The organism is Xenorhabdus littoralis, from assembly GCF_033949345.1.
Lineage (GTDB): Bacteria > Pseudomonadota > Gammaproteobacteria > Enterobacterales > Enterobacteriaceae > Xenorhabdus > Xenorhabdus littoralis.
The window spans coordinates 1-57,671 of the sequence record NZ_VCDP01000004.1 but is presented as its reverse complement, the minus strand read 5'-3'; the positions used below and the strand labels follow the sequence as shown (position 1 = coordinate 57,671).

47 protein-coding genes and 5 pseudogenes (1 of these 52 running past the window's edge) are annotated in these 57,671 nt (G+C 42.0%); 18 read left to right on the top strand and 34 right to left on the bottom strand.

From position 1 onward, the window contains the following. Both FE394_RS01205 and FE394_RS01200 read right to left on the bottom strand, forming a co-directional pair. Positions 1–1,315: the 5' portion of a DUF5906 domain-containing protein gene (locus FE394_RS01205; RefSeq protein ID WP_319924578.1), read on the bottom strand. 1,097 nt of this gene lie to the left of the window's left edge; the window shows 1,315 of its 2,412 coding nt (coding positions 1–1,315); the start codon lies at positions 1,313–1,315; its stop codon lies off the left edge, out of view. Positions 1,316–1,318: 3 nt separating this feature from the next. Then, positions 1,319–1,507 (bottom strand): hypothetical protein, encoded by a 189-nt coding sequence (locus tag FE394_RS01200; RefSeq protein WP_092512961.1) that lies wholly within the window; start codon positions 1,505–1,507, stop codon positions 1,319–1,321. Between the two features lie 239 nt (positions 1,508–1,746). Here FE394_RS01200 and FE394_RS01195 point away from each other — a divergent pair, with 239 nt between their 5' ends. Next, a complete protein-coding gene (locus tag FE394_RS01195; protein WP_038220725.1) occupies positions 1,747–1,929 on the top strand; it encodes a YlcI/YnfO family protein in 183 nt (60 codons plus the stop codon). Between the two features lie 132 nt (positions 1,930–2,061). Here FE394_RS01195 and FE394_RS01190 read toward each other — a convergent pair whose 3' ends face one another. From FE394_RS01190 to FE394_RS01175, 4 genes are all read right to left on the bottom strand, one after another. Continuing rightward, positions 2,062–2,886, bottom strand: coding sequence for an antA/AntB antirepressor family protein (locus FE394_RS01190; protein WP_319924577.1), 825 nt, complete (start codon positions 2,884–2,886; stop codon positions 2,062–2,064). Positions 2,887–3,040: 154 nt separating this feature from the next. After that, positions 3,041–3,322, bottom strand: coding sequence for a helix-turn-helix transcriptional regulator (locus FE394_RS01185; protein ID WP_319924576.1), 282 nt, complete (start codon positions 3,320–3,322; stop codon positions 3,041–3,043). A gap of 144 nt (positions 3,323–3,466) precedes the next feature. Beyond that, the gene (locus FE394_RS01180; RefSeq protein WP_319924575.1) at positions 3,467–4,450 is read right to left on the bottom strand and encodes a hypothetical protein; all 984 of its coding nucleotides are present in this window, start codon (positions 4,448–4,450) and stop codon (positions 3,467–3,469) included. A 12-nt stretch (positions 4,451–4,462) separates the two neighbouring features. After that, positions 4,463–5,680: a tyrosine-type recombinase/integrase gene (locus FE394_RS01175; RefSeq protein ID WP_319924574.1), complete on the bottom strand. Its 1,218-nt coding sequence runs from the start codon at positions 5,678–5,680 to the stop codon at positions 4,463–4,465. Positions 5,681–6,154: 474 nt separating this feature from the next. Here FE394_RS01175 and FE394_RS01170 point away from each other — a divergent pair, with 474 nt between their 5' ends. From FE394_RS01170 to speD, 3 genes and pseudogenes are all read left to right on the top strand, one after another. Next, positions 6,155–6,502, top strand: coding sequence for a YacC family pilotin-like protein (locus tag FE394_RS01170; protein ID WP_319924573.1), 348 nt, complete (start codon positions 6,155–6,157; stop codon positions 6,500–6,502). A gap of 109 nt (positions 6,503–6,611) precedes the next feature. Continuing rightward, positions 6,612–7,313: pseudogene (gene speE / locus FE394_RS01165) on the top strand (spermidine synthase). A 28-nt stretch (positions 7,314–7,341) separates the two neighbouring features. Further along, a pseudogene (speD, locus tag FE394_RS01160) lies at positions 7,342–7,976 on the top strand (adenosylmethionine decarboxylase); the annotation flags it as partial. A gap of 121 nt (positions 7,977–8,097) precedes the next feature. Here the strand turns inward: speD and FE394_RS01155 are convergent. Beyond that, positions 8,098–8,646, bottom strand: coding sequence for a cysteine hydrolase family protein (locus tag FE394_RS01155; protein ID WP_319924572.1), 549 nt, complete (start codon positions 8,644–8,646; stop codon positions 8,098–8,100). A 1,014-nt stretch (positions 8,647–9,660) separates the two neighbouring features. Here FE394_RS01155 and FE394_RS01150 point away from each other — a divergent pair. The 7 genes from FE394_RS01150 to FE394_RS01120 all read left to right on the top strand — a co-directional run bounded on the left by FE394_RS01150 (position 9,661) and on the right by FE394_RS01120 (position 20,459). After that, positions 9,661–10,290: a response regulator transcription factor gene (locus FE394_RS01150; RefSeq protein ID WP_319924571.1), complete on the top strand. Its 630-nt coding sequence runs from the start codon at positions 9,661–9,663 to the stop codon at positions 10,288–10,290. Positions 10,291–10,293: 3 nt separating this feature from the next. After that, positions 10,294–11,883: an MASE1 domain-containing sensor histidine kinase gene (locus FE394_RS01145; protein ID WP_319924570.1), complete on the top strand. Its 1,590-nt coding sequence runs from the start codon at positions 10,294–10,296 to the stop codon at positions 11,881–11,883. A gap of 61 nt (positions 11,884–11,944) precedes the next feature. Then, positions 11,945–13,267, top strand: a complete 1,323-nt coding sequence (uhpC, locus tag FE394_RS01140; protein ID WP_319924569.1) for an MFS transporter family glucose-6-phosphate receptor UhpC — start codon at positions 11,945–11,947, stop codon at positions 13,265–13,267. Positions 13,268–14,008: 741 nt separating this feature from the next. Further along, complete coding sequence (locus tag FE394_RS01135; protein ID WP_319924568.1) at positions 14,009–15,043, top strand: ABC transporter substrate-binding protein; 1,035 nt, start codon at positions 14,009–14,011, stop codon at positions 15,041–15,043. A gap of 109 nt (positions 15,044–15,152) precedes the next feature. After that, positions 15,153–17,231 (top strand): ABC transporter permease, encoded by a 2,079-nt coding sequence (locus FE394_RS01130; protein WP_319924567.1) that lies wholly within the window; start codon positions 15,153–15,155, stop codon positions 17,229–17,231. Positions 17,232–17,246: 15 nt separating this feature from the next. Then, positions 17,247–18,302: a ferric ABC transporter ATP-binding protein gene (gene fbpC / locus FE394_RS01125; RefSeq protein WP_319924566.1), complete on the top strand. Its 1,056-nt coding sequence runs from the start codon at positions 17,247–17,249 to the stop codon at positions 18,300–18,302. An 816-nt stretch (positions 18,303–19,118) separates the two neighbouring features. Then, positions 19,119–20,459 carry an MATE family efflux transporter gene (locus FE394_RS01120; RefSeq protein ID WP_319924565.1) on the top strand — a complete coding sequence of 447 codons (1,341 nt, stop codon included), beginning with the start codon at positions 19,119–19,121 and terminating at the stop codon, positions 20,457–20,459. Between the two features lie 89 nt (positions 20,460–20,548). Here FE394_RS01120 and FE394_RS01115 read toward each other — a convergent pair whose 3' ends face one another. From FE394_RS01115 to FE394_RS01105, 3 genes are read right to left on the bottom strand one after another with little or no spacing between them, the layout of a single operon-like run. Continuing rightward, positions 20,549–21,208: a DUF799 domain-containing protein gene (locus tag FE394_RS01115; protein ID WP_319924564.1), complete on the bottom strand. Its 660-nt coding sequence runs from the start codon at positions 21,206–21,208 to the stop codon at positions 20,549–20,551. After that, the gene (locus FE394_RS01110; RefSeq protein ID WP_319924563.1) at positions 21,208–21,564 is read right to left on the bottom strand and encodes a DUF4810 domain-containing protein; all 357 of its coding nucleotides are present in this window, start codon (positions 21,562–21,564) and stop codon (positions 21,208–21,210) included. The genes FE394_RS01115 and FE394_RS01110 overlap by 1 nt, the downstream gene beginning before the upstream one ends. Positions 21,565–21,585: 21 nt before the next feature. Next, on the bottom strand, positions 21,586–22,257 hold the full coding sequence (locus FE394_RS01105; protein WP_319924562.1) for a CsgG/HfaB family protein: 672 nt from the start codon (positions 22,255–22,257) through the stop codon (positions 21,586–21,588). Positions 22,258–23,353: 1,096 nt separating this feature from the next. Between FE394_RS01105 and FE394_RS01100 the strand changes: the two genes are divergently transcribed. Both FE394_RS01100 and FE394_RS01095 read left to right on the top strand, forming a co-directional pair. After that, entirely contained in the window at positions 23,354–24,649 is a 1,296-nt protein-coding gene (locus FE394_RS01100) for an SLC5/6 family protein (protein WP_319924663.1), read from the top strand. 1,000 nt (positions 24,650–25,649) lie between these two features. Beyond that, positions 25,650–26,216, top strand: a pseudogene (locus FE394_RS01095) (tyrosine-type DNA invertase); the annotation flags it as partial. A gap of 325 nt (positions 26,217–26,541) precedes the next feature. Here FE394_RS01095 and yjiA read toward each other — a convergent pair. From yjiA to FE394_RS01065, 6 genes are all read right to left on the bottom strand, one after another. Next, entirely contained in the window at positions 26,542–27,531 is a 990-nt protein-coding gene (gene yjiA, locus FE394_RS01090) for a GTPase (protein ID WP_319924561.1), read from the bottom strand. Between the two features lie 20 nt (positions 27,532–27,551). Then, positions 27,552–27,755, bottom strand: coding sequence for a YbdD/YjiX family protein (locus tag FE394_RS01085; protein ID WP_047962587.1), 204 nt, complete (start codon positions 27,753–27,755; stop codon positions 27,552–27,554). Between the two features lie 145 nt (positions 27,756–27,900). Further along, positions 27,901–30,054 (bottom strand): carbon starvation CstA family protein, encoded by a 2,154-nt coding sequence (locus tag FE394_RS01080; protein WP_319924560.1) that lies wholly within the window; start codon positions 30,052–30,054, stop codon positions 27,901–27,903. A gap of 204 nt (positions 30,055–30,258) precedes the next feature. Continuing rightward, entirely contained in the window at positions 30,259–31,566 is a 1,308-nt protein-coding gene (locus FE394_RS01075; protein WP_319924559.1) for a phosphoethanolamine transferase, read from the bottom strand. A gap of 428 nt (positions 31,567–31,994) precedes the next feature. Beyond that, on the bottom strand, positions 31,995–32,804 hold the full coding sequence (gene map, locus FE394_RS01070; RefSeq protein ID WP_319924558.1) for a type I methionyl aminopeptidase: 810 nt from the start codon (positions 32,802–32,804) through the stop codon (positions 31,995–31,997). Between the two features lie 141 nt (positions 32,805–32,945). Further along, positions 32,946–33,215 (bottom strand): HTH domain-containing protein, encoded by a 270-nt coding sequence (locus FE394_RS01065; RefSeq protein ID WP_319924557.1) that lies wholly within the window; start codon positions 33,213–33,215, stop codon positions 32,946–32,948. A 634-nt stretch (positions 33,216–33,849) separates the two neighbouring features. Between FE394_RS01065 and mutS the strand changes: the two genes are divergently transcribed. Both mutS and miaE read left to right on the top strand, forming a co-directional pair. Next, positions 33,850–36,387, top strand: a complete 2,538-nt coding sequence (gene mutS / locus FE394_RS01055) for a DNA mismatch repair protein MutS (protein WP_319924662.1) — start codon at positions 33,850–33,852, stop codon at positions 36,385–36,387. Between the two features lie 158 nt (positions 36,388–36,545). Continuing rightward, positions 36,546–36,752 (top strand): annotated as a pseudogene (gene miaE, locus FE394_RS01050) (tRNA isopentenyl-2-thiomethyl-A-37 hydroxylase MiaE); the annotation flags it as partial. Between the two features lie 243 nt (positions 36,753–36,995). Here miaE and rpoS read toward each other — a convergent pair. The 16 genes from rpoS to cysJ form a co-directional block, all read right to left on the bottom strand. After that, the gene (gene rpoS / locus FE394_RS01045) at positions 36,996–37,991 is read right to left on the bottom strand and encodes an RNA polymerase sigma factor RpoS (RefSeq protein WP_319924556.1); all 996 of its coding nucleotides are present in this window, start codon (positions 37,989–37,991) and stop codon (positions 36,996–36,998) included. Between the two features lie 53 nt (positions 37,992–38,044). Continuing rightward, entirely contained in the window at positions 38,045–39,127 is a 1,083-nt protein-coding gene (nlpD, locus tag FE394_RS01040; protein WP_319924555.1) for a murein hydrolase activator NlpD, read from the bottom strand. A gap of 151 nt (positions 39,128–39,278) precedes the next feature. Beyond that, positions 39,279–39,905, bottom strand: a complete 627-nt coding sequence (locus FE394_RS01035; RefSeq protein ID WP_319924554.1) for a protein-L-isoaspartate(D-aspartate) O-methyltransferase — start codon at positions 39,903–39,905, stop codon at positions 39,279–39,281. Beyond that, on the bottom strand, positions 39,899–40,663 hold the full coding sequence (surE, locus tag FE394_RS01030) for a 5'/3'-nucleotidase SurE (protein ID WP_319924553.1): 765 nt from the start codon (positions 40,661–40,663) through the stop codon (positions 39,899–39,901). The genes FE394_RS01035 and surE overlap by 7 nt, the downstream gene beginning before the upstream one ends. Before the next feature lie 193 nt (positions 40,664–40,856). Further along, complete coding sequence (locus FE394_RS01025) at positions 40,857–40,991, bottom strand: hypothetical protein (RefSeq protein WP_319924552.1); 135 nt, start codon at positions 40,989–40,991, stop codon at positions 40,857–40,859. Between the two features lie 166 nt (positions 40,992–41,157). Beyond that, a complete protein-coding gene (truD, locus tag FE394_RS01020; RefSeq protein WP_319924551.1) occupies positions 41,158–42,207 on the bottom strand; it encodes a tRNA pseudouridine(13) synthase TruD in 1,050 nt (349 codons plus the stop codon). Between the two features lie 2 nt (positions 42,208–42,209). Continuing rightward, the gene (ispF, locus tag FE394_RS01015; protein WP_319924550.1) at positions 42,210–42,683 is read right to left on the bottom strand and encodes a 2-C-methyl-D-erythritol 2,4-cyclodiphosphate synthase; all 474 of its coding nucleotides are present in this window, start codon (positions 42,681–42,683) and stop codon (positions 42,210–42,212) included. Then, positions 42,680–43,489: a 2-C-methyl-D-erythritol 4-phosphate cytidylyltransferase gene (gene ispD / locus FE394_RS01010; RefSeq protein WP_319924549.1), complete on the bottom strand. Its 810-nt coding sequence runs from the start codon at positions 43,487–43,489 to the stop codon at positions 42,680–42,682. Before ispD ends, ispF begins: the two co-directional genes overlap by 4 nt. A 127-nt stretch (positions 43,490–43,616) precedes the next feature. Then, positions 43,617–43,934, bottom strand: a complete 318-nt coding sequence (gene ftsB / locus FE394_RS01005; protein WP_319924548.1) for a cell division protein FtsB — start codon at positions 43,932–43,934, stop codon at positions 43,617–43,619. A gap of 247 nt (positions 43,935–44,181) precedes the next feature. Then, positions 44,182–44,799: an adenylyl-sulfate kinase gene (cysC, locus tag FE394_RS01000; protein WP_319924547.1), complete on the bottom strand. Its 618-nt coding sequence runs from the start codon at positions 44,797–44,799 to the stop codon at positions 44,182–44,184. After that, the gene (cysN, locus tag FE394_RS00995; RefSeq protein WP_319924546.1) at positions 44,800–46,242 is read right to left on the bottom strand and encodes a sulfate adenylyltransferase subunit CysN; all 1,443 of its coding nucleotides are present in this window, start codon (positions 46,240–46,242) and stop codon (positions 44,800–44,802) included. Between the two features lie 11 nt (positions 46,243–46,253). Further along, positions 46,254–47,162 carry a sulfate adenylyltransferase subunit CysD gene (cysD, locus tag FE394_RS00990; RefSeq protein WP_319924545.1) on the bottom strand — a complete coding sequence of 303 codons (909 nt, stop codon included), beginning with the start codon at positions 47,160–47,162 and terminating at the stop codon, positions 46,254–46,256. Between the two features lie 10 nt (positions 47,163–47,172). After that, complete coding sequence (cysG, locus tag FE394_RS00985; RefSeq protein ID WP_319924544.1) at positions 47,173–48,627, bottom strand: siroheme synthase CysG; 1,455 nt, start codon at positions 48,625–48,627, stop codon at positions 47,173–47,175. A 261-nt stretch (positions 48,628–48,888) separates the two neighbouring features. Further along, positions 48,889–49,623, bottom strand: a complete 735-nt coding sequence (locus tag FE394_RS00980) for a phosphoadenylyl-sulfate reductase (protein ID WP_319924543.1) — start codon at positions 49,621–49,623, stop codon at positions 48,889–48,891. After that, entirely contained in the window at positions 49,620–51,362 is a 1,743-nt protein-coding gene (gene cysI, locus FE394_RS00975; RefSeq protein ID WP_319924542.1) for an assimilatory sulfite reductase (NADPH) hemoprotein subunit, read from the bottom strand. Before cysI ends, FE394_RS00980 begins: the two co-directional genes overlap by 4 nt. A 1-nt stretch (position 51,363) precedes the next feature. Further along, on the bottom strand, positions 51,364–53,169 hold the full coding sequence (gene cysJ, locus FE394_RS00970; RefSeq protein WP_319924541.1) for an NADPH-dependent assimilatory sulfite reductase flavoprotein subunit: 1,806 nt from the start codon (positions 53,167–53,169) through the stop codon (positions 51,364–51,366). A 333-nt stretch (positions 53,170–53,502) separates the two neighbouring features. Between cysJ and queD the strand changes: the two genes are divergently transcribed. Then, the gene (gene queD / locus FE394_RS00965; RefSeq protein WP_319924661.1) at positions 53,503–53,868 is read left to right on the top strand and encodes a 6-carboxytetrahydropterin synthase QueD; all 366 of its coding nucleotides are present in this window, start codon (positions 53,503–53,505) and stop codon (positions 53,866–53,868) included. Positions 53,869–53,911: 43 nt separating this feature from the next. Here queD and queE read toward each other — a convergent pair whose 3' ends face one another. Continuing rightward, positions 53,912–54,583, bottom strand: coding sequence for a 7-carboxy-7-deazaguanine synthase QueE (gene queE / locus FE394_RS00960; RefSeq protein WP_319924540.1), 672 nt, complete (start codon positions 54,581–54,583; stop codon positions 53,912–53,914). A gap of 168 nt (positions 54,584–54,751) precedes the next feature. Between queE and FE394_RS00955 the strand changes: the two genes are divergently transcribed. After that, on the top strand, positions 54,752–56,137 hold the full coding sequence (locus FE394_RS00955; RefSeq protein WP_319924539.1) for an amino acid permease: 1,386 nt from the start codon (positions 54,752–54,754) through the stop codon (positions 56,135–56,137). Between the two features lie 82 nt (positions 56,138–56,219). Here FE394_RS00955 and FE394_RS00950 read toward each other — a convergent pair whose 3' ends face one another. Further along, a complete protein-coding gene (locus FE394_RS00950; protein ID WP_319924538.1) occupies positions 56,220–57,080 on the bottom strand; it encodes an endonuclease/exonuclease/phosphatase family protein in 861 nt (286 codons plus the stop codon). 198 nt (positions 57,081–57,278) lie between these two features. On the opposite strand from FE394_RS00950, the pseudogene FE394_RS00945 reads away from it, so the two are divergent. Beyond that, a pseudogene (locus tag FE394_RS00945) lies at positions 57,279–57,473 on the top strand (hypothetical protein); the annotation flags it as partial. Positions 57,474–57,671 lie beyond the last annotated feature (198 nt).

Here is a 57,671-nt window from a genome sequence, read left to right as displayed (position 1 = left end):
CGATTAAATGACGTTCTGGCGGTAGCATCATGGGAAGCTGTAATTTCAGGGCATCTACAGCCGAACGAATCCCGTTGGGAGAATAGGGCGCTTTTACCTCAATAAAAGCAGCGACCATTTCCCGCTGTAAGTCGCGATCACTGACCGGGCGCCAAACAATACCGTCATAGTGATGAACCATTTCCGAAGTACCATCCAATGCCAAATCACCATCATAGCGTTCAAGTAAGACTTCCCCGCGCTGACTGGCTCCCATCTGGCATAATGTCGGTTTAACGGATTTCTCATTTTTCGGTTTATTTACTGGTTTTTCTTTCACTGACTCCGGCTGATAAAGCCCCTGATAAAACGCCTGTTTTGCCATGTCTACACCGTTTTGTTGGCGATAATCGTCCCAGTCAGCTTTGACATTACCCGGTGGTAATGTGACCCAACCATCCACCGCAAGGGCGGCTCTTTCTGCCGAGATCTTGCCAACATTCTTTTTGGGTTTGCCGTCTTTACCCAGCTTGCCCGGTTCGTACCAGTCTTTATCTGCTGCAATGATGATTTTTGCGTCCTGCCAACGTTCCCGAACGGCTTTGGCAACAGGAAATAAATTTCCCTCATCCAGTGCGGCCAGAACCAGACCGTTATATAACTGACTGATCGTCAGCGCCGTGGCGTAGCCCTCTGTAATCAACACCGTGTCCGGTTGTTCTTCCAGTGCTGACAGAAGAATAAACGATCCCTTCTTTTGGCTGCCGAATAGCAATTTTTTCTCGCCATCCGGCCTGATAAGCTGCGCTCCGGTAACTTCGCCTTCGGTACTTTGCAAAATCAGTAGCAAAGAACCATCTTCAAGCAATCGCTGATTGGGGCATTGCAGCCCCTTTGTGGCCAGATATTGGGAATGTCCTGTGACAGATTTAGCCATCAATGCTGCCACTTTTTCAGCAATCGGCTGTGTTGTGTAAATGGTTTCTTTGGCTGGCTTGGGTTCTGGCAAAGGCAACGCCAGCACGTCAGCAATAACTTTTGCCGCCTCAGTGATGGAGATCCCTTTGGTTCTTGCGACTAAATCCAGCCCATCCCCATATTTTGGCTCGTCACATTGGCGGCAATGCCAGTTGCCATTATGGTGATCATCAATAAAGTGGAAACGGTCAGTACCTCCACAGATAGGACAAGCGCCATGTTTACCCTTTGCCGGAACGTCAACGCCACAAGCGGGCAGCAGACTTTCCCAATGGCACATCGCGGATTCTTTTACAGTCTGGATAAGATCGAGCGGTTTTTGACGGATGTTAGATCCATATAAAGATGTGTGACTCATGATTCATTCCTTATAAACCGCCGCCTGAAGCGCATGATAAATTTCCTGATTGATATCACATGCCAGCGCAATCAGATTATTTAAGTCGATTGAACACTCATCTTTGGCTTTTTCGAGAATGACGTAAAATAAAGAGGTAGCCAGACCAGATTGGTGCATAGCTTGAGCCAGTGAAACAGGCTGCTTACGCATAATGCACCCCCTGAAAGCGAGTTTCGGGGACAACAAATACATCAAGGCATGTAAATTTAAGGCGAGTTTGGGTATGCTGTATGTCAGCCATCATCGTTACCTGAATTAACGGTTGTTGGTTAGACGCCTCGACAGTGTTTGCCGCACTTCGGGGCGTTGCTTTTTGTAGATATACGTACTTAATTACTTTATATTGGTACGTACCGACACTATTCACCCTAACACACTGGTACATACCAATGCAAGACAATAAGACTAAAAAACCATTCGAGAGATCAGGCAGCACAAAAAAGAATATTCGTTTTGAAGATGAGCTACTTGTACAAATCGAATCCGTTGCAGGTAGTGGTAATTTCAGTGCCTGGGTTAAAGATGCCTGCCGGGAAAGATTGCGTAAGTTAGGTATTGAGCCTAAAGGTTGAACTATTCCATTAATTATTTGATTCATAATGTAAATAAAATGCGAGTCATCACAGAAGGTCGTCTTCTTCACACTGCCTGTTTTATATCAGGAGGCGAATTGCCCTTATCGGCAATTCGCACTATTCAGACCATTATTTGGCGTCCATACGTTTAGCCAGCCAACGTTGAGAGAACTCCGTTAATTTGGCTTTCCGTTCATGATAGCTAAGTCCTAACTCGATCAACGTAATATTTGATTGTTCCAGATATGAAAGGTGTTCAAGTTGCAACTGATTCATACTGTCACGCGGTTGACCAACAATATTATTTGCCTTAGCCCACTGTTTAGCAGTCACTCCCCCTAAAACCATACGATTCAACATATTACTTTCTGTGCTGTAATGCCGGTTATCTGTCTTTTTCCCTAACTCGGCTCTTGCCAGCTCCAATACAGCACACATTGGTTTGTGGTAATTAGCTGCTTTGATACGTGCCTGCAATTTGTGCCTTAGCTGTTGTGTTACTTTGGGAGCGATACGCTGTAAGGCTTGTTCACACTCAATAAAATAGAGTCGTGCCGATTTGCCCTGTTCATTACGCTCAACCATCGACAACTCTTTAGCCATATTCAGGCTGATAATATAATCTGAGCCGGGGCGACCACCTTTAGAGGTTTTCCCCTGTTTTGGGGAAAACTGTGTATTATTTACACTTCCTTGTTTTGGTGTGATCAAACCGTCAAGAACAATATAATCAGTACCTTCTACAAAACCATATTTCTTAATTCTGTCTTTGAGCCACGTTGTAAAATCTCGTCTGACTTTCAGATATTCATATAGTTTTTTCGCGCTAATTGCCTGTATTTCTTTACCACCAATATTATGAATCGATACGGGAAGCATTTCTGAGAATTGTTTAATTTCCTGATTTTTGGCGTAAGAGTGCCCACCACGGTTATTAACCATGTTTGATTTCATTATTCTTTTTCCTGTTTATTTAAATTTAATAGTAAGCCGTCGCGACAACGTTATTAGTCTGCAAAACATTTCACGCAAATACACGCAAAACTGAATTCACCGAGAACTTATCTACAAAACAAGATCATTTGCGTGCATTTGCAGATTAACCATGCTAATCCGATTTCCTGCTATATGGATTATTAACATTATCTACTGCTGGCAGGTTACGAACCCAATACAACAAATCACTCAGAAGCCAGGCACAGGAATTACGTCCCAAAGGTTTACGGGCGGGAAAACGCCCTTCTTTTTCCAAACACCATGCAGTCGTTCGAGAGATAGATGTAATATGTTGGCGTTCTTTTTCCCGAACAAGGCGATCGTATTGTTCCCCATATTCCATCAAGATAGTACGGCGTTCTTCTGGTGTAGGTGTGTGATATTGATTTGACATCCAGATCCTCCTTTCTTGTATTGTCAGAAGTATTCTAGAGTTTCAATCAGATACATTCATCCCGTTGTAAGGCTTATAGCGGGATGAGTTAATATAGAAAGGGGGTTGTATGGTTACACAACCCTTTGTATGAGTTACAACGGGTTACTTCCTGTCATTAGGGGATTTATGTGCATTACTCAAAATTGTTGCAATTTTATCTTCAGTCTTGATTGTCAATTCATGATTGGGAAATAAAAAAGGTCGGCTGATAATTTCTCTCGCCCATGCAGCAAAATTTATTGAACCATCTGCTTTTCGGCACTCTTGATCAAATACAGTTGGACAATCTTCTCTAAACCGCATTGCAGCCATTAGTACTTGTTCTCTATTCTTAGCATGCCTTTCTGCTGTATGATGTGGTTCTTTAATTTTATCATTGTCTTTTTTATCAATAAGAACATCATAATGTTGTACGATATCGAGGGAATTTAAATCATATTCCTTTTCAATAATACGTTTTATATCAATATCTGTAATCCATAAATCTGCATGGGTTATAGCAATTTTTTCAAAATTATCACGATCTATAATCCCATCAAAATCACCATTATCTTCTAATGCGTGAACCTTAGTAGAGAGATTTTCATCCATGACAAATTGCATATTTGGCATATCTTTTGTTGGTGAACAAGGTGTAAACTCTGTTCCATCAATATAAGCAATGCCATTATTCTCAATATCTTCTAAGGATCTGTTTATTCTCCATAAGCCATAAGCTCTCCCGATTGCACAAGAATGATTTTCTATTACACCATTATTACTCTCATCCCCATTAAAGTATGGATAAACAGCAGCCTCGCCATTATCTTGAATATAAATATTATCAAATTTATAAAAAGAGTAAGGTGTTAAGTTTTTTACAAGATTATTGGCAATTGTCCCTCCAAAAGATAACAAATCAACCCACTTATTCATTTTTTCATATGGAGATGATGCCAATAACATCCCTTGCACATTATTCAATTTTAGACATAATGATAACTTCCCATTCACACCAGCGTTAATCAGATCTGATACTTCACAGTTCAGAAAATTATCCGCCCGTTCAATCCTACAATATTTAAATGGTATTTTTATCTCAGCCATAAGATACCTTTATTATTTTGCCTTTAATATAACCACATTCTCATAATTACCCGCCAATACATCCAATCGATCGTACCATTTATTTAAGGCGTCTAACTTCTCTGATAGGTATTGGCTTTTATTGTAGATAGCCATTACTCCCGGCAAGGTGTGTCCCAATAGTAACTCAACAATATGAGGCGCAATACCAATGTCATTTAACCCTGTTGAGAATGTACGGCGCAAATCGTGCAATGTCCAAGGTTTTGCGTGATTAAGCTCCTTGTACAACCTACGCCCTTTTAATGATACTGACGCACGGGTACGATCTTCTCCTAACAATAATCCTGATTTACCCGTTTCTTTTTTTAACTCGGTCAACCAAGGGCGAATTCCCTCAGGAATTGAGCGCACTATTTTTTCACGGGTTTTGCTGTGTTCTTTAGGCACTGTCCATATCCATGACTCAAAATCCCATTCAGACCAGTGAGAAAGTCGCGCTTCAATCGTACGAGCACCAAACAAAACCAATATTTTTAATAGCCTTGAATAATAAGGCTGCTGGTCATTGCTGTAAGTACAGCGCCAAACATCCGCTAATTCAGAATCAGACAGAACGCGGTCGCGTTGTCCTGCCGGCTGCCCTACATCCTGAATAGTAAGAATAGCTAAAGCATCACTGGTGGCATAACGACGTACCTTACAAAATCTGAGAGCTTGCTTTGAAATCTGAAACATCCGTCCGGCTGTCATAGGTTGCGTTTTATTTATTTCGTCAAAACAGGCTACCCAGTGGCGGGTTTCACATCGTGCGAGAGGATAATGACCCAATCGGGGATAAATATGTTTTCTTAGCTGCGCTCTTGCGAGTTCTTCATCTGTTCTTTTTGTGCGCGCATAGTGCACTAACCAATATTCCAAAGCATCTTTAACAGTCACAGGCTTTAATGTTTCTTCTGTGCTCAATTCCAACTCCATCCTGGGATCAAAACCTTCAGCCAGCCATCTTCTGCATTGTTCACGTTTTTCTCTTGCCACCTTTAGTGACATATCAGGGTAACGGCCTAAAGTGAGGCGCTCCAAGCGACTACCACGCCCACCCAGGCGATACACAAACACCCAACTTAACTGTCCACTTTTGAAAGCCTTAATGCTCAATCCTTCACCATCAGCAATCATAGCCGGAGAATCCCTTTTAACGCCCAGCAATGCTTTTAGTTTTTTGTCACTGAGTTTGTTGGTCCCTGCCATTCGTTACCTCACCATAGTGTCTCTGTCTGAGTGATACACCGAGTGATACACCGTTCACTGTAACAATCAAAAAACAGACATTAACACTAAAACACGAAATGAGTATATCTTTTTGATATAGAAGGATAAAAAAGGAGAAAATTGAAAACGTCTGATAGGATAAAAACACGATGTTTTATGCTTCTACAATATGTTTCTTTATCAATATAACCAGTTGATTTTACTTTAAATAATCACAAATACAATCAAGCATGAATGTGATTATTTACACACCGCTCAATACCATAAGCTCACCGAGCGCATAAAATAACACTCTATGCCATCAGAACAAACCCTATTCGTTAATGCACAGTTAAATTTTTTATTAGAAGAAAAAACGCCAAATTTCACAACATTAAGAAAATAAAATTTAGCTAACAAAGATATTAATATGTTAGTTTAGGCAAAACGGTAGGAAATCAGTATAATAGAATTATGCGAAAAATTGCCTTATTCACTTACATCTTGGTTTTGTTTGGTTTCGCACAACCCGCAAAAGCCCTGTCTGAGAACGAAGCTGAAGATCTTGCTGATCTAACAGCCGTTTATATCTTCTTAAAATATGATTGCGGTTATACCCAAATCCCTGACCGTGAGATCCGGCGCACAATTATCTATTTTGCCCAACGCAACAAGTGGGATCTCAGCAATTACGACAGTCAGTTAATGGAGAAACTGAATCAATTAGGCTACAACGACCTGAAGGGAATCAATTTACCTCATGAGGTTAAATGCCGCTCACTTGCGCGAAGCTCCCTCAGTCTACTCGCCTACGTAAAATAAACCCTTTTAACACACCTCCACAGACCAATTTCGCGGTGCAACTAATCCAATAGTTGGCTATTATGTGCGCCCAATGCTTGTGAACACTATAGTGGAGGAATACCGGAACATGTCACATAAAGAAATTTGGTATGAAACATTGCATTCCAGTTTCGGTCAATATTTCACCGTTTAAAACGTCCTTTATCACGATAAAACCGAGCACCAAGACCTGATCATTTTCGAAAATGCAGAACCAGGCCGCATCATGGCTCTTGACGGTGTCGTTCAAACGACAGAACGCGATGAGTTTATCTATCATAGAAATGATGACTCATGTTCCACTATTTGCCCACGGTCAGGCCAGGAAGGTTTTGATCATTAGTGGCGGGGATGGTGGAATGCTGCGAGAAGTCTGTCGTCATCTCTATCCATTTCTGACTGCACCGATCCTGCTGGCCCGGGTGAAAGCCTATTTACTTCTGAATTTTATGAAGGTTGCGCCCGTTGCTTGAATGAAGGTGGCGTGTTTGTAGCCCAAAATGGCGTTTGTTTCCTGCAACAGGACGAAGCCGTCAATAGCCATAAAAAACTGAGTCACTATTTTGCTGACAGCAGTTTCTATCAGTCCGCTATTCCGACCTATTACGGCGGGATCATGACATTTGCATGGGCAACCCAAAATTCTATCTTGCGTCAAATGCCTCTGGAAACATTGCAACAACGTTTCAAAGATTCGGCCATAACCTGCCGTTACTACACTCCAGCCGTACATGCAGGAAGTTTTGCATTACCGCAGTACTTATTGAGTGCATTGTCTGGAAACCAATAATCACCTATCAGCCTGAAGGTGAATTAAATTGCGCAAGCTGAAATTGCACGGCTTTAACAATCTAACAAAAAGCTCGAGTTTTTGTATTTATGATATCTGTTATGCAAAAACGAACGCCGACCGCGACAATTATATCGCGTACATCGATGAACAGTATAATGCGACCCGCCTCACTGAAATTCTCAGTGAAACCTGTTCAATCATTGGTGCAAACATCCTTAATATTGCCTGCCAAGACTATGGCCCACAAGGGGCGAGCGTAACCCTTCTGATTAGTGAAGAACCCGTTGACCCCAAACTAGTGGATAATACGGAAAACCCTGGCCCACTCCCTGATTCTGTCGTCGCCCACTTGGACAAGAGCCATATCTGTTGCATACCTATCCAGAAAGTCATCCAGACGGCGGCATATGTACCTTCAGGGCAGATATTGAAGTGTCAACCTGCGGCGTTATCTCCCCACTTAAGGTACTGAATTATCTTATCCATGAATTAGAATCTGACATAGTCACTGTTTGTGGTTTTACCCGGGATATTAATGGCGTAAAACATTATATCGATCATGAAATAAATTCCATCCAGAATTATGTAACGGAAGAAATTCAATCTCAGTACCATATGATTGATGTAAATATTTTTCAGGAAAATCTATTACGGACGGAATTTACCCGACCTATAGACACTCATTCTCTATCTGACCTATTTGACTGGCAGAATATTAATCTGCCAGTCATTAAAAGATTATTCCATTTAGTCATTCCATTTTCATAAAACACAACTCTTTTTATTCTACCGGTACACTTAATTCAGTACTTGTAATAATTTCAGCACCATAAATGGTTTTCAAATAATCCAGAGATTCATTCTGATCAACTCCCGGAACACCGCAGACAGCATCAGACAATACCTTGATGTCATAACCACGAGTAAATGCACCATAGGCTGTATGCCGGACACAACAGTGAGTATGCTGCCCAGTCAGAACAACTTCTGTAACAGCATATTGATCGAAGATCTGTTCCAGACCGGTTCCATCAAAGGCACAATAAAAATGCTTGGGAGAGACAATTTCACGTTCTGAGTCAACAGGAGCCAGTGCCTCAACAACATTTGCTCCCCATGTTCCCGCTAAGGCGTGCTTTCCCCAGATCTTTATTTCTCTATCATTTGCGAGATGGGCGTCATTGGAATACACCACCAACCAATCGTGTCGTTTTCGGGCGTAGTTGATCACACGTTGGATAACCGGAATAATTTTCATCGCCCTCTCTTCATTGGCGAGAGTACCCGTTACAAAATCGTTCAACATATCAATTACGATAAGTGCTTTCATCTCAAGACCTTACTATTATTTTTACATAAGAAATCGTAAAAAGAACACATCATTCAAATACCATCAATTTTAGAAAAGATATTCTAATATACTGTTATTTATAGTGTATTTAGTATGCTAGAACCAAATGCAAACTATTTACATTTGAAATAATTTACAAACTATATATTAAAAATACACTCAATGTAACCATGTGTTTTCTTAAAAAACTCAGATTAGATAAAAACCTTAGTTATATGAAAAAGTTAAAAAAATACTTGAAATATAGTTTTATTAGATTAAAGGCATAGTTGAGATAAGATTTAGTTATTAAATGACAAAAAAATCAGATTGTTTTATCAAGCATAATAGATTAGTTTAATGAAGCAGCTGTAAACATATTCTCTCTCTGAGAAATAAAAGACTTCTATGATATTGGCAATGGAGAAGATTTTTCCTCCTTAGCGCCAATATTCACAGACATAGTAGTGCCTTGGCTTTAATGATGCTTTTATTTTTCACAACAATACAACTCAATGATAAAAAACGACAACATTTAGTCTGCTATCATTTTTAATGAAGATGTTTTTTTAATGAATAATCCCGCCACAAGCGGTGGGAACTCGCCCTAATGCATTAAATTTAGTTTCTATTTTTTTCTGAATGATAATTTATTAACAAGGAATTTCATCCTCCTAATAAGATATTTATCCGTAAATAATTCCGTGGATATATTTATATAAATATATAAATAATGTTTTTCTTTGCTATCGCATAATCTCCGGTTACATAAAACAATACACTACTATCAAAAATTGACACATTGACCATCATGGAAAACCTTCATAAATTTTCCACCCTGAAAAACAAAACCCTTAAACTTCCTTCATATAAATAACAAATAGTATAGTTAACTTATATAACAATTAAATCTGTTATACTGATTACAAATTTCAATTATTTAGTTGCACTCAGTTTTATTTATTAACATCATGATATATACATATTATTTATAATAAATACTCTACAATAAAAATGAAGATAAAAACCGCACTTATTGATGACCATGTTGTAGTTCGCTCTGGATTCGTTCAATTATTGACACTAGAAGATGATATTATGATCGTAGGTCAATACAGCAGCACCAAGGAGGCATGGCCAGACCTACTGAAAAAAAGAATTGATGTAGTGCTTATGGATATTGCCATGCCTGATGAGAGTGGACTACAACTGCTAGCACGACTACGCCCCAAATGCCCTGATTTTCACACTATCGTACTAAGTATTTATGACACTGCCTCGCTGGTGCAAAATGCTCTTGACTTAGGCGCTCGCGGCTATCTGACTAAGTGCTGTGGACCAGAAGAATTGATTCAGGCTGTGCGCACTGTCCATAAAGGAGAAATTTATCTTTGTGCTGATGCATTGAAAGCACTACGCCAAAAACCTCAAGAAATTGACGCATTACAAATACTAACTTCACGGGAAAAGGAAATCTTTAAGTTACTAATCAATGGTATTAGCGTAAAAGACATAGCCGAACAACTTGAACTAAGCCCCAAAACTGTACATGTTCATCGTGCTAATATCCTTAGTAAATTGCAGTGCGATTCGACTATTGAACTTGTTCATTATGCCTTACAACATCAAATCATTACGGGTTAGTAAATGAATTGGAAAGTACGCTTCGGTTTACAGTCTCTGTTTATATTGCATCTCTATTCAATTAATTGGATTTCACTTTGGATTATTAGTTTTTATTTACATGAGGATGGACAACAAGCCGTTCTTTTTCTGCCACAAGGACTGAGGCTGGTGCTTATGATTCTGTTATGGCGGCGTTACTTGCCATCTCTTATTATTAGTGAAATAAGCATCCTGACATGGTTAATTAACGAACAACTTATTACGAACCCCACTATACTACTTTCCCCTGTAATTAGTTTAATTACAGTTTTAATGATTCAGAAAATATGGAAACGTTATTCTCTTTATTGGCAACAAATCTCTATCCTATTAATTGGAGTAGTTATAAATAGTCTGTTACAAACTCTTTTCCTTAGTTTTTCACTATCATCTAAAGTAAACCTTTTTTTTCTCGCCTCAATCACTGGAGGTGTCCTTCTCTCCCCATTTGTTTATTTAATTCATATTTATTTATATGAATTATACGAGAAAAGTTTAAAATACAATCAAATTACAGATAATTCTCTCTATCCACAACTGCGATCATCTTTTTTAATATGGTGCTTTTTATTCAGCTTACTCGGTATCAGTGGGCATTTCTTTTTATCGCCTAAAATTGAAGGGCTTTTGTCAATTTTAGTATTTATTCCCAATGTTTTTATGGCTTATCGTTATGGCTGGCAAGGCGGTGTATTTTCTGCATTGCTAGGAAGTTTGATAGTGGCTTTTGCCCGTCAATCCAGTGGCTCCTTTAGTGAACTTCAAGAATTAGAAATATTTTTAACGACTCAAGCCTTATTAGGAATCGGACTTGGTATAGCGATCAGTCGCCAGCAACAGTTGGCAAATAATTTAAATCATTATCGTACACGATTGGAAGAAGAATTAATCTCACGCTATACCTTGATGCAAAACCTAGTACATATTGAAGAGGATATCCGCAAAAATATTGCCAGAGAATTACATGATGAAATTGGACAAAATATCACGGCAATTCAAATCCAATCTACTCTGGTAAAACGTACGGCAAACTCACCACTGATAATAAAAGCATCGGAACAAATCAAATATCTATCTCAACAAATTCATCAAGCTACCCGGCAATTACTCCGTGAACTACGTCCGCCAGCCTTAGATGAAATGTCATTCGAAGAGGCTATCCGTCATCTCGTAAATGAGTTTGCTTTCGAAGAACAAAATATTCTTTGCCAGTTTGATTATCAACTTCTGCAAGAACCAAAGAATAGTACTATCACCTTAACTCTTTATCGATTAGTTCAAGAACTACTGAATAATATCAGTAAACATGCCAACGCTAGTACCATTATGATCACATTAAAACAAAAAGAAAACTTAATTCAGCTTCAAGTCCGTGATAATGGTATTGGCATTATAGATGATAAAAAAAATACAGGACTTGGCTTAAGGGGTATTGAAGAACGAGTTCGGGCGCTTGGTGGTAATTGGAGCTTAGATACTCAACAAGGGACTCACATTGTGGTTAATTTACCAATAAATGCAGATGAGTGTATAAAATCATCAAAAATTATTTCCAACGTACTGAAATTGTAGCCTAACAGGCTGGACTATAAGACTTTATATTGCTATTTATTCACTTTTATGGAGATTTATTATGCAAACCAATAGCAATGAACAAATTTCACAAAATTATCGCTATTGGAGAAAACATCTATTGATATCAATGATTGTCGGTTATGCCGCATTTCAATTAACACGTAAAAGTTTGAATATCGCCATGCCTGAAATGCAAGTAGACTTAACACTAGGTAAGGAGGATATTGGCTGGATAGCTAGCTTATTTTATATTGCTTATGGTTGTTCAAAATTTGTGTCGGGGGTTTTCCACGATCATAGTGGTTATCGTTGGTTCATGGGCGCTGGATTAATAGTAACCGGAATACTTAATATCGTTTTTGCATTTTGCTCATCACTAACGGCATTGTTAATTGTATGGACACTAAATGGTTTCTTTCAAGGATGGGGGTGGCCTCCCTGTGCCAGGCTATTAACACACTGGTATTCTCGCAATGAGCGCGGATTTTGGTGGGGATGCTGGAATATATCTATCAATATAAGCGGAATTCTTCTAGCACTACTATCTGCTCTGTTAACAACAACCTATAGCTGGCGAGTTGCTCTACTACTTCCTGGGATTATTAGCATTATACTGGGAATCTGGTTATTCTGGCGGCTACCAGGAATTCCACAAGAACATGGTTTACCTAGCATAGGCAATTGGCGAAAAGATGTAATGGAACAGAAACAAGAACAATTATCGCCACCGATGCCAATGATGAAAATATTACAAGAAACAATTCTGTGTAATCGAACAATTTGGCTTCTTGGCTGTGCCTATATTCTAGTGTACTTCATTAGAATAACCATACATGACTGGGGTAATCTTTGGTTATCAGAAAAATATGGTATCAATGTAGTTAGTGCTAACATGATTCTCTCACTCTTTGAATTAGGCGGACTATTAGGCGCTTTTTTTTCAGGTTGGGGCTCTGATCTGTTCTTCCGTAGTCAACGAATTCCCATGATTTTACTATTTTCTATTGGACTCTTTTTTTCAGTTACCGCACTTTGGCTAGCTCCTATACAACACTATATTTTACTATCTACTTGTATTTTCAGTATCGGTTTTTTTGTTTTCGGACCACAAATGTTAATTGGTTTAGCAGCAACAGAGTACTGTCATAAGAATGCAGCTGGTACAGTTACTGGCTATCTAGGACTGTATGCTTACCTTAGTGCAGCAATGGCAGGCTGGCCATTGAGTCAAATAATTAACTATTACGATTGGTCAGGAATGTTCGCTTTGCTTACTCTAGCAGCTGCATTGATGGGATTATTACTTATGCCACTGTTGATGGCAGATATTAATCAATACAATAAAACACCTTGCCAAAATAGCCAAAATCCCCATCAATAGCTCTAGGCAATTGTTTTTATGAATAACACTTTCTTATAAACGCAAGAGGTTATATACAATATATAAATATGATGTCTACTTTTGTCCTATCGAGCGAGGTTCAGTTTACTCCTCCATCGACAATTTCTCACATCTAAATAACACATGGACACCGACTCAATTCAAGTTGGTGTCCATATACGTTATTTAGAGCCTATTTCAGTAATTTCTTAAACTCTATGTTAGTGATAAATTCGTTGTGAAGATTTTTTTGAAATACCACTTATGGGGGAAAGTATGAAACAATTTTTAACAAGACAAGATATTTTATAATATCATTAACATATAAACATTAAAATAAATGATGATTTTTAACACTACGAACCCTGTCTAAAATAGAGAGTAAAAAAGTCTCCAAATGTTAAAATAAAATCAATTACAATCAATCAAATAATCGAAAAAAAACAAAACAATATTTCGGCAATTTTCCATTAAAAAAACAAAAAAAACAAATTCAACGTGATACTTAATATTATCCAATGTCATAATAAAGAAAAAATAATTCAATAATAATAATTAATTTTGTTATCTAGTTTGCAATTTTAATCTATTAATTTGCATAAATTTATTAACCTTATCATGATGTCTATTGAATTAATAATCAGAATCCTATTATTAAATAAAATTTAAAATAATAGTTTTGTTTATCAAGACTCATATTATCTCATCCAGATAAAACTTCTGAACAAAAGGATATCACTAATGAAGCTCAATTATCTCTCTACTCTCATAGCAGTAGGATTAACAACTGTTACTATAATAAGCAGCAATGCTCAAGCCTCTGGTCGGTTGATTGTTTATTGCAGTGGCACCAATGCCCTGTGTGAAACAGAAACACGTGCCTTTGGTGAAAAATACAATGTCAAAACGACATTTATTCGCAATGGCTCAGGCAGTACATTAGCCAAAATGGAAGCTGAAAAACATAATCCACAAGCAGATGTATGGTATGGCGGCACACTCGACCCTCATTCCCAAGCAGGTGAGATGGATCTCCTGCAACCTTACCAATCACCCAATTTATCTCAAATAACACCTCAATTCCGCGATCCTGCAAAGCGTAAAGGACATTACACTTCAGCGGTCTATATGGGCATTCTTGGTTTTGGTGTAAATACAGAGCGTTTGAAAGAAAAAAACTTGCCCATACCAACATGTTGGAAAGATCTAACCAAGCCGGAGTATAAAGGTGAGATCCAATTAGCTGATCCACAAAGCTCGGGCACTTCCTACACCGCACTTGCAACATTTATTCAATTATGGGGTGAAAATCAGGCCTTTGATTATCTGAAGAAACTTAATAACAATGTTTCCCAATATACCAAATCCGGCATTGCCCCCGCCCGTAATACCGCGCGCGGAGAAACCGCCATTGGAATTGGCTTCTTGCACGATTATTCGCTGGAAGTTGAAAATGGCGCGCCCATGAAGCTAATTGCTCCCTGCGAAGGCACTGGCTATGAAATTGGTGGTGTCAGCATCATAAAAAATGCCCGTAATGTGGATAACGCGAAATTATTTGTTGATTGGGTATTGTCTAAAGAAGCCCAAGAGTTAAGTTGGAAAAAAGGACAGTCTTACCAAATTCTGACCAATATTACGGCTGAATCTTCTCCGATAACACTGAACCCCTCTGAATTGAATCTCATCAATTATGACATGGATAAATATGGAACCAATGAGGTACGTAAGGGGCTGATCAACAAATGGCTGACTGAAGTCAAAATGGGGAAATAATCTCTTCAATCATTAATAGCATCCATTCAAGCAGCGAGACATGGATATGTATTCGCTGCCTAATCATGTGATTTACACACTCTTTTTATAAAATTTTATTGGGGGAATTATGTCTCATACCCTTACCTTGCAGAAACAGCAGGGTCGGGATTCTGTTTTCTGGTGGATTATGCTGGCATGGCTGTCATTTGCCTTACTACCATCATGGAGTCTGGATTACGGCCTTTTTGATTCAACACAGGAAGAAGTTCTGGCAGCTTATGGCTGGCACAGTAGCAATATCAGCATTTTGTGGTTCCTGTTGCCATCGGTGTTATTATTGCGTCCGCGCTTTCCTGCCTCTCGTGACGCACGTCAGCGCCACTATTTTGATGCAGGATATGCCTTGCTATGCGCCTTGTTCATTATCATCAGCGCATCACTTGCCGGACGCGGATTAGGTTACGCCACCATAATCCTGTTTGTCACATTGGGAGCCATCATAACGCTGGCCTTATCTCGTCTGGAGTGGCTTGGTAGTGACAGCTTCGTTATTGGTTCGCTGGTATCGATCATTGCGTTGATCGGGGTATTTATTCTTTTTCCCAGCATCGCCATTTTTATTCCCATGTTTACGGATGAGTCCGGTCACTTTGCACCATTCGCGTTTATATCAATACTCGGACAGTCCCATATTCTGAAAATTATTGCTAATTCTGTGCTGCTTTCCATTGCAGTCGGGCTGGGTTGTACTTTCTTTGGATTGGTACTCGCTATTTACACCGCCAGAATTGCTAAACGGTCTGCCATGATTAGCCGGGTATTTTCTATTTTGCCGATTGTCACCCCCCCCTTCGTGGTTGGATTAGGTGTAACACTCATGATGGGACGCTCCGGTTATATCACGGAGTTTATGTCTACGTGGTTTGGTTTAACTAACACGAGCTGGCTGTATGGTTTTACGGGCATTTGGATCGCTCAAGTGCTGGCCTTTACACCAATGGCATTCATGATTCTGGATGGTGCCATCAAAACGATTCATCCTTCTATCGAAGAAGCTTCTTATACTTTGCGAGCCAATCGCTATCAAACTTTTTTCCATGTTTTTATACCATTACTGAAACCCGCTCTCGCCAATGCTTTTCTGATTGTGGTTGTCCAGTCTCTGGCTGATTTCAGTAATCCACTGGTTTTGGGAGGCAACTTTGACGTGTTGGCGACCCAAATTTACTTCTATATCACAGGCTCACAGCTCGATTATCAGGCTGCCGGTACATTGGGAGCATCATTACTGGTCTTCTCGCTCTTGGTTTTTTGTATCCAGTATATATGGATTGGTAAACGTTCTTATGTCACGGTTTCCGGTAAATCCTATCGCGGTGATGTACAGCCTTTGCCGGTTTCACTGGTATGGGGTGTTTGTATCCTGCTGTTTATCTGGGTGGTATTCAACGTTCTGCTCTATGGCAGCATTTTCTATGGCAGTTTCACCGTCAACTGGGGGGTCGATTACACTCTGACGCTGGATAATTTCATCAAACTATTCGGTCAGGGAATGAGCGATGGTGCATGGCCTTCACTACTGGATACACTGCTTTATGCTGGTATTGCCGCTCCGATTACCGCCATTTTCGGGCTATTAATTGCCTATATCGTGGTACGCCAGCAATTCCGCGGCAAAAAAGTCATTGAATTTACGACCATGCTCTGTTTTGCCGTTCCCGGTACTGTTGCGGGGATATCCTATCTTCTGGCATTCAATAATGCGCCTTTCTATCTGACGGGAACTGCGTTCATCATCATTATTTCCATGACGATGCGAAATGTACCTGTTGGCATTCGGGCAGGTATTGCAGGACTCGGGCAGATCGATAAATCACTGGATGAAGCTTCCCTCAGCCTGCGGGCAGGTTCGATGAGAACAATTTTGCATATTTTACTGCCACTCTTACGCCCGGCTATTTTATCCGCATTGATTTACAGCTTTGTCCGCGCCATTACAACAGTCAGCGCCATCGTATTTTTGGTAACACCGGATACGCGTGTAGCAACGGCCTATATCCTGAACCGTGTTGAAGATGGCGAATATGGTCTGGCTATCGCGTATGGCTCTGTTCTGATTGTCGTCATGCTGGCGATAATTTTCTTATTTGACTATTTAATTGGCGAAGCGCGCATTTCACGCTCGAAAGCCAAAAATACCCAGTAATCACGGAGTGACGGTATGACACAGCAACATTTTGTCGAATTAAAAAATGTGACCAAGCGGTTCGGTAACAACACCGTGATCGACTCTCTGAACTTATCGATCCCGCAAGGAAACATGGTGACATTATTGGGACCATCAGGATGCGGTAAAACAACCGTACTGAGGCTTGTCGCGGGATTGGAAAAACCGACGGAGGGCAATATTTTCATTGATGGGGAAGATGTTACCGATCGTTCCATCCAACAACGGGATATCTGCATGGTTTTCCAGTCTTATGCCCTTTTTCCGCATATGTCTTTGGGAGAAAACATTGGTTATGGCTTAAAAATGCTGGGACGACCAAAAACAGAAATCCGCGAACGTGTCAGAGAAGCGTTGGAATTGGTTGATCTGGATGGTTTTGAAGATCGCTATGTTGATCAAATTTCTGGCGGGCAACAACAGCGCGTCGCTCTGGCCCGCGCCCTTATCCTCAAACCAAAAGTACTACTCTTCGATGAACCGTTAAGTAATCTGGATGCCAATCTGCGCCGCAATATGCGTGAAAAAATTCGTGAATTGCAGCAACAGTTTAATATCACGTCGCTTTATGTAACGCATGACCAAAGTGAAGCTTTTGCGGTTTCTGATACGGTTTTGGTCATGAACAAAGGAAAAATAATGCAGATGGGTTCTCCACGGGTACTTTATAGCCAACCTGCTTCGAAATTTATGGCCAGCTTTATGGGAGATGCCAATATTTTGCCTGCCACACAAGGCGCTGATTATGTAGATATTTTCCAATATCGCCTGCCCCGTCCGGCCAGTTTTACTGCCACACAAGCCGCCATTACTGTTGGCATTCGTCCTGAAGCCATTACTTTAAGCCAGCAAGGTTACGAAAACCAACGTTGCAAGATCAGCCATGTTGCCTATATGGGCGCGCAGTATGAAGTGATTGTTGACTGGCACGGGCAAACGCTATTGTTGCAAATCAATGCGACACAACTACAACCACAGGTTGGGGAAGACTATTATCTGGTCATTCACCCGATTGGAATGTTTATGCTGGAAAAGGAAACACAAGACTAATCTGAAATGAAACCATGCCCTGAATGCTCTATCAGGGCATGATTGATAAAACAATTACGCTGGCTTATCTTTCTTAAATAGATATGATAAATAACACTTTATAGTTAATCTAACTCTACCCTGCGAGGTATATCGTAATATTAATCATATGATTTATTGTTTTATTTTTGTTCTCTCCGTAGGCTTATGAACGCTCTTTTTTTACCTGAAAAACAGCTTGATATTGAAAACTTAAACTATTTATTTCAATAAATTACGTAAAAAACTACACTATCTCATCCCCAATATATCGGTGGTGTCGTTCGATATAAGGTCCCATCAGCGAATACAAAACTTTTTAATATTATTTCATTGCGCGATAATAACTCATTTGCAACACTAAGGAATGCCTAGTATATTCAGAGATGCACGCTGACTATTACGGCTTCTTAGTATATGTTCACTGACTGCTTCCCCCATAAACAGCAGCTCAGTTCAAAATACTAAAACTCCAATAGTCAGTAATGTTAAGGAAGCTTCCGAACTTCCTGACAATAATAAAAACCTCATAATTGAAGTTAACAAATCAACTATAAAATAACCAAACTGACCACGTTTGTTATACTTCTTTTGGAGAATAGCTCCACAACACCAGGCTCCTGCGGCTATCACCGCAGGAGGTTTTTTATCCAACGGAATCTTTGTGCAAAACAACGAGATAAATCACTTGTTCTGCCTATCAACTCCCCACTAAACTCTGTAGAATCGCCTACACTTTCTGGGGATGTCACACCACAAAAAGACCATTCATTTCACTTCAATAAAATAGGTTTTACAATGCATCAGTCTGATGTTGTTGATCGCTCGCTTTTCTCATTAAGCTGGCCGATTTTCATTGATATCTTTCTGCATATGGCGACGTTATTAATTAATACGTACATGGTCAGCCATATTTCTTCTTCTTACCTCGCCGCAATGGGTGTAGGTAATCATGTTTTTGATCTCTTTATTACTATTTTCAATTTCATTAGTGTGGGTTGTAGTGTTGTCATCGCACAATATTTGGGATCAGGAAAACGCGATAAAGCCAGTCAGGCGATCCATATTTCCATTGCATTTAATTTTGTGTTGGGTTTCAGTTGTGCACTGATCACGGTTTTCTTCGGTTATAAGATCCTGCACATTATGAACCTGCCGGAAAATCTGATGGAGGATGGATTCGCTTATCTGCATATTCTTGGCATCTGTCTGATACCGGAAGCCATTTCGATTATTCTGGCGGCTTGTCTGCGGGTTTATGGCAAGTCTAAAACAGCAATGTATGTCACTCTGATTGCCAACTTGCTCACGATTGTCGGCAATATGATTGTTTTGTATGGCTTCTTCGGTTTGCCTCAATATGGACTGGAAGGCGTGGCATGGTCTACCGTGTTTGGTCGTACTGTTGCAGTTATTTTACTTTGCGGATTACTGTTCTGTGGTTTGAAAATCAAGTTCAAACCTAAATTGCTCATCCACTGGTCTAAAAATATGTTGAACAAAATCCTGCACATCGGCTTACCGGCTGCGGGTGAAAATCTGGTGTGGATACTGCAATACATGACCGCACAGGCGTTTATCGGTCTGATGGGTGAAACTTCACTGGCGGCACAAACGTTATACTTCCAGTTATCTCTGTTCATTATGTTGTTCGGTATATCCACCAGCATTGGTAATGAGATTATGGTCGGTCATCTTGTCGGAGCAAAACGCTTCGAAGATGCCTATATTCGGGGGATAAAAAGCCTGCGGATTGGTGTTATCGTCACGGTGGGCGTTGTGTTGGCGTTCTGGGTTTTCAGGGAAACTCTCCTTGAGATCATGACCGAAGATAAAAAGATTATCGAACTGCTGTTGCCACTGTTCCTGCTTTCCGTCTTTTTGGAGCCGGGACGTACCTTCAATATTGTGATGGTCAATGCGTTGCGGGCCTCCGGGGATGCTCGTTTCCCGCTTTATACTGCCTTGATTTTCATGTGGGGAATTTCCATCCCAGTCGGTTATTTTCTGGGAATTACTATGGGAATGGGGATTCTGGGGATCTGGATCGGGTTTTTCTGCGATGAATGGATCCGAGGACTTATTAACGCTTGGCGTTGGAAGTCCAAAAGGTGGCAAACTAAACGACTGGATATTTAATTCAAAAAATGCCGCAAATCTGTCTGCGGCATTTTTATTTCAACCAAATTTTAGCATTCTTTTTTATGGTTCTTCTTTATGGTTCTTCTTTATAGCTTTTCTTTGCCATACAACTCCGAACGCGGGCCATACAGCAAACGACCATCTCCCCCGGCACTTAATAGGCGATAGCTGGTAATGCCAGCAATATCATGACCTCGGTCCATAACGGTATTGGCTATCTGAGAGATAGCCGCTGATACCAGCATACCAATCAGACCACCACTGGAGTGATTGTCATTTTCTGTAGAAGAGGCCGTCGCACTACGACTCCACAGCGCTTTCCCCGTACGCAAATCGACCAGACGGGCTGTCGCACTGACCCGGGTATCACTGTTTATGATTCGGTATTGTGTGCCGTATTCTGTGATATTCAAATAGAGAGCAGAATCTGCACCAAAAATCTCATGCAGCTTCTTATAGCTGAGGTTATGGATATCCTGTGCTTCAGTCATCCCATTTTGGCGAAATGTTTCTTCAACTACTGCCACGGGGTAAACATAATAGCCGGATTCAGCCAGCGGATAAGTGATCTGAGAAAGTAAGCTGCCAGAAGCCTGTACCTCTACCGATTTATTCACAGCAGGAAGAACCAGAATGGATTTCGGCTTACTTTCCCTCAGTGCTGAATAATCATACGGCTTATGCTGAACACATCCGGCCAATACCAGCAATAATAAGGCACCGATTGCCCCCCAAAAACGGTTCATTATTTTGCTCCCTTATTCTTGCTTAACAGAAAATCCATGTAAGGTGCTGACTCTGGAAAGAGTTTTTTCTCTACTTCAAACTGCTGGAAAGCATCCTCAATATTACCACTTTTGCTATAAAGCAGCCCCATTTGAGCATGCAGTCCAGGCGGAACAGATTTATCTTTCGCTTTAGCTTGCTCGATAACTTTCTGCAATACCTGAAGTTGTTCTTGTGGCCCTGTTTTATCCTGTTGATAGTATTCATACAGCGTTGGCTGATAATCACCCCATACATACAAAGTGTTAGGTGCTTTTACACACCCTACCAACAAGAGTACTCCCAACAACATCCCCGTCTTTTTCATCGAAAACATGCAACTCTTTTCCCTATATAATTAATTGGTAGGCTGCCATGCACCATTTTCGATACCAGACACCAGATCATTGATCGCTTCACGAATTGCCAGATCCAATACTTTGCCGTTAAGAGTTGAGTCGTAGCTGGAAGTCCCGCCAAATCCGATAATCTCACGGCTGGACAGTTTATACTCCCCTGCACCTGCGGAAGAGAACACAACTTCAGAAGTTTCAACATTGACGACGTTCAACATCACTTTTGCATAAGCAACCTGTGATTTACCACGCCCTAAAATGCCCCATAACTGGTGATCACCCACTTCTTTGCGGCCAAATTCGGTTACTGAACCCGTAATAATGTAGTTAGCCCCTTTCAATTTCTGAGCTTTGCCCTGTAAACCCGCTTCTGCTTTCAATTCAGCCATATTGGTACGTTCCAATACGTTAAAACGACCTGTTTGTTGTAAATGGGTCACGAGGATCGTTTTTGACTGATTACCTAAACGGTCAACGCCGTCAGAGAAAATACCGTTTTGGTAGCTTGAACGGTTTTCAAATTTACCCACCGCGATCGGGCTGCGAATACCGGTATAGGTAGTTTTATAAGAAGTGACTTTTTGTACCGGAAGTGTTGACGAAGATTCTGTCGCACACCCGGCCAACATGAGAGAAGTCAGGCAAAGTGCGGCTAACGTGAGTTTACTTTTCATTATAATTTATCCCTGAATGAATGATAAAATAAGCCTGTCCAATTTCTGACACAGGCAGATTCCGGTAACACAAAGAGGTAGAATAATAAATACTGTGATGAAAAAAGTCTATTTAATTAAAAATGAGGATATTTTTTCATTCATTATATGAATGAGTTATTATCATTATTCTCTTTTGATTCATAAAAAAACCAATCATCCAAAATCAATGATCACTATTTATTTCAGGATAACATTATGGGTTTAAATTAATTCCAATAGAGTCCGCAATCATATTTCCTGCTTTCACCAAAATAATAAGATTTATCCGCAGACAAAGTGTCTTTGTCAAAATAAATCCCACACATTTGATATATTTGTATGGAAAAAAATTTTGTTGAGGTTATGGCTGTCAATATTATTGACGGTTCTTATATAATTTTAATATTAGCAATATTAACAAGATTATTTTATCAAAAACATTGCATTACCTGTTTTAAGGTATCAATAAATCTCTGCCAACAAGAAAGCCCATAATAATAAAGTGATTATTGAGGATATGATACATTTCCATTTCCATTTCCATTTCCATTTCCAATGAATAGACTGAGATAAGACTCTATATTACGTTATTTCATTAGCAAAAACCGCTAGATTAATATGCTGAACTACATCATAATATTAACAATAAAAAGGATTTAATACTGACAGGGTGTTTTGAACAGATACAAGCGTGATAAAGCATACAACTTTTCCCTCTGGTTGTTTCAATTGTTAATATCACAAATCCTCATAATACCTTAGCACAAAGATACAATGGTGTTATTTATCAATTGGATACAAATACATCAATGTTGTTTTTGCGCAGTTTCCCTTTGCGATTTCATCTTTATGAAGACATTGTTCTCTCAAAAGCCGTAGCAGATGGAATATTTAGGGAAATTTTTTCTCCTTGAAGTCATTTACTATCTGCACAGATTAAAGCCTTATTAAAAGAATGGTTATTCAATGATTATGTGATGTATCTCTCTCTGCCCCCTACTCAATACTTATTACAACACCAAAGATGTAAGCGAGAGCTATTATGAAAACAACAGCAACAAAAAACTATGATGTCATGCCCCACTTATCTCCGGGCGCCAATCGCGCAAACATGACGGAGGATGAATGGAGACAAGCAATAAAATTCGACAATACCGATATGGGTTGGGTCATCATGAGTATTGGCATGGCAATCGGGGCAGGAATTGTTTTCTTGCCTGTTCAGGTTGGATTGATGGGATTGTGGGTTTTTCTGCTCTCTTCCATTATTGGCTATCCTGCCATGTATCTTTTTCAGAGACTCTTCATCAATACCCTCGCAGAGTCACCAGAATGCAAAGATTATCCCAGTGTCATCAGTGGATATCTTGGTAAAAACTGGGGGATTTTATTAGGTGTGCTCTACTTTATTATGTTGGTGATCTGGATGTTTGTTTATTCCACTGCCATAACCAATGATAGTGCATCTTATCTGCAAACATTTGGTATCACCGATGAATTAATGTCGAAAAATCCGTTTTATGGATTAGTACTAATTTGTATTTTGGTGGCCATATCTTCCCGTGGTGAGCAATTACTATTCAAAGTATCCAGTCTGATGGTGATAACAAAGTTGTTTGTGGTCGCGGCCTTGGGACTTTCCATGATTGGCATGTGGCATTTGTATAATATCGGAGCATTGCCTCCCCTCGGTCTTTTGATCAAAAAAGCGATTATTACGTTACCTTTTACGCTCACTTCTATCTTATTTATTCAAACACTGAGTCCGATGGTGATTTCTTACCGCAACCGGGAGAAAAACCGTGAAGTCGCCCGCCACAAGGCATTGAGATCCATGAATATTGCCTTTGGTATCCTGTTTTGTACGGTGTTTTTCTATGCCATCTCTTTTACGCTGGCAATGGGACACGAAGAAGCCGTCAAAGCTTACGAACAAAATATTTCTGCATTAGCCATTGCTGCTCAATTCTTTCCCGGCGGCTGGGTCATTGCCGTCAGTGTTGTGCTCAATATCTTTGCTGTTATGACCGCTTTCTTTGGTGTGTATCTCGGGTTCCGTGAAGCCAGTCAGGGAATTGCCATCAATATTCTGAGTCGCCTGATGCCTGTCGAAAAAATCAATGAAAAGTGGGTTCAGAAAGGCATCATGATTTTTGCCATTTTATTGGCATGGAGCGCTATTATTCTCAATGTACCGGTACTGAGCTTCACTTCTATCTGTAGCCCAATATTTGGCATCGTGGGCTGCCTGATCCCCGCCTATCTGGTTTATAGAGTTCCCGGTCTGCATCACTATAAAGGAGCATCCCTAATCTTAATCATCTTCACAGGGATCTTGTTATGTGTTTCCCCTTTTCTGGCTTTTTCCTGAAATAGGAAAGGTTCGTCTGTAAGACGAGTCAGCTTGTGGGAAGACCAATTACGCTCGTTTGTTATCCGGCGTATAAATGCGCTGGTTTCACCTGACTTGATGAAAAATGGCATGGGGCATGGGAGTGACACAATACACTGATATACAAATCCTCGAAATTATGCAGCACAAAGCAAGTTTTGCTTAAATAAGCCAGCAAGGCCAAAAGACGCTCTTTTTGCAGGTTTTTTGGCCTCCTGCAAATCATATTCTGTAACACTTAATTCAGTAAATCGTCATTTTAATGATGAAGTTATATTTAATTAATCATGGAGGATATCTATTTAATTAAATCTCACGGATTGAATAAAAAAACTTACCTATTTAAACTTATTAAACAATAATAAACATTAGAAATAATAACGCATAATTTAAACTTAACTTAAATTATCTTACTTAAGTTAAATACATTCACTTGGCTTCACAAAACCCCAGCCCCAATAACTAAACTCATCCAAAATAAATAGAATTAAAATCCATAAAACAACAATAATCAGTGCATTAATCTAAAACAAGAACAAGAAAGATAATTTTTAATCAATTTATAGACATAATATGAACAGCTTAGATAAATCATTTACTTTTTCCACTAAATGCAGTAAAAATACAAAATCACCACACTTAAAAGGAACTTTGTAAGAATAAAAAACTAAAAATAAAACCAAACCAAATTATTGGCTGTTAAGTTCAACAGCAAAGTTTTTTTGTGTGGAATTCTATTTATGATTGTCCCATTCTGTACATCGGAACCACATAGCACGTATTTATACTATTTCAATTAGTATTTTCATTAAAAATAAGGCAAACAGAAGCAGCAAATTTTTTTATTTGCTGTATTCCAATTAGATTAATCCGGTATTTTGCCAATCATGTTCAGAAAACACTGATGGTTTGTTTATCCGATAGGCTTAAATACCTTGCTACTCACAATTAATCTATCTGATGTCATAGGAATGATAATTTCATGAAGCAACGTAAATTTTTAACCCGATACGAAATAGACGCAATTTTGGCAGAAACAAAAAAAGGACGTCACGCAGAACGGGATTACTGCATGCTATTAATGTGTTTTATTCACGGGTTTAGGGTAAGTGAGCTGTGTAATCTACGTTTATCCGATATCGATATAAACTCAGCAATTATTCATATCAGGCGGTTAAAAGGGGGACTTTCAACCACTCATCCTCTGATACCGGAGGAAATTGAAGCATTGAATAAATGGCTTGATGTTCGCCAAAAATGGCGGGAGGCCGATTCTCCTTGGGTATTTCTCTCCCAAAAATCAGGGGCTGTTTCACGGCAGCAAGTTTATGGCTTACTGAAGCGTTATGGTAAACAGGCATTAGTCAGCATTTCTCCACATCCTCACATGTTAAGACATGCCTGCGGCTACGCATTAGCAGATCTCGGTCGTGATACACGTCTGATTCAGGATTATCTTGGGCATCGTAACATTTCACATACTGTAATTTACACAGCCAGTAATGTGAAACGCTTCTCCAGAATTTGGGAGTCCCACTCTAAATAGGTGTTTTATTTATCTTTATTGTTTCCACTAACATAAACTGTTATTGCAACAATCTCCACTAATTAACCTGTGGAGATTGCCGATAGAGAAAATAGACAACTCCATCAGGACATAAAATAAGTTATTATTTTATAGATATGATAAATTTAATTTGTAAATGGGGTTTATTTTTATTGTTTTAAATTTGTTAACATTTTAATTCTAAATTTCCCAGAAACTTAAGCTCGGAAGATGGAATATATAATATAAATTTCTATTTAAACATGAGCAGCGAATTTATACGGATTATTTCACTGCTCAATAAGGAATAAAAAATGAACGGTTACTATTCTGAACTGGGATCCTCTGAACACAAATCCACATATAGTTCCGCAAACTTTTCTCGGATTTTTTGTTCCGGCAAATCCATACCGATAAAAACCAATACACTTTCACGCAATTCATCATTACGCCATTCCCTGTCCCAATCCGCGCTATATAGACGCTGTACACCTTGAAACAGCAGTCGGCGCGGTTCATCTTTAATGGCAATAATTCCTTTATAACGCAGCAGATTATCGGCAAAACTCAGTAACAGCTCTTCCATCAGGCTGGAAATTTCTGATAACTCAATCGGATGCGATAAGTTCACAACAATCGACTGAATGCTGTTTTTTTGTGTAGGAACAAATCGGAATACGGGAGTCGAAACGGTCAGTTTATCATTCAGCATAAAGCCTTCGATATCGAACAATATGTTCAAATCAGCCTCTCCCTGAATGACTTTATGAATCGAGGCTCTGGCATTGATTCTCTGCAAACGTTCAACCAAAGCATCATGAACTGGGGCAATATCAGTTTTTGTCAGGAGAATTCTATCCGCATAACCTATCTGTGACTGTGCGATAGAGAAGCGATCCAACTGTTGATCAGCATGAACAGCATCCACCAGCGTAATAATGCCATCCAACAAAAAACGCTGACACAGGGTTTCATGAGAAAAGAACGTCTGCGTAATTGGCCCGGGATCAGCCATTCCAGTACACTCAATGAGCAGGCGGTCAAAATAAATTTGCCCTTTATCCATGCTATCCAATAAATCCAGCAGAGCATCTTCCAGTTCATTCGAACGACTACAGCAAATACATCCGTTGCTCAATGTCTTAATCTGAGTGGCGCGATCGCCAATCAATTCATTATCAATAGGAACTTCACCAAATTCATTTTCGATGACAGCGATCTTATAACCATGATTGGCTTTGAGTATATGACGCAACAGCGTCGTTTTGCCTGATCCCAAAAAACCGGTCAGGATCGTAACTGATATTGGTTTCATTTTTATTTCCTTCTGACTGACTAACAGCAACGCATGCCACCTTTTCCATCGCCGCCATAGCGGGCATTCTGGCGCTCACGGAAAAATTCCTCATAGGTCATATAAGGTTTATCAGGGTGATTTTCCTTCATGTGCTGTACGTATGTGTCGTAGTCAGGAACACCCACCAACATACGGGCTGCCTGCCCCAAATATTTTCCCGCCCGGCCAAGGTTACCAAACATAATTACCCTCCAAAAAAATACCCCACATAATACAAAGTCGACTATGTGGGGTATATACCTTTTATTTTTTAAGCTGCGGCTTTACCGACGATACCGTAACTTAAAATCTTTCGGGCATGAATATCATGCTAGTTCGTAGAAGAAATCAGTGCGTAGAAGAAACTTTTACCCCACCTTCTGGAATCGGAACATAAGGTGTTTCGTTATCGGTACGCTCTGGGTTCTTACTCGCTTTTATCGCCATTTTGATGCCATAGATAATAATGCTGTACACCACGACGAAGAACAGGATACTTAAACCCGCATTAGTATAGTTGTTCACAACAATATGGTTCATGTTACTGATTTGCTGAGCAGTCAATTCTGCCCCACCTTCAGCAATCCGCTGTTTATACTCTTTTGCAAGGAAGAAGAAACCTTCAAGGCGTGGGTCATCACTGAATAATTTCAGCCCCAGTGCCCATGTCGTACAAATCAGCAACCAAACCGCAGGGATCACCGTTACCCAGATGTATTTGGTACGCTTCATCTTAATCAACACAACCGTACCCAGTACTAACGCCACGGCTGCCAGCATCTGATTAGAGATACCGAACAGAGGCCACAGGCTCTTGACGCCGCCCAACGGATCAACCACACCTTGATACAACAGATAACCCCACAAGCCAACACAACCCGCTGTACCAATGATACCGGCAATCAGGGAGTCGGTTTTCTTCAGGAACGGAACAAAATTACCCAAGAGATCCTGCAACATGAAGCGACCAGAACGTGTACCTGCATCTAAAGCCGTCAGAATAAACAACGCCTCAAACAGAATACCGAAGTGATACCAGAAGCCCATATCTGCCGCAGGGATAATCTGGTGGAATACATACGCGATACCCACAGCCAGAGTCGGGGCTCCACCGGCACGGTTCAGGACGGATGGTTCACCAATATCTTTCGCCGTTTGCAGGATTTGGTCTGGTGAAATAACAAAACCCCAAGAGCTTACGGTTGCTGCCGCATGGGTTGTTACATCCTTCAGAGAAGCCATGATCACCGGGGCTTCCGCTGTACCCAAATTATGCAAATCAGGCATGGTAATGCCCAATGCTGCCGGAGGGGTATTCATGGCAAAATAGAGGCCCGGTTCGATGATGGATGCAGCAACCAATGCCATGATCGCCACAAATGATTCCATCAGCATCGCGCCGTAACCAATGAAACGTGCATCTTTTTCGTTTGCCAGTAATTTAGGCGTTGTTCCCGAAGCGATCAGGGCATGGAAACCAGATACCGCACCACAAGCAATAGTAATGAACAAGAATGGGAATAGTGTTCCTTTCCAAACCGGTCCTGTGCCATCAATATATTGTGTTACAGCAGGCATTTTCAGCTCAGGGTTCAGGATAACGATCCCGATCGCCAGACCAACAATGACGCCAATTTTCAGGAACGTTGCCAGATAGTCACGCGGTGCCAAAATCAGCCAGACAGGCAACAGTGCAGAGACAAACGCATAACCAATCAGTGCATAAGTAATCGTGGTATCTTTAAACGTCAGTGCAGGTCCCCAGTAAGGGTCTGCTGCAACAACACCGCCAAACCAAATGGCAGCAACCAGCATAATTATCCCAATCACGGAGACTTCACCAACGCGTCCCGGACGGATATATCGCATATAGATCCCCATGAAAAGCGCAATTGGTACTGTCGTGCAAACAGTAAATACGCCCCACGGACTTTCTGCCAACGCTTTCACGACAATCAGAGCCAGTACCGCCAGAATGATAATCATGATCAAGAAACAGCCGAACAGGGCTATTGTTCCCGGTACCCGTCCCATTTCTTCTTTAACGATCTCACCCAGTGATGCACCATTGCGGCGGGAAGAGATAAACAGCACCATAAAGTCCTGTACGGCTCCGGCGAGTACAACTCCGGCCAATAGCCATAATGTTCCCGGCAAATACCCCACTTGTGCCGCCAATACCGGCCCTACCAATGGCCCCGCTCCGGCAATCGCTGCAAAATGGTGACCAAACAAGACATTCTTGTTGGTAGGAACGTAGTTCAATCCGTCATTATTGACGACCGCAGGAGTTGCCCGCGTGGCATCCAACTTCATCACTTTAGTCGCGATATAAAGGCTGTAATACCGATAAGCAACCAGATAAACCGCTACGGAAGCAACAATGATCCATAAAGCACTAACGTGCTCTCCCCGACGTAGCGCAACAACTCCAAGGCAGAATGCGCCAATGATTCCCAATATTATCCAGGGAATATGTTTTAAAAATTTATTATTGTTCATAAAACTTCCTGTCCAAAGTGAAAGGAAGCAATACCCATGAAAGGTATATACTCCTCGCCATACTGCACTATGATATAAAACTCCTCCCGCCATATTGGAAAGATCTGAGCCAGCGGTTGAATAACACATTAAGCGGTCAGAATCCTTCGACTAGTGGTTAGGGCACAGTGTGAATCAGTTAAATTCTGTGATCTGAATCACTGCTCATAAATCAAAATTAATATCGTCATCCTTCAGGTAATTAAAGTTCGTATATTCACCACTAAATGAGATCACTGTTTGTTGATTCGGGCATTCCTGATTAGAAAACCAATCACATTCAGAAAACAGCCGGGACTCTGCAATTCCCAACCATGTGGCTAACATAGGCAAAAGATGCAGGCCGCTGCGCTGGGCATTGATTTTATTCTTGGTAAAATAATCGTAACCAGTAATGATAAAAGGAACTTGATAGTTTTGTTTATTATCATCGTTATGGGTAAGATTTTCATTATCCGTATTTTTATTCACAAACGATAATCCATGATCTGCAAAATAGAGCATCGTCCAATGCAATTGGTTCTTATTGGCAATATTTTCAATTTCAGCCAATAGACTATCCGTATTATGAATACTCTGGATATAACATGAGATATTCTGCGAATGAAAATAGGTACTGTACTGATCATTAGTTCTGGTACAAGGCTGTGGATGTGAGCCCATTAAGTGAATAACAATCAGCTTCTTCTGTTTATCTTTAACTAAGGCCTTGCGGATAGAAGGCAACAAATTTTCATCCGGCATATAGCTGCGATCATCTGAACCGCCTTCCTTCAAAAAAGTATGATGGCTGGCCTGCTGGCCAATCAGTGCCACAGGAGAATCGAATCCTCCTTTCATGCCTTGGTTAGAGAGCCAATAAGTTTCAAATCTCGCTTTTTTCGCCAATGAAACGATACTGTTATTCAACTGAATTTCGTTTTCTCCACGAATTGCCAAAGAGTTTGTCAGAGAGAGCTGTGTTGAGGGAGCCGCTGAAATATAATTAGTTAATATTGTTGCATTTACTTTATCCAACCACGGTGTATTTTTATCCGGAAAACCGTAGGCATTCAGGAAATCTTTTCGAACACTTTCACCGATAACCATAATATAGGTGTCGTATATGCTCTCCTGCTTAGCAGTAGGCTGCCAATCATCCTGATGGTTAATGATTTTGGCAAATCGACTATTTTCGGATATAACCTTCGTATAACTTTTATAACTATCACTGAAAAAACGGACTTCCGGTAAACTGGTATTCAAAAGCTCTGAGCTATCTGCAAGTCCAGATTTAATATATCCCTTAGCTGGCGACCAGAAACTCGAAATAAAGAATAAGCCGAATAGCCACTTTTTACTTTTTCCTGAAAAGGTAACATTTAGCCTAAATGCAAAAATCATCAGAATAAAAATAGCAATTTCAGTTAAGTAAGTTGAGACAGGAAGTCCACTGATATACTCCAGAGTTTCGTTCTGATTTGTATAGAGCAATGACCCTACCGCATTAACATCCGGATAACCGTAGTTAAGGCCAATGGGGGTATAAATCATTCCTATGAATGAAAAAAAGGCAATTAGCAAGATATAGATTCGTTTGCTGACCGACGCAAAAAATAAAAATAATGCAAAGGCACTGAAGACATATATCAACTTGAATTGATAACCCAGACATTTATGTATCAGTAAGATCAGAGAAAAAAGAGCAATAAAATAAGAAAAATTCTTATTTTTATAAATAAAAGACATAATCATCCTGTGATTTTATATATACCCAATGGATTTCAAAATGCAGTGAGCATAACCAACAAAGCTGCAACTTGAAAGGCGACGGGTATATCCATGAATGAAGAACCTAATGGCATTAAATAATATACAAATCAACCCAATATTGGGTTAATTAACATGCAGTAAAATATGGATTATCGTGAGCTTGCCAGATAACGTTCAAAAGTCTCACGCTCCTCATCCCGCAAAGTCAAAACCTTAAAACCATCACGGGTCACTAAGATCGTATGCTCAAACTGAGCTGATAACCGACGATCTTTAGTCGTGACTGTCCAACCATCTTTATGCAGCTTAACGTCTTTTTTACCTTGGTTAATCATAGGCTCAATCGTGAAAGTCATTCCTTCTTCCAAGGTAATGCCTTCTCCGGCCTTACCATAATGCAGAACTTGAGGCTCTTCATGCATATTGCGACCAATACCATGACCACAATATTCGCGCACTACAGTGTAATTATTCGCTTCGGCGTGTTGTTGTATCGTATGACCGATATCTCCCAGCGTGATACCCGGTTTAACAATCTTAATCGCTTTATATAAGCATTCCTGAGTGACATTGACCAAACGCTTAGCGTGGGAAGATACATCACCGACACAAAACGTAATACTGCTGTCTCCGTAATATCCCTCTTTTTTGACGGTCACATCTACGTTAACAATATCTCCATTTTTTAGTCTTTTCTCAGAAGGCCATCCATGACAAACAACATGATTCACCGAAGTATTGACTGTATAGGGAAAGCCATATTGCCCTAAGCTACCGGGTATCGCATCCAGAGTTTTAGTAATGTATTCATGGCAAAACGAATCAATCTCAAGTGTTGTTATCCCTGGCACGATGATGGAGCGAACCGCTTCAAGTACTTGTCCCGTCAAGCGGCCCGCTATTTCCATTTTCTTTATTTCGTCCGCATCTTTTAACTGTATTTCGGTGCTTCTTGTCATGTTCAGTTCTCTTAATTCAAGTTATGTAGGCTTTTTAATAATGCACTTACATTAGTGAACAATTCAAGCCAACATTTGATTCACATTCCAGCCAGAACTACACCCGTTATTTACTGCGGTTCTAATGTGGAACTGTATTCTTTATTCAATCCGCCAATAGCCCCCTTTTTTGGCACCAACGCGGACTAAACGTCCTATATCCTGTAATATTTTGATATTACGCTCTATTGTGCGACGACTTACCTCCAGTTCATCAGCCAATTGGATTATGGTGATAGCAGGACAAACAGCAATAACTGATAAGATTTTTTGCGAAGTAGAATTGAGTGGCGGGGTGTTTTCTACCGACATTTGTACCGACGTTTGCACCGACATTTCTACCGGCACTATGATCGTATTCTGTTTTGGCATTTCGATACTTTCTTTAAGTGCCTCATATACTGAGAGCATAGCCCAAACAAAACAATAGTGTCGCATAAGAAAAATCCCTACAAAAATGCCTTCACCAGAATTAAACATTTTCTAGCAATAGCAACAAGCTACGATAAATTAAAACGAAATTACGCCAGTATTCTGGCACTATCGTTTATGATTATGTGGCTGCCGATGTAGATTGAGTGAATTACGAACAGAAATAGTCAGCGGCCCCTAGACAATAACACGTTGTTTTTAAATTAATTACATACTAAACGGCTATATAAGTGATACAGAAAACTTAAATGTCCCTCAATCTTAGGTGATATGACAGATATCGAGCCGCTTCGCAATCCTGCTGAATAGTGAAAAAATCTGATACATTCCTGCGAGTAATCCTGATAACCTACCGACCAAATCTTCCTAATCTAATCCACAGATGAATCACACAGATTATCAGTGATAAGATAGCGTTTTCGCCCAGGATGAGGTTCATTAGCATTCCATCCTTAGCTGATTATATTTAGGTTTTGTCATTTAGATGGGTTGACTGAGCGTCGATGGCCCAACCAAGTCAACAGGAATAATAAAATTGAATCAAGTCAATATGAAAGAATCTCCAGCAAAGGATATGGATAGCCATACCCCCATGATGCAGCAGTATCTGCGCCTGAAATCACAGCATCCGGATATTCTGCTGCTTTATCGGATGGGGGATTTTTATGAGTTGTTCTATGATGATGCCAAAAAGGCCTCAAAATTACTGGATATCTCTCTCACCAAACGCGGGCAATCGGCAGGTCAGCCTATTCCTATGGCAGGCGTTCCTTATCATGCAATCGAAAACTATCTGGCAAAACTGGTTCAGCTTGGTGAATCTGCGGCGCTCTGCGAACAAGTTGGCGATCCTGCTACCAGTAAAGGCCCTGTTGAACGCAAAGTTGTACGCATTGTCACACCCGGAACAGTGACTGATGAAGCCTTGCTGCAAGAGCGTCAGGATAATTTTCTGGCCGCTATCTGGCATGATAATCAGGGTTTTGGTTACGCGACGCTGGATATTACTTCCGGTCGCTTCCGTGTCTCCGAAATGGCCGACGAAGATACTATTGCCGCAGAATTGCAACGTACCCGTCCTGCGGAGTTACTCTATCCTGAAACGTTTGAGCATATGGCACTGATTGAACGTTGTCATGGCTTGCGTCGCCGTCCTATGTGGGAATTTGAGCTGGATACGGCAAAACAACAACTGAATTTACAGTTTGGTACCCGTGACCTCATTGGCTTCGGCGTGGAAAAATCACCACTCGCCCTGCGGGCTGCGGGCTGTTTGCTGCAATATGTTAAAGACACTCAGCGCACTGCCCTGCCCCATATCCGCAATATTACGATGGAGCGCCAGCAAGAAACGGTCATTATGGATGCCGCCACCCGCCGCAATCTGGAATTGACGCAAAATCTGTCCGGTGGAATTGAAAATACGCTGGCTTCGGTACTCGATCAGTGTGTGACACCGATGGGCAGCCGTATGCTGAAGCGCTGGCTGCATACTCCCATCCGTAATAAAGATGTGCTGGAAAATCGCCAGCAAGCCATTTCAGCATTGCAAGAAATTGGCTATGAGTTACAACCATTTTTACGTCAGGTTGGTGATTTAGAGCGTGTGCTGGCCCGCCTCGCCCTCCGTTCTGCGCGCCCTCGTGATTTGGCCAAGATGCGTCATGCTTTCCAACAATTGCCAGATATTCATCAGATCATGGCATCTTCCGATTCCCCTTATATTCAAACGCTACAGCAACGCGTAGGGAATTTTGATGAATTGAAAACATTGCTGGAAAATGCGGTTGTCGAAACGCCTCCCGTTCTGGTGCGTGATGGTGGCGTGATTGCGACAGGCTATAATATCGAACTGGATGAGTGGAGAGCATTGGCTGATGGTGCCAGTGATTATCTGGATAGACTGGAGATCCGCGAGCGTGAGAAACACGGCATCGATACCCTGAAGGTGGGATTCAATGGGGTGCATGGTTACTATATCCAGGTCAGTCGCGGGCAAAGCCATTTAGTACCGATCCATTATGTTCGCCGTCAGACACTGAAAAATGCAGAACGCTATATCATTCCTGAGTTAAAAGAGTATGAAGATAAGGTTCTGACTTCCAAAGGTAAGGCTCTGGCAATTGAAAAAGCCTTGTATGAGGAATTATTTGATTTGTTACTGCCTCATCTGGCTGAGTTGCAAACCAGTGCCGAGGCATTGGCTGAGCTGGATGTACTGGCAAATCTTGCCGAAAGAGCCGAAACGTTGAATTACACCTGCCCGACACTGACAGATAAAGCCGGAATTCAAATCACCGGTGGCCGCCATCCGGTTGTCGAGCAAGTATTGAGTGAGCCTTTTATTTCTAACCCGTTAACGCTTTCGTCACAGCGCCGTTTGCTGATTATCACCGGTCCGAATATGGGCGGTAAAAGTACCTATATGCGCCAAGCGGCCCTAATTACGTTGCTGGCATATATCGGAAGCTTTGTTCCTGCCGAAAATGCGATCATTGGCCCGGTGGATCGTATTTTTACCCGTGTAGGCGCATCCGATGATCTGGCATCAGGCCGCTCCACATTTATGGTGGAAATGACTGAAACTGCCAACATTCTACATAATGCCACCGAACACAGTTTAGTTCTTATGGATGAAATTGGTCGTGGTACATCGACTTATGATGGTTTGTCTCTTGCATGGGCCTGTGCGGAAAGTTTGGCTAACCGCATCAAGGCGATGACACTGTTTGCGACTCACTATTTTGAGCTGACAACTCTGCCTGAAAAACTGGAAGGAGTTATTAACATTCATCTGGATGCTGTTGAACATGGAGATACAATTGCTTTCATGCATAGCGTGCAGGAAGGTGCAGCAAGCAAAAGTTATGGATTGGCGGTCGCCTCTTTGGCAGGTGTTCCCCGTGATGTGATTAAACGGGCACGGCAAAAACTGAAAGAGCTGGAATCGCTCTCCAATAATGCGACAGCAAGCCACGTCGATACGCCACAATTGACCTTACTGACAGAAGAAACTTCTCCGGCAGTCGAAGCACTGGAAAATTTGAATCCGGATACATTGACACCGCGTCAAGCACTGGAGTGGATTTATCGTCTGAAAGATATGGTATAGCAATGAAGTTTGCGACCAATCTGTTGGCCCCAATTATCAATTTTTACAATGCGAAGCCCCTGAACTATAGGTAAAAAAAAGGTAGAAAAAGCCCGGCAGCCTGAAAGCCTGCCGGTTTTACTGCGTGACCATCTGTTATGCGAATTGAAATTATGCGAGATGAAGATTTAGGTAAGTTTTATATTTCTCTGCTACGTTCAGACGTTCGTCATTATCAGAATTATTTGGCACTAGCCCAATTGATACTCAAAAAAGATCTGACGGAAAGGGTAAATTATTTCGACCGGATTGGAGCAGAATTTATTCAAACACCTGACCGTGATTTTAAATTTCATAGTGGTGTTCTTATGGTCAAAAATGCATAAATAAAAAGCCAAATAAAAATCAAATTATGAACAAGTGAATCATTGAAAAAAATTAAGAAAATAAAAGGTGGGCTGATTTAGCCCACCTTTAGATTAAAACCTAATATGTTATTCATCTTTCAAATTGCTGCTTTTGAAACTAATAAGACTCTTCCCAGCTGTCTGGACAACAAGTTATCTCTGCTTCTGAAAATTCGTTTATTTGTACCAAGCAACGATTTGAAATCTATCGAATATAAATAATTAAGTCCGGAATAATGATTCTATATTCAAGCCCTGAGTGTGCAATATATCTCTAAGACGACGCAAACCCTCAACTTGAATTTGACGAACCCTTTCCCTGGTTAATCCTATTTCTCGCCCAACATCCTCTAATGTTTCTGCCTCGTACCCAAGCAATCCGAAACGACGAGCTAAAACTTCGCGCTGTTTTGCGTTTAACTCAAATAGCCATTTCACGATGCTTTGTTTCATATCATCATCTTGAATGGTTGTTTCTGGCCCTGAATCATTTTCATCAGATAAAATATCTAATAATGCTTTATCTGAATCACCACTAATTGGCGTGTCAACAGAAGTAATACGTTCGTTAAGCCGCATCATACGGCTCACGTCTTCAACAGGTTTATCCAGTTTTTCCGCAATTTCTTCGACAGTGGGTTCATGATCCAATTTATGTGCCAGTTCTCTTGCAGTACGTAAATAGACATTCAATTCTTTGACTATGTGAATAGGCAGACGAATTGTGCGAGTTTGGTTCATAATGGCTCGCTCAATTGTTTGTCGGATCCACCAAGTCGCATAAGTGGAAAAACGGAAACCTCTTTCCGGATCAAATTTTTCCACCGCACGAATAAGCCCAAGGTTCCCTTCTTCAATCAGATCCAGTAACGCTAATCCGCGATTACTATACCGGCGGGATATTTTGACAACCAATCGTAAGTTACTTTCAATCATACGTTGGCGTGCAGCAATATCTCCACGCAGTGCCCGTCTGGAGAAAAAAACCTCTTCCTCTGCTGTCAGCAGGGGCGAGAAACCTATCTCTCCGAGATAAAGCTGTGTTGCATCAAGAACCCTTTGGTTTACTCCTTGCAACAAATCCAAATCTTCATCAAGACTAGCTACTTCATCCCCATCTTTCAGCAACGCTTCATCAAAGTCATTAGCTTCCATGCTATTTTCGTCTAAATCCGCATCATCATACAACTCATTAACTTTAAGCGTACTTTGGCTCATCAGCTGCTCCTACCCATGATAATGCGGGCAGGAATTTCAGATCCTGCCCCGGTTTATCGCTGCGGAAGATAACGCAGCGGGTTTACGGATTTTCCCTTGTAGCGAATTTCAAAATGTAATCTTACGGAACTTGTTCCGGTACTACCCATGGTGGCAATCTTTTGCCCCGCTTGGACGTCCTGCTGCTCACGTACCAACATAGTGTCGTTGTGGGCATAGGCGCTCAGGTAGTCATCATTATGTTTTATAATTATTAGATTTCCGTATCCACGTAGCGCATTTCCAGCATAAACCACTTTTCCACTGGCAGTTGAAAATACGGGCTGACCACGACTACCCGCAATATCAACGCCTTTATTGCCTCCCTGAGAATCAGAGAAGTTTTCAAGAATTTTTCCTTCTGCCGGCCATCTCCAACTATTAATAGTTCCATTACTACTACTATTACTACTAATAGCGCTATTTACACTGGTATCTGTTGCTGTAGATACTTTCGATCCAGCATTGTCGCTAGCAGAAATAGTTGCTCTTGGCAACATTTTTCCGGAGCTTGGTCTATCAATGTTTGCAGGATACTCATTAATTTTTTGAAAATCAACCTGACGAATTTTAGATTGGGTACTATTTGATGCTATTAATACACCATTATTGGAGTTTACATTACCCATTCTCAGGAGCTGACCAACATTTAAACTATAAGGCTCTAAAATATTATTTTTGAGAGCCAGATCACGAAAATCCTCTCCTGTAATCCAAGCGATATAAAACAACGTATCACCATGCTTAACGGTATAAGTACTGCCGTTGTAGCTTCCCTTTGGAATGTTCCCATAGTTGCGGCTATAGACGATCCGACCCTGAGACGAGTCATTTTTAGCAGTATGATTAACTGGATAATCGTTTTTTGAAGCAGCATGCTCTGAGCTGCGATTTGTTGAAATTATTTTAGGAGAAGATTGCATTGGAGTCGAAATTGATGGCGGTTTGGAGAATATTCTTCCATTTTTTTCCTGACTATCAATATTCACTATCGGAGCTGGGCGTTCCGGGGTATTGCTACAACCAACTAATACAACACCTATAACAGTGCTGGCGACTATCAATTTTATTTTTTTCATTGGGTTTCCTAAATTCATACCTTATCCCCCTATAAAGGCAAATATAAGCTCTAATAATGATGATTTATAAAGAAATTTAGAATCGTAAAAGATTTAAAGTGAAATATTTTGCTTAATCTCAGAAAAAATGACAGCAAATTTAAAAGTAACAACGGAATAAATCAGCGGATTATGCTAGCTCGCCTTGAATTAGAGGTACAAAACGGACAGATTCGATAACTTCACCATGAAAATCATTCCCATAACGATGTACCACTTTCAGTGACTGAGAGCGTTCACCAACAGGCACAACCATTACTCCACCATCAGCAAGCTGGTGAAGCAAAGCAGGAGGAATTTCTGGTGGTGCTGCTGTAACAATTATGGCATCAAATGGCCCTTTTGACGGCCATCCATTCCATCCATCACCATGGCGAGTGGAGATATTATGTAAATCAAGCTGCTTTAAACGGCGTTTAGCCTGCCATTGCAATCCCTTAATGCGTTCCACGGAGAAAACATGTCTGGATAAATGGGCAAGTATTGCCGTCTGATAACCCGATCCCGTTCCAATCTCCAGGACATTGGCTTCGGGGGTTAAATTCAGCAGCTCTGTCATGCGGGCAACAATATAAGGTTGTGATATGGTTTGCCCATGTCCTATGGGCAGTGCTGTATTTTCATATGCTTTATGTGACAGTGCTTCATCCACAAAACATTCACGGGGTACTTTGGCAATGATTTCCAGCAAATGCTCGTTGTGTATGCCTTGCTGACGCAATTGCGCCAGCAAATTTTTCATTGACCGGCTCAACATTCCCCAATATCTCCGGCTTTAGCCAACCAATCGTTTATCAGTTCCTGTGCTTTATAAGCCGTCAAATCCACTTGTAAAGGCGTAATGGAGACAAAACCGTCTTCTACCGCAGCGAAATCCGTTTCAGGTCCTGCGTCGCGTTTATCTCCCGGAGGACCTATCCAGTAAAGCATATTACCTTTGGGATCTTCTAAGGAATACACTTCTTCAGCAGCACAGCGGCTGCCGCATCGCGTCACCCGAAATCCTTTGATTTGCTCAATGGGAATATCAGGCACATTGATATTCAGAATATTACCCGCTCTCAAGGGAAATTTTTGTAGCAAAGTTAATAAGCGCACAGTAACTTCTGCTGCCGTTTCATAATGTTTGTCACCATTGAGTGATACCGCCAGAGCGGGTAATCCTAAATGGCGTCCTTCCATCGCGGCGGCGACCGTACCGGAGTAAATCACGTCATCACCAAGGTTAGGGCCACAATTGATCCCTGAAACCACAATGTCAGGACGAGGGTGAACCAGATTATTCACACCCAGATAGACACAATCCGTCGGTGTTCCTTCCTGAACAGCAATATCGCCATTATTCAGTGTATTAATGCGCAGGGGTCGATCCAGCGTTAAAGCATTCGATGCGCCGCTACGGTTACGATCAGGCGCAATCACCTGAACATGATAGTGTTTCCGCAATGTAGCCGCTAAGGTTTGAATACCGGGTGCGGTGACACCATCATCGTTACTCAGCAATATCCGCAGCATTGAAGTATCTCATTGATTTTATTAAGTAGAACATAGACTGATACTGTAACTTATCCTGTAAGTCGTCCTATATTGTTTGGCGTGACTTACGATTGGACAATATTAAGCCTGTTAAAAACCCGTTTGATCTTAGCATGACGTCACCCGTTTTGTAGAGTGCTTTGCGCCCAGCCCAATGAGTGAAAAACGACGATCAATTCATTGGCTGTTGAGCCAGTTTTGCAGAGAGGGTGGACTTTCCTGAAGCAATTTTTCCACACAGAATATGAAGAACGGGTTTTTCTTTTTTAGAACTTTCAGAAATTTCAGATATATTTTTTGAGTTCATGTTTTTCCTCGATATCCAGCCAAAAAAACATCTTACAAAAAATAGATTAATAAACAATCATGTTTCTGATTTCCATTCAATAAACAACAGGGCGGCACTATCACCAAAGTAATCATAAATAATGCTGCCCTGTTTTTCAGGGAAAATATGGCGTTAGATGAAAATGTTACTCCGCAACATCCACAACGCTATTTTGATCCTGATTGATAATCTCTCTAACAACACTGGTTGCAAAGCTACCGGATGGCAGAGAGAAGTGGAGAGTCACAGTTTGCTCATCCAACCATTCCCAGTGCAAATTAAGCGGCTTCACCATTATTGCCCGACGTACACTCTCTACGCGCTCACGTTTAACCAATGACCACAGCGATTCGTAATCCAGTAAGCATTGCTGTTCGAAATCCAGTGCCTGATTCTGTGTTCCCAATGCCTTATCACCCGGCAAAGATGCGGTGATCTGTAATTCTCCATCCATGATCCGCTGCTGCAATACCGCTAATTCCGCCTCATCAGCCACAAACCAGCTTCCACGTCCCGTTAATTGCAATGCGTCGCCATTCAACACCTGCTGATGTGTATTTTGGGCAATGCGTGTACTGGCAATGGCATTAAACATGGCGCTGCGACTGGCAGAAAGGTAAAAACTGCGGCGGCTGCGCTCCCTGACCTGAATTTCATTATCCGCCCAACGTTGGGCCTGAACCAGATTCTGTCCATCGCGTCCGAAACGTTGTTCACCAAAGTAATTAGGAACGCCGGTTTGTGATATTTGCTGCAAACGTTTTTCTACCGATTGCCGATCAGAAATTTCTCTTAATACCAGAGTAAAATCATTGCCTTTCAAAGATCCAATCCGTACTTTTCGTTTCTGGCGGGCAGTTGCCAGCACTTCACAACCTTCAAGCTGAAATGCCGTTAAATCCGGATCTTGTTTTCCCGGCAAGTGCAGGCAGAACCATTGTTCCGTGACTGCATTACGATCTTTTAACCCCGCATAACTGACAGAGCGAGCCGATATTTTGGCAAAACGAGCAAGGTTGTCCGCTACAAATTGAGTGTTACATCCCGTTTTGCGGATGTGTACCATTAAATGCTCGCCTTCTCCATCAGGAGAAAAGCCCAAATCCTCACGTACAATAAAATCTTCTGGTGAGGCTTTAACGACACCCGTCGCTTCCGGTCGGCCATAAAGCCAATGTAATTCACTTAATGTCATGCTTATTCCTTTACCAACAAAGCTACAGCTTCGCAGGCAATTCCTTCTTTGCGTCCAACAAACCCCAGTTTTTCTGTGGTTGTCGCTTTAACGTTAATATCATCCATATGACACTCAAGATCTTCTGCCAGATTAACCCGCATTTGGGGAATATGGGGCAACATTTTCGGTGCCTGTGCAATGATGGTGATATCCAGATTTCCAATTCGATAGCCTTTGGCACGAATACGACGATAGGCTTCTTTCAGCAGCTCACGGCTATCTGCACCTTTAAAGGCAGGATCGGTATCAGGAAACAGTTTCCCGATATCTCCCAGTGCGGCTGCTCCCAGCAGGGCATCTGTAGCCGCATGCAAAGCAACGTCGCCATCTGAATGGGCAATTAATCCGTGTTCATAAGGAATGCGGACACCTCCAATGACCAATGGCCCTTCTCCGCCAAATTTATGCACATCAAAACCGTGTCCAATTCTCATACGATAGATTCCTTAGATTTTCGGGATAGGTAAAACTCAGCTAATGCTAAATCTTCAGGTTGGGTAACTTTAATATTATCCGCCCGACCATTGACCAATACGGGGCAATAACCGCAGTATTCCAGTGCTGATGATTCATCAGTGATACAGGCTTGTTCCGCAAGTGATTTGATCAGGCAATCACGCAACAGCTGCAAGGGGAACAACTGTGGGGTCAGAGCATGCCAAAGTCCGTTGCGATCAACAGTATGGGCAATAACTGTATGATTAATTGTGGATGTTCCTGTCATTGGCTGTGGTTGCATGCGCTTCATGGTATCTCTTACCGGAGAAGCCAAAAGGCCACCACACACGTTGCCAGATTCGGTATGTTGTTCGATAAGCTGTAGCAAGTTATCAAGATCATTCTGGTGGAGGCAGGGGCGGGCTGCGTCATGCACCAAAACCCAGATTGATTTGTCTGTTTGCAAACCAGCCAAATAATCCAGTCCAGCCAAGACTGAATCCGCCCGCTCTTCTCCACCGATTACGGTCGTAATACGTGATTCTGAAGCGATGGCCAGTTGTTCAAATTGAGTATCAGCCGGATTGAGGGCAACAATGATGCGCTGTATGCGGGGATGTTCAAGCAAGGCGGCCAGAGTGTGTTCAATAATGGTTTTTCCGGCTACGTCGAGATACTGTTTTGGGCAATCGGATTTCATCCGACTACCAATACCCGCAGCAGGGATCAATGCGACTATTTCAGTTAAAGCATCATCAGTACGTGAAATATCAGCAGTAGAATGAAGACTTGAATTATTCATTTCGATTATTATTTAATGTTTTGATTCAAAGAATGTTTTAATGCAACGACGGTTTTTATCCAACAATAGCTTTAATTCAACAATAGCTCTAATTCAACAATAACTTTAATTCAAGGTTTACTCTGATTTAGTGATCGCCCTGATTTGAAGATTGTTGCGCATTTTGTTTCGAAGTATCCGGCACCATACGGTAAAAAGACTCTTCCGGCTTAATCATGCCCAATTCATTACGCGCACGTTCTTCTATCGCTTCCTGTCCACCTTTCAGATCTTTGATTTCAGCAAATAGCTGGTCATTACGCGCTTTAAGTTTGAGGTTATCGACCTCTTGCTTATCGACTTCAGACTTAACCCGCACATAATCATGGATACCATGTTTGCCTAACCACAGTGAGTACTGTAACCAGCCAAGTAAAACTAATAATAGTAGCGTTAGTTTGCCCATCTCCCCCCCTGAAAAACCCGCTAATCATCCCACAACTGAAAGCATGACGCCACTATCACACATGATCACCCGCTATCACACACGATCACAAAATATAACGACACATAACTGCACATAGCTACACGATAGAATGGAACACTATTTATGGAATAACATCGGTGGAATAACATTGAATGAAATGAGTGTAGAAACACATTATTCCACTAGCAATAATAATGTGTTTCATCGCATTTGTTTGGCGTAGTTCTTAATCAGGCAGGATACCGTAGTTTTTCAGTATAAAAAGCAGTTTTTCAATAGAGGATCCCACTGGTTTCGCCCCATCCAAATAAATATCAGGGTGTTCAGGTGCTTCATAGACGGCATCAATTCCCGTGAAATTACGCAATTCCCCTGCCCGCGCTTTTTTATATAATCCCTTGGGATCACGGGCTTCACATATCTCCAGCGGTGTATCTACATGGACTTCGATAAACTGCCCTTCTTTCATTAATTCACGTATTTTCTGTCGTTCTGTTTTATTCGGGGAAATAAATGCTGTCAGCACCACCAGCCCCGCGTCAACCATCAATTTTGACACTTCCCCGACCCGCCGGATGTTCTCCCGTCGATCGATGTCAGAAAACCCTAAATCACTGCAAAGGCCATGACGCAAATTATCGCCATCCAGTAAATATGTTTTGATGCCCCGCGCAAATAATGCCTGTTCCAGAGCTCCGGCAAGGGTGGATTTGCCTGATCCGGATAATCCTGTAAACCAGATCACTAATGCAGGATGCCCATTGGCAGCTTCCCGCTGTGCCTTGCCCAAAACATGTGAATGCCAGACGATATCAGAAGAAACGGAACCCTTAATCTGAGACACTTACTTCCCTCCCAATAAATCGCGGGCTCCCCAGTGAGGGAAATGGCGACGAACCAATTGGTTAAACTCCAGCTCAAACTCACTGTATTCCTTAGGTTCTTCGTAAACATCGGTCTGAATTTCACGTACTAACCCCGCACCAACGGTCACATTAGTCAGACGATCAATCAGGATAATGCCTCCGGTATCCGCATTTTGTGCGTAGCTATCGAGCAGTAATGGCTCATCAAATGAGAGTTCCACCAGCCCAATCGCGTTCAGCGGTAATTCAACGGCGACTTTTTGTGTCAGGTTATTTATATCTACCTGATATTGGATATTATCGACTTTACTTCGGCTTTTTTTGCCCGCAACTTTAATATCCAAGCTTTGCCCCTGAATCAGTGGCTGTTCTGACATCCATACGACATCAACCAAAGCATGGCGAGTCACAGTCATTTGCTCTTCAAAAGCAATCAATAAATCACCACGGCTAATATCAATGTCATCTTTTAATACGATGGTAATGGCCTCTCCGGACACAGCGAATGGTTGGTCGCCATTAAAAGTGACAATTCTCTCCACTGTAGAAACAGCGCCTGATGGCATGACTTTAATTTGTTGACCCTGTCGTAAAATTCCCGACGATAATGTACCACTATATCCACGAAAATCGAGATCAGGGCGATTCACATACTGCACAGGAAAACGTAAGGACTGTTCTGTCGCTTTAGTCTGTACATCTGCGGTTTCAAGGATATCCAGTAAGGTTTCTCCCGTATGCCATGCCATTTTTTCGCTGCGGGTGACAATGTTATCCCCCTCCAATGCTGAGATTGGTACGAAATAAATGTTTAAGTCAGCAGGTAATTGAGCCGCAAAAACTAAATAATCCCGCTTGATCTGTTCAAATATATTTTGTTGATATTCAAGCAGATCCATTTTGTTTACCGCCACCACCAGATGACGAATCCCCAATAAGGTGCTGATAAAACTGTGCCGGCGTGTTTGTTCCTGAACGCCTTTTCGGGCATCGATCAGCAAAATAGAAAGGTCGCTGGTAGAAGCACCTGTAGCCATGTTGCGGGTATATTGTTCATGCCCCGGTGTATCTGCAATGATGAATTTTCGTTTTTCCGTGGAGAAAAAACGGTATGCCACATCAATCGTGATGCCTTGTTCCCTTTCTGCTGCCAATCCATCAACCAATAATGCCAGATCCAATTTTTCGCCTTGAGTTCCTATCCGCTTGCTATCACTTTGTAATGTCGCAAGTTGATCCTCATAAATTTGGCGGGTGTCATGCAGCAAGCGGCCTATTAATGTGCTTTTGCCGTCATCTACGCTGCCACAGGTTAAAAAACGCAGCAGTCCTTTTTCCTGCTGCGCCCGCAGGTAAGCTTCAACGCCGCCTTGCTGTTTAATCTGGCTGGCGATGATTTCATTGTGTGCAAGTGCTGGCATATCTGGACTCCTCAAAAATAACCCTGACGCTTTTTCTGCTCCATCGAACCGGATTGATCGCTGTCAATCAACCGCCCCTGACGTTCACTGGTGGTCGATATCAACATTTCTTCGATGATTTCCGGCAGTGTTTCCGCTTCCGACTCAACCGCCCCGGTCAGCGGCCAGCAACCCAGTGTCCTGAAACGGACTTTGCGCTGGCTAATCACTTCTCCGGCTTTCAGGTCAATGCGATCATCGTCAACCATAATCAGTGTCCCGTCACGCTGAACAACCGGACGAGGTTTAGCAAAATAGAGAGGGACGATGTCTATCTGCTCCAGATAGATGTATTGCCAAATATCCAGTTCAGTCCAGTTGGATAAAGGAAATACACGGATGCTTTCCCCTTTGTTAATTTGGCCGTTATAGTTGCGCCAGAGTTCTGGACGCTGGTTTTTGGGGTCCCAGCGATGGGAGCGATCGCGGAATGAATAGATCCGTTCTTTTGCCCGCGATTTTTCTTCATCCCGTCGTGCGCCACCGAATGCGGCATCAAAACCGTATTTATCCAGAGCCTGTTTCAGCCCTTCTGTTTTCATGATGTCAGTATGTTTTGCACTACCATGAATAAAGGGATTAATTCCTAACGTTTCCCCTTGTGAATTCCGATAAACCAGCAATTCAAAACCATATTTTTCCGCAATGCGATCACGGAAATCATACATATCCTGAAATTTCCAGCCCGTGTCCACGTGCAGTAAAGGAAAAGGCAGTTTTCCGGGATAGAATGCCTTGCGAGCCAGATGCAGCATAACGGAAGAGTCTTTGCCAATTGAATAGAGCATGACAGGATTAGCAAATTCAGCCGCAACTTCCCGGATAATATGAATACTTTCAGCCTCAAGCTGCTGTAAGTGTGTTAGTCTTTTTTCGTCCATTGATCGCTCCTTATACGAGATCAATTACAGCAGGGCGACTTATTTGTGCAGCAGCCTGTTTTTGATCGGCGGATTGTTCTTGATCTGCTGACTGTTGCCCAAACCATGCTATCTGATGGTGGAGTTGAGCCACCTCTCCCACCACCAGCAAAGCAGGCGATGGTGCTTCCTGCGCCAACCGTTCCAGTTCTGACAGAGTTCCGCTCAGTACCTGCTGTTCTGGACGAGTACCGCAGCCAATCACGGCAACGGGGGTATTGGCATCCCGTCCGTGTAAAATCAGATTCTGGCTGATCAAAGCGGCTTTCATCACGCCCATATAAATTGCCAGTGTCTGATTACCCCGCGCTAACGCAGGCCAATCCAGGTCATTGCCGTTTTCACGGCAATGACCTGTAATAAAGGTAACGCTTTGTGCATGTTCTCTGTGAGTTAGTGGGATACCTGCATAAGCTGAAGCCCCCACGGCTGCGGTAATGCCCGGCACAACCTGAAAAGGAATACCCGCTGCTGCCGCTATTTGTAGTTCTTCTCCACCACGGCCAAAAATAAATGGGTCACCGCCTTTCAGACGGACGACTTTTTTGCCCTGATTCGCCAGCTTAATGATGAGTTCGTTGGTTTCTTCCTGTGCGACAGAGTGATTCCCCGCTCTTTTTCCAACGCAGATTTTGTCTGCATCACGGCGCACCAGTTCCAGAATTTCGGCGCTAACCAAATGGTCATAGAGTACGACATCAGCTTGCTGGATCACCTGCAAACCTTTTAATGTCAGTAACCCCGGGTCTCCCGGCCCAGCGCCAACCAGAACCAGCTCACCTTGAGGACGGGAATCAGTTTGGGTCAATTGTTGTTCGAGCTGTTTTTCTGCCTGTTGTAATTGCCCGTTAGCAATCAGAGTGGAAAAACGCCCGTGAAAGGCCTTTTCCCAAAAGTGACGGCGCTGACGAATAGAGGCAAAACTCTGCTTTACACGTTCACGCCAGCGGCCTGCAATTTCGGCCATTGAACCAAGATGGAATGGCAGCAGGGATTCCAGTTTTTCTCGCAATAATCTTGTTAATACCGGAGATTTCCCGGCTGATGAGATTGCGACTATGATCGGGGAGCGATCAATGATTGATGGAAAAATCGCGGAGCAAAGTGGTTGGTTATCCACCACATTGACTAAAATAGCGCGGTTATTGGCTTCGGAAAAAATATGTTGGTTCAGAATATGATCGTCAGTCGCTGCAATCACTAAAAATACACCTTCAAAGTATTCCGTTTTAAACGCACCCTGTAACCATTCAAACTCTCCCTTTTGATGACGTTGTTGCAGTTCAATATGTAATTCAGGTGCAACGATTGTTAATGCTGCCCCAGCGCTCAGTAATAAACTTGCCTTGCGAGAGGCGACTTCTCCGCCTCCCACCAGCAGGACAGATCGGGTTTTAAGCTCAAGAAATAAGGGTAAATAGTCCACGATGGCAGATCATCCCGTGTTAATGCCTATTGCCTATTGGGTATAAGCTATTAATTATTATGATTACTAGATGATGAATATATGAGGCCGCGATCAAGTTATGAAATGTCAAAAAGTAATTATTAGTTCCTGAATTGCATAAGCCAATTTTTTTAGTAGGTTACGCAATCAATCAAGCAAAATATTCAGCATGAAAAAAAGCAGTACCTCTTTCACAAGAACTACTGCCTAATAAAAATCATTATGATACGTAATGTTTATTTAATTTTCGTGCAAACCACACTCACGCTTCAAGCCAAAAAAGCGCGTTTGTTCTTCACTCATTCCCGGCTCCCATTTCTGAGTGGTATGGCTATCACCTACAGAAAGATAGCCCTGCTCCCATAACGGATGATATTCCAGACCATGCTCAGTCAGGTATTGATGTATGCGACGATTATCCCAGTCAATAATTGGCAGGATTTTGAAAACGCCTCGTTGAATCGCCAGCACAGGCAAACTAGCGCGACTTTCTGATTGCTGCCGACGCAATCCCGCAAACCAACTTTGGGCCTGAAGCTCTTTCAGTGCGCGGTTCATCGGTTCGACTTTATTAAGCTGGTTATAACGCTCAATACCCTCGATTCCCTGCTCCCATAATTTTCCATAACGCGATTCTTGCCAAGCCGGGGACTGCTCTGCACGAAAAACTTTCAGATTCAGGTTCAGTTTTTCGGTCAGTTTATCGATAAATTGATAAGTTTCCGGAAATAGGTATCCCGTATCGGTGAGGATCACGGGAATATCCGGATATTCCCGCGTGACAAGGTGCAAGCAGACTGCCGCCTGAATACCAAAACTAGAAGAAAGCACAAATTCGCCAGATAAGTGATCCAATGCCCAGCTAATCCGCTCACGGGCATCCAGTAGCTCCAATTTTTGGTTGATTTCAGCCAACGCCGTCGTTTGCTGATCCGGAGACAGTATTGTCAGTTCCGATAAATTCAGTCGGCTCATACCGCCTCCTGCCAATCGTAAAAATCGACGGCTGAATTCAACACCGGCTTGATGATATCGGCCCGGATCAGGAAATCACCAAAACATTCATTGGCATGACGCCCTGATGCCCAGCGGCCAATTAATTCATCCAGTATCTTAAGGATTTCTGCTGATGTGATATTTTCCCTGTACATGCGAGGAATTCGGCTGCCGATACTGTTTCCCCCTAAATGAAGGTTGTAGCGATCAAGCGCTTTACCCACCAGCCCGATTTCTGCCAGCATTGCCCTGCTACAGCCATTCGGACAGCCTGTAACACGCAATATGATCTCTTCGCTTGCAATACCATGTTTTTCCATCAGGGCATCAACATGATCGATAAAAGTCGGCAGGAAACGCTCTGCTTCTGCCATCGCCAATGGACAAGTCGGGAATGAAACACAGGCCATGGAATGGTGACGCAAGGTCGTCACGCTATCATCAATTAAACCATGGGCGCGGGCCATTTCTTCAATTCGCGCTTTTTCGTTCTCAGGTATCCCTGCCACAATCAGATTTTGGTTCGCAGTTAAACGAAAATCACCTTTGTGGATCTTAGCAATTTCGGCGATCCCCGTTTTTAACGGTTTACCGGGATAATCCAGCAGCCGGCCATTTTCAATAAATAAGGTAAGATGCCATTGATCATCAATGCCTTTTAACCAGCCAACTTGATCGCCCCGCCCCGTGAATTCATACGGACGAACCGCTTCAAATTTCACACCAGCGCGTTTTTCAACTTCCTGCTTGAAGGTTTCAACGCCCACGCGCTCAAGGGTGTATTTGGTTTTGGCGTTTTTGCGTTCGGTACGATTGCCCCAATCACGCTGGGTTGTCACTACCGCCTCCGCAATTGCCAACGTGTGTTCCAGTGCAATGAATCCAAATTCACTCGCCAATCGTGGGAAGGTTTTTTTATCCCCATGAGTCATGGCTAATCCACCGCCCACCAGTAAATTAAAACCAATTAGTTGGTCATTTTCCGCAATAGCCACAAAGTTCAGGTCGTTGGCATGTAAATCCACATCATTTTGTGGCGGGATAACCACCGATGTTTTGAATTTACGCGGCAAATAGGTCGCCCCCAGAATAGGTTCTTCGTCAGTGGTTGCGATTTTTTCTTTATCCAGCCAGATTTCAGCATATGCGTTGGTACGTGGCAGCAGATGCTCTGAGATTTTTTTTGCCCATTCATAAGCCTGTTGATGCAAGACAGACTGAACCGGATTGGATGTACACAGTACATTGCGATTAACGTCATTAGCGGTAGCCAGTGAATCCAACCCCATTTGCGCCAATAGTTGATGGGCGGGTTTGAGGTTATTTTTCAAAATACCATGAAACTGAAATGTCTGGCGGTTAGTCAACCGGATGCTGCCGTACAACGTATTTTCGGTCGCAAACCGATCAATACCCAGCCATTGATTCGGGGTAATAATTCCGCCCGGCAAGCGACAACGCAACATCATGGCATGACGCGGTTCAAGCTTTTGTTCTGCGCGTTCAGCCCGAATATCACGATCATCTTGCTGATACATGCCGTGAAAGCGAATGAGGAGGAAGTTATCCCCCTCAAATCCGCCTGTCAGCCCATTTTTTAAATCTTCGCTGATTGTTCCCCGCAAATAATCGCTTTCCAACTTCATGCGTTCACTGTCTGCGAGTTTGCCTTCAACAATCAAAGGACCTTTATCTTTTTTATTGTTCACATTGCTCATATTAGTAAACATCTCTCTGATAACGGCGCTCAAGGCGCAATTCACTCAAGAATTCATCAGCCTGTTCAGCATCCATGCCACCGTGCTGTGAAATGATGTCCAACAGAGTATGTTCCACGTCTTTTGCCATGTGATTCGCATCGCCACAAACATACAGATGAGCGCCATCCTGAATCCAACGCCAAATTTCTTTTCCCTGCTCATGTAGTTTGTCCTGAACATACACTTTATGCTGCTGATCCCGTGACCATGCCAGATCAATACGGGTCAGCAAGCCATCTTTCACGTAACGCTGGAATTCAACCTGATAAAGAAAATCTTCGACAAAATGCGGATTACCGAAAAACAGCCAGTTTTTGCCTTCAGCGCCCTGACTGTCACGTTGTTGCAGAAATGCCCTGAATGGAGCAATACCCGTTCCCGGCCCAATCATGATGACGGGTGTTTGAGGATCAGCGGGTAAGCGGAAATTATTATTTTGTTCAATGAAAACCCGGATATTATCATCTTCCTGCAATTGATCAGCCAGATAACCTGATGCTCCACCAGTACGGGCTTTTCCCTCAATGTCGTAACGAACGATCCCCACGGTAATGTGAACTTCGTTTTCAACCTCAGACTGTGAGGAGGCAATGGAATAGAGTCTTGGTGTCAATGGGCGCAATAAATCCATGAATTGCTGGGCTTCCGGATGTGACGCTGCATCTCTGACCATATCCACAATGGGTGTTGTCTGGGCGTATTGTTGCAATGCCTGTTTGTCAGCCACTAATGCCAGCAGTTTTTCATCTTTCGCCAATGCTGCATATTTCGCAACAATCACGGCTGTATTTTGGGTCAGCTCTGCATGACGGATCAGAGCTTCACGCAATGGGAAAGATTTTCCATGGACATTGACCTGTTCTGATCCTTCCAGCCAAAGCAGTGCTATTAATTCATCCACCAATGCGGGCGCATTTTCAAACCACACACCAAGAGCGTCCCCCGGTTGATAACGCAGACCAGAGTCCCCCAGATCGATTTCAACGTGACGAACGTCTTTGTCAGATCCACGTCCTGTTATTTTTTGGTTGCTCAATAGCGAGGCTGTCAGAGGTGCTTCTTTGGTATATATCTTATTCGCTGAATCCACTTTTGTGGTCGACACGGAATGAGCTGAAAGGATGGGTTTTGCCTGAGCTGACAGGCGCTGTTTTAATATATCCGTAATGTTCTGGCGCCATTGATCCGCGTGTTCTTGATATTCCACATCCGCATCAACACGCTCCAATAAGCATTGTGCACCCAGTTCATTCAAGCGATTATCAAAATCTTTCCCGGCCTGACAGAAATTTTCATAAGAAGTATCCCCCAGACCAAATACAGCATAAGCCGTCTCTTTCAATGATGGGGCTTTTTTGGAATAGAGATATTTGTGGAGCGCTACCGCTTCTTCGGCGGGTTCACCTTCACCTTGTGTTGAAGCAATAATAATCAGTATCCGTTCTTGAGAAATTTGCTTAAACTTATAATCCCCGGCATTAATTAAATTCACATTGAGATTTTCAGCCAGCAATGAGTCTCTCAGTTGTTCAGCTAAACGGCGGGCATTACCTGTTTGCGATGCAGACAGCAAGGTTACGGTTTCTTGCACAGAAACAGCAGATGTCTCTATTTCAGTTTGTGGCTGGTGATTGATCATTCCCCAAAAATAGCCAGATAACCAAGCTAATTGATGGGGAGAAAAATCACTGGTTGCTGTTTGCAAACGAGATAATTGTTCTGGAGAAACAGGTAATTGTAGAGTTGCAGGTGGTTTCGCGGTCATTTTCCAGTGCCCTTTGATTATAGCTGATATCCATGCTGTATTTGTTATAGCCAATATCCATACTGTAACAATTGCATTTAGTAGTAATAAAATTGAATAGCAATCATATAGATGGATTAAATCATAAACATCAATTAATTATCAGGTTATCCCAGATCAGGGCGAGTGTTTAAAGAAAGGATCGCAATATCTCATAACCAAAACGCCTAACTTTATTTACAGATTTAATATATCGATAAAGCTGTTAAGCATTGAGGTTTATCGTCCCAGAAAAATCACATGAAGCGGGCAAGTTCAGGTAGAATAGCCGGCCTTTTGAAATCAGGGAAAAGCATCATGAGTACAACTATCTTTAAAGATTTTCAATTTGAAGCAGCGCATCACCTGCCACATGTCCCTGAAGGACATAAATGTGGGCGCCTGCATGGACATTCATTTATGGTACGTCTGGAAATTACCGGAGAAGTCGATCCCCTCACAGGATGGATTATGGACTTTGCTGATGTGAAGACCGCCTTTAAACCTATCTGGGAGCGGCTCGATCACCACTACCTTAATGAAATTCCCGGACTTGAAAATCCAACCAGCGAAGTATTGGCTAAGTGGATCTGGGGACAGCTAAAACCGACCTTATCCCAGCTCAGTGCTGTGATGGTCAAAGAAACCTGTAGCGCAGGTTGCATCTATCGTGGTGAATAAAAATTCAGCACCATAACTTGGTGCTGAATGAACTTTAGGTGATTTAGGCGATATTTAAGTATTTGTGGGTCTGCATCGAAAAACGCCAGTTTCGGGCAATACACGTTTCGATGCATAGGCGGGTAGCATCTTCTTTCTGGCTGATAGGCTGTAACGAGATAGTCGGCTCGGAATTGCCATCAAGCATCGTCAGCAATTCATCCAATGCTTCAATATCGCGCTCACGCCCGACCGGGTGCTTGATTTCATTTGCCCGTTTCATGGCTTCAGGCAATACTTTGTATCCGCCCCGCATTTTCACTTTTGGCGAGACTGTCACCCATGTTTTTTCGGAACACTTGATTTCATGTGTACCACTCGTCTCTATCTGACATTGATAGCCTTCACTTTCTAATGTCTCAGTCAAAGGGCGTAAATCATATAGGCACGGTTCGCCCCCGGTAATGACAATATGACGCGCACTGTAGCCTTGACGAATAAATATATTAAGTAACTGCGTCGCTGTGGCGACTGCCCACAAATCGCTCTCTTCTGATTTCAGCAGGATGTTATCCATTGGCTGCTGTTTATCAGCCTCTTTTTCCCATGTATGCTTGGTATCACACCAACTGCATCCGACCGGGCATCCCTGTAACCGAATGAAAACCGAAGGAACTCCGGTAAACACTCCCTCTCCCTGTAATGTCTGAAAGATTTCATTTATTGGATAGATCATAAAAAAACTCTGGTTTTACTAAACTGCCATTATTATTACAGATATCTATCCCGCGAACATCCCTCTTTATGGTATGGTACTAGGTTGCTTTTGCTGGCATCTCATGCCAGACAGAGCATTGTATGCCTAAAATACTCTCTGGCATGAAAGGATAGATGGGAATAACGAATGCAAAATAATGAAAATCAGCTTAAACAGGGCTTAAGCGTACGGCACATCCGCTTTATGGCTTTAGGCTCTGCAATAGGCACGGGGCTATTTTATGGCTCAGCAGCAGCAATTCAGCAAGCTGGCCCCGCTGTATTGCTGGCCTATTTAATCGGCGGTGCTGCTGTATTTATCGTAATGAGAGCACTTGGCGAAATGGCCGTTCACCATCCCGTTTCCGGCTCTTTTTCACAATATGCCAGCCATTATTTAGGGCCTTTGGCTGGTTTCCTGACCGGCTGGATTTATGTTCTGGAAATGCTGTTTGTCTGCTTGGCTGATATTACTGCATTCGGCATGTATATGAAACTTTGGTTCCCACATGTCGATCAGTGGATTTGGGTTCTGGGGATTGTCTGTTTTATTGGCGCCCTGAACCTTTGCCATGTAAAGATTTTCGGGGAAATGGAATTCTGGCTCTCGATTGTTAAAGTTACTGCCATCATCGCTATGATTATCGGTGGACTTGCCATTATGTTTTGCGGTTTCGGGCAATCAACTGAGCATGCTACCGGCCTGTCCAATTTATGGGAACATGGCGGCTTTATGCCGAATGGCTTCGGTGGGGTGATAGCCTCACTCGCTATTGTTATGTTCGCTTTTGGTGGTATAGAAGTGATTGGTATCACCGCCAGCGAAGCGAAAAATCCAGAAACAACGATCCCTAAAGCAATTAATGCCGTCCCATTTCGTATCTTGATTTTCTATGTCTTGACCCTATGTATTCTAATGAGTATCTATCCATGGAATCAGATTGGTCAGGATGGAAGCCCATTTGTACAAATTTTTTCCAACCTGGACATTAATTCAGCCGCAAATATTCTGAATGTCGTCGTAATTACTGCCGCCATTTCCGCGATCAACAGCGATATTTTTGGTGCTGGAAGAATGATGTATGGTCTGGCTCAGGAAAGGCAAGCTCCCGAGTCATTCAAAAAACTGACCCGCAATGGTGTGCCGTGGATGACTGTCCTCGTCATGACAGCGATTCTTTTACTTGGTGTGGTTCTGAATTATCTGATTCCTAAAGAAATTTTTATTCTGATCGCCTCTGTCGCCACATTTGCAACCGTTTGGGTATGGTTGATGATCTTAATTTCCCATGTTGCCATGCGCCGCCAAATGAGCCCGGAAGAAATTCAGACGCTGAAATTTCCAATTCCAATGTGGCCAATCGCGCCAGCCATTACGATCGTCTTCATGGCCAGTGTCATTGTGTTACTAGGCTATTTTGAGCAAACAAGAGATGCTCTATATGTTGGAATAGGCTGGGTAATCGCTCTTACTTTGGCCTATTTTTTCGGTGTGAAGAAGAAATTACCGACAACACGTACCTCTAATCAATAATGCACAAAAGGCGTCAGGTCAGAGAATACCGGCGCCTTTTTTTCCGTATCTAAAAGTCAACAACTCATCCTCTCTCCATCCATTATAAAGAGAATTTCACAATCAACGGGTTGTGATCAGAGGCCCCTGTCATTAAAACAGTTGCACTTAAGACGTTTAGTTCACGGTAAAAAACAAAATCCAGCGGTTTGCCAAAAACAATCGTTCTATGGTCGTCATTAAAATACACTTCTTTTAGTTGCATACGATGCGCAAAACGTTCTAATACTTTCAATCTCTGGCGACTCCATGCATTAAAATCCCCAGCAAAAATCACAGGACCATGATGCAAGCCTATATGGATACCAATGTTATTTAATTGTCGGCTATAAACATCAACACCAAGGCTGAAGTTAATGGCGTGTACATTTATCACCATCAACTGACGTTCATCTGGCAATGGATAAATCGTGATTAATGACGATTTAGATAGCCTGAATATCGGTTCTTTCTCACGAAGTGGACAACAGTAGATAGGCGAAAGCGATGCCAATGTCATCACACCTGATGGATGTTGAGGTATAGCAAATGCAGGAACCTGATCAGCAACCAAGCCGCTGGTTGCAATGAATTTCAACAAATCAGGAGTCGTTTGTGCTTCTTGCAATAAGATAAGATCGTGATCTTCAAGTAAAGAAGGCAAAACGTTTTGCCATAACGGACGCTGCTGTTTGTAGATATTCCAAATGGCGACCGAGAGTTCGCTGTTATTCGTAAGAAGTGGTTCTCCATATGGCAGTGATGCTTCTTCAAGTAACTGCTTAGAAGTAGGGAAAACCCGTTCTACAGGCTGACCTGCAACATATCGCATGGCATAGTTTTTTTTCGCATGCCTCAGATTTACAAGTTTTCTTTCATACAGCTTTTTCGCGTAGCTTTTTATTACCAAGCTTACCTCCGCCATACGCCACCTCCATTCGATGCTACCTAATATGACATACACATTATTGATTTCAATCTCCTGTGCACAAAAACCCACCATCGTGATGGACGGGAAAAAAACACAGCGAAGCGCTTACTGAAATGAGGCGAAAACCGCAATACATTTGGACACAGCGTATGATATCGAAAAGGAATTAGTCTTAACTCATTGAAAAAAGCAAATGATATACAAGCACCTACTTTCTTTCTGTACAAAGGTAAGCGAATTTCTATCAGAATGGTCGCTTGGCTACCGTTGAGAAATCAATTCAATTTTGTACCGCCTCCTTATGGAGAAGCATATGATCACGATTTTGATTTCTGGACTGTTAATTTCTTTGGTGGCGGTTATAAAACTCGCCTATATGACTACAACTAAGAACAAGCAGAAAAACCAAGACTACCCTATCCAATATTAGTAATAAATTTTTATAATCCGATGAATTTCAGGGGAAATAAAATGAATCGCATTGAACAAATTGAAAACAATTCACAATCAAAACAATTTATTGTTAATGACAAAAACCCCCTGAGATTTCTCTCAGGGGGTTTCCAAATACGGTGGCGGTGCGGA

Bases quoted from the DNA above. Each gene is read 5' to 3' on its own strand.
- FE394_RS01200 (WP_092512961.1), bottom strand. From the start codon at position 1,507: ATGCGTAAGCAGCCTGTTTCACTGGCTCAAGCTATGCACCAATCTGGT.
- FE394_RS01195 (WP_038220725.1), top strand. From the start codon at position 1,747: ATGCAAGACAATAAGACTAAAAAACCATTCGAGAGATCAGGCAGCACA.
- FE394_RS01190 (WP_319924577.1), bottom strand. From the start codon at position 2,886: ATGAAATCAAACATGGTTAATAACCGTGGTGGGCACTCTTACGCCAAA.
- FE394_RS01185 (WP_319924576.1), bottom strand. From the start codon at position 3,322: ATGTCAAATCAATATCACACACCTACACCAGAAGAACGCCGTACTATC.
- FE394_RS01180 (WP_319924575.1), bottom strand. From the start codon at position 4,450: ATGGCTGAGATAAAAATACCATTTAAATATTGTAGGATTGAACGGGCG.
- FE394_RS01175 (WP_319924574.1), bottom strand. From the start codon at position 5,680: ATGGCAGGGACCAACAAACTCAGTGACAAAAAACTAAAAGCATTGCTG.
- FE394_RS01170 (WP_319924573.1), top strand. From the start codon at position 6,155: ATGCGAAAAATTGCCTTATTCACTTACATCTTGGTTTTGTTTGGTTTC.
- FE394_RS01155 (WP_319924572.1), bottom strand. From the start codon at position 8,646: ATGAAAGCACTTATCGTAATTGATATGTTGAACGATTTTGTAACGGGT.
- FE394_RS01150 (WP_319924571.1), top strand. From the start codon at position 9,661: ATGAAGATAAAAACCGCACTTATTGATGACCATGTTGTAGTTCGCTCT.
- FE394_RS01145 (WP_319924570.1), top strand. From the start codon at position 10,294: ATGAATTGGAAAGTACGCTTCGGTTTACAGTCTCTGTTTATATTGCAT.
- uhpC (WP_319924569.1), top strand. From the start codon at position 11,945: ATGCAAACCAATAGCAATGAACAAATTTCACAAAATTATCGCTATTGG.
- FE394_RS01135 (WP_319924568.1), top strand. From the start codon at position 14,009: ATGAAGCTCAATTATCTCTCTACTCTCATAGCAGTAGGATTAACAACT.
- FE394_RS01130 (WP_319924567.1), top strand. From the start codon at position 15,153: ATGTCTCATACCCTTACCTTGCAGAAACAGCAGGGTCGGGATTCTGTT.
- fbpC (WP_319924566.1), top strand. From the start codon at position 17,247: ATGACACAGCAACATTTTGTCGAATTAAAAAATGTGACCAAGCGGTTC.
- FE394_RS01120 (WP_319924565.1), top strand. From the start codon at position 19,119: ATGCATCAGTCTGATGTTGTTGATCGCTCGCTTTTCTCATTAAGCTGG.
- FE394_RS01115 (WP_319924564.1), bottom strand. From the start codon at position 21,208: ATGAACCGTTTTTGGGGGGCAATCGGTGCCTTATTATTGCTGGTATTG.
- FE394_RS01110 (WP_319924563.1), bottom strand. From the start codon at position 21,564: ATGTTTTCGATGAAAAAGACGGGGATGTTGTTGGGAGTACTCTTGTTG.
- FE394_RS01105 (WP_319924562.1), bottom strand. From the start codon at position 22,257: ATGAAAAGTAAACTCACGTTAGCCGCACTTTGCCTGACTTCTCTCATG.
- FE394_RS01100 (WP_319924663.1), top strand. From the start codon at position 23,354: ATGCCCCACTTATCTCCGGGCGCCAATCGCGCAAACATGACGGAGGAT.
- yjiA (WP_319924561.1), bottom strand. From the start codon at position 27,531: ATGAAACCAATATCAGTTACGATCCTGACCGGTTTTTTGGGATCAGGC.
- FE394_RS01085 (WP_047962587.1), bottom strand. From the start codon at position 27,755: ATGTTTGGTAACCTTGGCCGGGCGGGAAAATATTTGGGGCAGGCAGCC.
- FE394_RS01080 (WP_319924560.1), bottom strand. From the start codon at position 30,054: ATGAACAATAATAAATTTTTAAAACATATTCCCTGGATAATATTGGGA.
- map (WP_319924558.1), bottom strand. From the start codon at position 32,804: ATGACAAGAAGCACCGAAATACAGTTAAAAGATGCGGACGAAATAAAG.
- FE394_RS01065 (WP_319924557.1), bottom strand. From the start codon at position 33,215: ATGCCAAAACAGAATACGATCATAGTGCCGGTAGAAATGTCGGTGCAA.
- mutS (WP_319924662.1), top strand. From the start codon at position 33,850: ATGGATAGCCATACCCCCATGATGCAGCAGTATCTGCGCCTGAAATCA.
- rpoS (WP_319924556.1), bottom strand. From the start codon at position 37,991: ATGAGCCAAAGTACGCTTAAAGTTAATGAGTTGTATGATGATGCGGAT.
- nlpD (WP_319924555.1), bottom strand. From the start codon at position 39,127: ATGAATTTAGGAAACCCAATGAAAAAAATAAAATTGATAGTCGCCAGC.
- FE394_RS01035 (WP_319924554.1), bottom strand. From the start codon at position 39,905: ATGTTGAGCCGGTCAATGAAAAATTTGCTGGCGCAATTGCGTCAGCAA.
- surE (WP_319924553.1), bottom strand. From the start codon at position 40,663: ATGCTGCGGATATTGCTGAGTAACGATGATGGTGTCACCGCACCCGGT.
- FE394_RS01025 (WP_319924552.1), bottom strand. From the start codon at position 40,991: ATGAACTCAAAAAATATATCTGAAATTTCTGAAAGTTCTAAAAAAGAA.
- truD (WP_319924551.1), bottom strand. From the start codon at position 42,207: ATGACATTAAGTGAATTACATTGGCTTTATGGCCGACCGGAAGCGACG.
- ispF (WP_319924550.1), bottom strand. From the start codon at position 42,683: ATGAGAATTGGACACGGTTTTGATGTGCATAAATTTGGCGGAGAAGGG.
- ispD (WP_319924549.1), bottom strand. From the start codon at position 43,489: ATGAATAATTCAAGTCTTCATTCTACTGCTGATATTTCACGTACTGAT.
- ftsB (WP_319924548.1), bottom strand. From the start codon at position 43,934: ATGGGCAAACTAACGCTACTATTATTAGTTTTACTTGGCTGGTTACAG.
- cysN (WP_319924546.1), bottom strand. From the start codon at position 46,242: ATGCCAGCACTTGCACACAATGAAATCATCGCCAGCCAGATTAAACAG.
- cysD (WP_319924545.1), bottom strand. From the start codon at position 47,162: ATGGACGAAAAAAGACTAACACACTTACAGCAGCTTGAGGCTGAAAGT.
- FE394_RS00980 (WP_319924543.1), bottom strand. From the start codon at position 49,623: ATGAGCCGACTGAATTTATCGGAACTGACAATACTGTCTCCGGATCAG.
- cysI (WP_319924542.1), bottom strand. From the start codon at position 51,362: ATGAGCAATGTGAACAATAAAAAAGATAAAGGTCCTTTGATTGTTGAA.
- cysJ (WP_319924541.1), bottom strand. From the start codon at position 53,169: ATGACCGCGAAACCACCTGCAACTCTACAATTACCTGTTTCTCCAGAA.
- queE (WP_319924540.1), bottom strand. From the start codon at position 54,583: ATGATCTATCCAATAAATGAAATCTTTCAGACATTACAGGGAGAGGGA.
- FE394_RS00955 (WP_319924539.1), top strand. From the start codon at position 54,752: ATGCAAAATAATGAAAATCAGCTTAAACAGGGCTTAAGCGTACGGCAC.
- FE394_RS00950 (WP_319924538.1), bottom strand. From the start codon at position 57,080: ATGGCGGAGGTAAGCTTGGTAATAAAAAGCTACGCGAAAAAGCTGTAT.